This window comes from Chlorogloeopsis fritschii PCC 6912, from assembly GCF_000317285.1.
GTDB classification, from domain to species: domain Bacteria; phylum Cyanobacteriota; class Cyanobacteriia; order Cyanobacteriales; family Nostocaceae; genus Chlorogloeopsis; species Chlorogloeopsis fritschii.
Map to the genome: position 1 here is coordinate 1 of NZ_AJLN01000047.1, position 57,671 is coordinate 57,671.

Genomic DNA, 57,671 nt, shown 5'->3' on the forward strand with positions numbered 1-57,671 from the left:
AGGAATTGCGGCAGAGGTGAAGTGTTTCTTGAATTTGTTACTTGCGGCGAAAAAGCCGTTAGTTAGAGGCTGATAACTTGCACTATTTTCAATAAGAGCCAGAGGCTCTTGTTACTAGGTTAAACCTGGTAACAAGGATTTGTGAAGGAATGAAAACTATTTTTCCTTCTGCCTTTTTGCAGTCGCTACAAGGCTCTTAACCCGCAAGGGCGCTCTGCTCTCTGCCTCCTGCTATCTGCCTTTCAAGAGAGATATGAATGAAAGCTACTTATGTATCGCTCTAGATAAAAGAATTCTAATTTTAGAGATTCAAAATTTCATTTTTTCACAACTTAATTAAATGTGGCTACCAATGAAAAAATATTTCTAAAGACTGGTGACTAATAATATTATTTGATTACTTATTTAATGGGCTGAAAGATTATTTTCTAAACCAAAACATCAATCAAAAATTAAGTAGTCGTGCAAAATAAATTATCTAGTTAGGCAAGGGAACAGGAAGCCGTTAACAGGTATTCTCCGCGTCCCTATCCCCTATCCCCTGTTCCCTATCTCCTCACTAACAGTTATCTTGATAATTGTGAAGTAATTTTGCTGTTTTGGTTGAGAGCGGCTATGGAAACTAGCGATGTGTCACCCAATTCTGAATCAAACCAGTCTGTAACTGACTTATCTATTCCCAAGGTTAAGCTGCCCGTGATGTTTCGTCTGGGCTTATTTCAAATGGCATTAGGCATAATGTCAATTCTGACTTTGGGAGTGCTGAATCGAGTCATGATTGAAGAATTGCAAGTACCAGCTCTGATTGCTGCTGGAACGATCGCAATGTATCAATTTGTGGCTCCGGTAAGAGTCTGGTTTGGGCAAATGTCAGACTCTAAAACTTTGTTAGGTTATCACCGTACTGGTTATGTTTGGGTGGGTGCGGCTTTATTTGCGATCGTGTCTTTCTTTGCCGTTCAAGTAGTTTGGCAACTTGGTTTTAGCTTACGCTCAGGAAGTTGGACAACTCAAACTTCAGGGTGGGTGGCGCTTTTAGCTTTGATGTTTGCCCTTTACGGCATTGCTATTAGTGCCAGTTCTACACCATTTGCGGCATTGCTTGTCGATGTTTCCGATGAAGATAACCGCTCAAAATTGGTGGGAATTGTTTGGTCGATGCTGATGGTAGGGATTATCATCGGAGCGATAATGAGCAGTGGCTTACTCAAACAAATTGCCTTGGATGCTCCCTTAGAACAAGTGCAAGCCCAAATCAACCGCTTGTTTTTGATTGTTCCAGCCATTGCCTTTGGGCTGTGCTTGCTATCAACAGTCGGTGTGGAAAAGAAATATTCCCGCTATGGCACACGTTCCACAGTAGTTGATCGAGAAGATAAGATTACTTTGGGTATGGCAATGCGGGTATTAACTGCTAGCCGCCAGACAGGGATATTTTTCACATTTCTGCTGATTATGAGTATCAGCTTGTTTATGCAAGATGCAGTTTTGGAACCCTATGGCGGCGAAGTTTTCCGAATGACGATCGCTCAAACTACAACCCTTAATGCTTTTTTTGGTACAGGAACGCTGCTTGGCTTGAGTGTGACAGGTTTTTTAATCGCCCCACGTTTGGGAAAGAAAAATACAACCAAGCTGGGATGCATTGCTGTGGCAGTTTGTCTAGTCATAATTATTTTGGCTGGGATAACCGCTAATCCCAAATTCTTGCAATGGAGCTTAATCTTGTTTGGTTTTGCTTCTGGTGTTACCACAACCGGAGCGTTAAGTTTGATGCTGGATCTGACGGCTGCGGAAACAGCCGGGACATTTATTGGTGCTTGGGGATTGGCGCAGGCGCTAGCACGAGCGCTGGCAACGGTATCTGGTGGTGCAGTCTTGAGCGTAGGCAAAACCATACTAGAAACACCAATATTAGCCTATGGGTTAGTGTTTGCAACACAAGCTGTGGGTATGGTGATAGCGTTAGGGTTATTAGCACGCGTCAACATCACAGAATTTCAGCAGAATGCCAAAGCTGCGATCGCGTCTATTTTGGAAAGTGAATTAGATTGATATGATTTAAGGGGCTAGAGGTGCTTAGGCTAGGGGCTAGAAATATTGGATATGAAATAAATCTAAAATTCCTCTAATGCCTAATCCCTAGTCCCTAGTCCCCAGTCCCTAGTCCCTAGCCCCTACTCCTTACATGACAGATTTTTGGACTACAATTTTGGAATTTGCCCAATCCACTACCGCTAGAGTGGGTAAGCAGTTAATGCAAGATTTTGGGCAAGTGCAGGCTTTACAGAAAGCTGATGGTACTTTGGTAACACGTGCCGATCAATGGGCGGATCAAGAATTGCGGGATGCGATCGCTTCTACTTTTCCCGGTTACGGTATTTTGACTGAAGAGGGTGACAAGGTTTTTCCTGGTACAGAATGGTGCTGGGTAATCGATCCTTTGGATGGCACTACCAACTTCACACGCGGCATTCCCATTTGGGCAATTTCTTTGGGATTGCTGTATCAAGGAGTACCAGTTTTTGGTTATGTTTATTTGCCGCCAACGGACGAAGCTTTTTATGGCTTCTGGGAAGGTTCATCGGGTTTAGCAGTACCCACAGGTGCTTTTCGTAATCATCATCCCATCCACACTAGTAGTGATGCTCCCAGCAATAACCACTTTTTCAATCTCTGTTCTCGCAGCCTCTCAGTAATCCAAAAAGGCTTTCCTTGCAAAATTAGAATGTTGGGTGTTGCTAGCTATAACTTTCTGACAGTGGGTACGGGGGCAGTATTGGGTAGTGTAGAAGCTACACCAAAAGTTTGGGATATGGCGGGTGCTTGGGCAATAGTTCAGGCTGCTGGCGGAACCTGGGTATCGCTTAAGTCAGAACCGTTCCCATTGTCAACAGGAGTTGATTATAGCGATCGCTCTTTTCCTACTTTAGTTGTCAGTCGTCCAGATTTGGTGTCTGTGTTTATGCCGTTTTTGGATGAATTGAAAGGTTAATTGTTAATGGTTAATAGCTAATGGCTAATAGATTTTAGTGGGTTTTAATCCCTAGTAGAGAGTAACTATAATTTCAACTGCATGGCAGTGTGTACGGTGCGGAATGGGTTGTTGACGGGTTTCAATCCCTAACAGCTATTAATGGCGTTGACAATCAAGAATATAAATTTGTCTCACGCAGAGTCGCAAAGGCGCAGAGAGTAAAAGTTGAGAGTACTTGATTTTTGCATTTCATAATTCAAATTCAGCAACGCCGGGATTAATTAAAATTTATACCTTAGGGATATTTTTAGATTTTAAATTATCAATTTGTCTTTCAATCCCTAATAGGGATTAATTAGAATTTCAACGTGCTTGAATTGTCATAATGGAAGAAACCTTTTTATTGTTTCAATCCCTAATAGGGATTAATTAGAATTTCAACTGCGGCAGCCCCAAAGCCAGTCAATATTAAGTTTTCAAGGTTCGTTTGCGCGGATGGGGCAATCATAGCATGAAAAATTTGGATTGAGTAGGGTATAAATCGCTCAAATCCACTCTGGGCAAGGAGCGCGGATGGTTGAGGTAGTGCGATCGCCCAACTGCCTGATCGCAAAAGCAATCCAGCGATTTTTTCTGAAGCAGATTTTCTAACACCTACCCATCCGCGCATTGAGTCAAGAAAATAGTGCGATCGCCTTTCAGATAGAAGAGTAAAAAATAATTTTTATTACTACTGAAAGCAGTAATGTAATATTTATTATAAACTTTTTTTAAGTATCTCGTTTTATGTTCGTGCGAGGGGATTAATAGGTACGAGGTTATTTCAGCCTGTTTCATTTGTACCTAGTTAGTACGGTGTGAGATGAGATACAAAAATCACATGAACTTGCTTATTTTCAGTAAAGTCATTTCTATTGCTAGTTGTGTGGCTGTTGTTTCGCCAATGGCTTCAGCTTTAGCGGCGTCAACGCTTCCTAACGCTATTGAAGCAAAAGCGACTAATCCTACAGAGCAACTTTTAGCCGATCGCTCTGTTAGCGACTACGCAGGAAACAACGCGCCAGAAATTGTCAAAACAGCTGTTCTACAAGATATTGCCCAGCGCACAAACTTAGGAATTTCCACTTTACGGATTGTAAAGGCAGAAAAGATAACTTGGCCTGATGGTTGTTTGGGTTTAAAAGGAAATGGGATTTGTTCTAAGCCTTTAGTTCCTGGTTGGCAAGTTGTCGTGGCTGGCAACAGGCAGATGTGGGTGTATCGCACAGACGAGGCTGGAACGTTAGCCATACTAGATGAAGAGTCATCGCAAGTAGCTAGCGCCATGATGGCAAGAGTACAATCTTTAACTCAGCAAAGCAGCAGTCGTACCACCATGCAGCGTCGAACTGTAACCTTACAACAACGTAGTACTCAGACAAGTGCTATGAGTGTTGCAAGCAGACAAAGCGTTGCAGTTAAGAGTAAAAAACCTGGATTCACTCTCGCGATTTTACAACCATCTGGTAACTTCTCGGAAGTGATTAGCCGTATTTCTGTGAAGACTAAACGTGGTAAAGGCTATGCCAAAGAGAGGTTTTTGGGTGACTACAAATACAAGATGAAGCACAAAGCGAAATTTGTGAAGGGGTTAAAAGCAGGCGATCGCGTTGTTGTGCGCTTGTACGATTTGCAAAATCGCTTTCTTGGTTACAGTGAATTTGAATGCTTGTCGGCAAACACAATGGTTAACCTAATTTTGTCGGCGAACCCCACAGGATATAAAGTCATCCGTACAGTTTATGGTCTTGATACTGACTTTGATGGCAGAATTGATGCAGGTGCCACTACCTACGACTACTTTACCCAAGTCAGCGGTCAACGTGTTAGCTTCCTTAGTAGTTCTAGAGAAGTTCAAGTTAGCCAGTTCCAAGTTCAAGGTTTGTCAGCAGTAGCCGCAAGTAGTGTTTATCCTACCTCCTTTACTCAAAGTGAGTTTGCCTTAGTTCGTCAGTCTATGAGCGTTACAAATTCCAATCTTGCAGAGGCTTTGCAAGCTACTCCTGGCAGTTTGGTACAAGTAACTGAAGTGAATGATGACGGTAGTTCTACTTACGATATCAGTCAGTTAATGATGGATTATCGAGAGGTAGGTGTAGCCCGTAATCTCAAGGTGAAGTTTTCTGATGTTTATTCAGATCACTGGGCGAAAGATTTTATTGCTGAATTGGCGGCTTTAGAAATTATCGAAGGTTTTCCCGATGGAAGTTTTCGCCCTGATGAGCAACTAACTCGCGCTCAATTTGCAGCAATGATTAGTCAAGCTTTTGACAGGGTAAAAGTTCGTGGCGCAATGTCATTCAAGGATGTTTCCACAGCGTTTTGGGCTTATAATGCGATCCGCGAAGCTTATCAAATGGGCTTTTTAAGGACTTATGGCAGCCAGTTTAATCCTGATCAAGCCCTGTCTCGGTTAGAAGTTTTGCTAGGCTTTGCTCAAGGACTAAATTACAGTGTTACTGGTTCTACAGAGACAATTTTAGCCGCTTACAGTGATGCTGCCATGATTCGCACCGATGTCCGCAGTGCGATCGCTGCACTTACAGAAAGGGGCATTGTTGTCAATTATCCTCATGTTCAGACTCTCAATGCTGAGAAAGTCGCAACCAGAGCGGAAGTTTGTGCATTGTTATATAAAGCATTAGTCAGCACTGGCGAAGTTACGGATATATCCTCTCGGTATACAGTGGAAGGCAAAGACGCCGAATATAAGAAGATTGATGACGACGATGACGATGATGATGATGATACCAAAATAAGGAGACGTAATTGTAACCAAGGAATTGGTAACGGCGCTGAAGGGTGCGATCCTGGTAAATCTCGTCCGCATGGTGGTAGTAATGATGAAGGTGGACGTACACCAGGACGTAGGTAGATAAATGCAAGTTATGATGGGTAACGCTTGCGCTCTACCCATCCTACAAAAATTGTTTCGACTATAAAAATTTCAGCCCACGGAGGTGGGCTTTGTTCGTATAGCCTCAGGCTTCCAGCCTGCGGGCGTTTTGTTAATCCTGATTGATAACTTTATTTCCATTATTTTGAACATAAACATCTCTAATCGGAAAAGGAATTTCGATTCTTTCTTGCTGATAGCGTTTATGTAATTTCTTAACTAATAGATGCTTGGCAAGGCGCTGTTCAAAGAATTCATTAACACGCATATAAAGAGTATAATTTATGCTAAAGTCACCAAAAGTGTGAAATCTCATATAAGGTTCATTTTTCATTAAACCTGGTGCAATTTCTTGCATTACCTCCCTTGCTACTTCTAAAGTAACTCTTTCAACTTTATCCAAATCACTATCATAACTAACACCAACATTTAGAGTTAAGGTAATTTCTTTGACTGGCAGATGATAGTTAGTAAAAATAGAAGTTCCCAGCTTAGAATTAGGTACAATAATTACGTTATTTGAAAGCTCTTTTATAGTTGTATTTCGCCAGGTTATATCTGTAATATAACCTTCGTAACCACCATCTAATTTAACGTAATCTCCGGTTTTTACCTGCTTAGAAATAATTAAATATACACCAGAAAATAAATTAGCTAATGTATCTTGAAGTGCCAAACCAACTGCAAGACCACCAATACCTAAAGTAGTAATTAAAGGGGTAATTTGAATTCCTACTGTTTGTAATATAACTAGAATTCCAAAAATTAAAACTGCTATTTTAGTGATATTAGAAAATAATGATGCTGAAACTCCTTCTGTTCTTTGCAAAAATAAATTAACAAAACCAGCAGTTAGTTTTGCGAATACTAAAACGACCGAATAGAGAAAAACTATAGTAAGAACTTTTTTAATTACTTCTGAAATATTGGCATTTAAAGGATAACTCAGGGTTGCTCCAAAACAGCCAGCCAGTGTTAACCAAAGAAATGTCATTCGATACAGAGAGCTAAAGATGATTTCACTTCCTGGAATCTTTCTCCTGCTCACAAATCTTCTCAGCTTACTGAAAATTATTTTTTCACCAATAATTCCAGCAATTACACCAGCCATGATAAACACAACTGGCAAAATCAATTCCATCATATTCATTAGTGATGTGGGATTGTTAATCAAAGACTTTAGTTGATATTACATCTTTAGATTCACTTTTTAGTAATTTTTGTAGGGTGGGCACTGCCAACTTTCCTCAAACCCTTATTTTTAAGTTGTGAACAGTGCCCACCTTACGCTTCTAAAATCTCTTTGTGTCAACCGAAACGACAAATCCTAATTTTTGTAGGGTGGGCACTGCCAACTTTCCTCAAACCCTTATTTTTAAGTTGTGAACAGTGCTCCGAAGTTCTGAGCCTCGCTCCGCGAGGAGCTTGCGCTAACGGAGGAAACCTCCGCACCCTTACGGGAAGCCGCCTCCGGCGTCTTGTGACTTCTCTCCACCTTACGCTTCTAAAATCTCTTTGTGTCAACCGAAACGATAAACCTTGAAGCGGAAATGACGGATGGAGGAAAGCGATCGCTTGAGGATGGAAAATACGGGAATTTACCCTTGTTGCGATGAGATAAATGCTTGCATGACAGAGTTATGCACCTCACTTGAGCATATATGAAAACCATTTTTATATTCCTGATTTTGGTTTTTGTCGCTTTAGCAGTCATATTTTATTGGAACCAATTACGAGGGAAAAGTCTCTCATACCTGAGCGATCCTAAAAATAGGCAATTGCAAAAAGAACTACTCACGCTCCTCCGTGGCGATACCGCAGCTGCCAAACGCCTACTCAAGCAGCAACGGCAGTTACATCCTGGTAAATCCGATAACTGGTACTTAGAAAAAGTCATCTATGATTTGAAGCGCGATCGCAGATCGTAAAAAACTGCTTAAAATACCGAATGGGTTAAGAAATACGCTAATAGCCGACAAATGCACTTACCGCTGGTTTATCATCCAGATTATATTGCCCCTTTGCCAGAGGGACATCGTTTTCCCATGCCCAAGTTCCGGCAACTCTACCAACTGCTGTTAGCTGATGGGGTGGCATCTCCTCACCAATTTCGCATTCCCCTACGCCCAGAACAAGAATTGATAGAGTTAATTCACACGCCAGAGTATGTTCGAGCTTACTGTGAGGGAACTTTAGATCCAAAAGCACAACGGCGGATTGGTTTACCTTGGAGTCCGCTGTTGGTAAATCGTACCTGTGTAGCAGTAGGTGGTACAATCCTTACTGCCCAACTGGCACTTAGTTATGGTTTAGCTTGTAATACTGCTGGTGGTACGCACCATGCTTTCCCCAGTTATGGCTCTGGTTTTTGTATTTTCAACGATTTAGCTATTGCCTCCCGTGTCTTGCAAAAATTTGGGTTAGTCCAAAAAATTCTCATCGTAGACTTGGATGTTCATCAAGGGGATGGTACCGCTTTTATTTTCCAAGATGACGATAGCGTTTTCACGTTTTCGATGCACTGTGAAGTCAACTTTCCCGGTACTAAACAAAAAAGTGATTTGGATGTTCCTCTGCCAATCGGCATGGAAGATGATGCCTATTTACAAACTTTGGCAGATTACTTACCAGATTTGTTATCGGATGTCCAACCAGATTTGATACTCTACGATGCGGGTGTCGATCCCCACATTGGCGATCGCCTTGGCAAATTAGCCCTTACAGATACTGGCATTTATCGTCGGGAAATGCAGGTTTTGAGTACCTGTATTGCTGCTGGCATTCCGGTTGCCTGTGTGATTGGTGGTGGTTATGCTGAGGATCTCAATACACTAGTCTACCGTCACTCCCTCCTACACCGAGCCGCGAGTGAAGTTTATCAACAATTTAGATTGTGAAGCACAAAGTCGTCTCCTTCGATACAATTTATAAATAAGGAGAGCCGAGGAGAAAGAATAAGGTGCTATTGAAAGGCTTTGAGATCGAGATGTATACTGGCACGCCTAATGGTGATATAGTCGGTCTCTCCGACAAGATTACCGCCTCTTTAGATGGGTATGTGCGAGAACCAGATAGCCGAAATGTAGAATACACCACCGCACCAATTAGCAATTACGAACAGTTATTGTGCGCCTTACTGCGTCCTCGCCTCAAATTGCGAGAATATCTAAAACATTTAGGTAATTATACTTTAATTCCAGGTAGTACTTTATCTTTAGGTGGTAGCGATCGCTTTTTTCGCTCCGATCCCACCAATCCCTATCACGATTATATAGAAAATACCTACGGCACTAAAGTAGTTACTGCCAGCGTTCACATCAATATTGGTATCAGCGATCCTGAATTATTAATGCGGGCTTGTCGGCTAATTCGGGTGGAAGCAGCTTTATTTCTTGCCCTTAGTGCCTCTTCTCCTTTCTTAGATAGCAAAGCCACTGGTTACCATTCCACCCGTTGGCGCGTTTTTCCCCATACCCCTACTTATGTTCCGTTATTTGAAAGCCATGCCCATCATATTGAATGGGTAGAACAGCAACTAGTAGCAGGAACAATGCAAAATGTTCGCCATTTATGGACATCGGTACGACCAAATGGCGATCGCCGCCCCTATGATTTAAATCGTCTGGAATTGCGAATTTGCGATCTAGTTACAGATCCAATTGCATTGTTAGCAATTACCGCCTTGCTAGAAGCGCGTCTGTTACAGCTATTAGAAAATCCTCAACTCGATCCGTTAACCCAAAGCAGTTTCTCTCATAAAGAACTTATTGCTCTTACCACTGCCAATGAAATTGCAGCAGCTACTTCTAGCCTTGATGCCCAACTAGTACATTGGCAAGACGGAAGAAGCATCCTTGCCAGAGATTGGATTGACGAGCTTTATCAACAAGTGTGGACAATAGCCAAGCAACAAGGCTTTAGTTGTTTTCTGTCGCCTTTGCAAAAAATTCTCCGCGAAGGTAATGAAGCCCAGCAGTGGCTGCAACTACACAAAGTTGGCTTTAGTGTTCGTAACACGATTATCCAGGCTATCAGTGCTACTCAAGAGCGCGAAATGGAGCTAGAAGACAAATTGTGTTCTAGTTTAGTGGCATAACACCGTATCTTTATTTCTCCAGAAAAGTGGTAGATTTTTCTGGAGATAATTTCATCTGCTTTGAGAGATAAATTAATTTTTTGGAGAGAACTTCATCATTACTCTCAAAATAATCCTTAAGAGGGACTATTGGTTGATTTTGATTTTCTAATCAATTGTAGTAATTTGATAAATATTAAAAAATTCTATAACAGATACTTCCTCACTTAAGGTTAGTAGTAATATTTTATACTTCAATTCTAAAGATTTGATAAAGCTGCTCAAAAATGCCTCAGGTAGTTCTAGTTCATCCACAAATCCCTCCAAATACAGGTAATATTGCTCGTACTTGTGCTGCAACTGGCACAGATCTACATTTAGTTGGCCCTTTAGGATTTGAAATTAGCGATCGCTATCTCAAAAGAGCTGGCTTAGATTACTGGCCTTATGTCAAACTGCATTATCACGAGTCTGTTGAAGCATTTAAAGCCGTACACCAACAGCTAGGGGGAAGGTGGCTAGGATTCACTGTTAGAGGTAGCTTTGACTATAGCAGTTTTGAATTTAAAGAAAACGACTGGTTGCTATTTGGTAGTGAAACAACCGGTTTGCCGCCAAGCGTTCTTTCTGCTTGTGACGCTACTCTCTACATTCCGATGAGCCAACCCAAGGTACGCAGCTTAAATCTTTCAGTTAGCGTCGCAGTGGGCTTGTTTGAAGCACACCGCCAGTTAGGCAATTTCCAAAAAGTCCAATAAGTGCTTACAAAGAAAGGGCACGCCAAATTATACTTTGGGTACGATTACCTAAAAAGGCGGAGGATATTCACTTTCTGAGTTTTTTGTGCCAGTAAAATTCCGTTGTAGATCCTGTCGTAAACATAATTAAATTCCTACACCTGATTTTTAAATTTTTGGCAAATTGTAGTCAAAAATACTTAGATTGTGGGTAGGATAATATAAGAAATTTGTATATAAAAAACTAGGTCAAGGTCATATCCAACGATAGATTTTCGTGAATTTAATTTTTTCCTGGAGGGAACAAAAAACTTGAAAGTCTGTCATATCAACCATTTGAATGCATTTGTCTGCCGTTGACTTTTTTAGTAGTGGAAAGTGGCTGGAAGTTATTACGGTTGTTTTTTAGGGAATAATCAACTTAAAGTCTCGTGTTGGGAAGCGGATTGAGTGAAAAAACCTTGAAAATGTCTACAACAAGGAATAAAGCTGATCCAGAAGCCATGACAAGAGAAATACTTGCAGATTACGAAGGCTTGGTTAAATATATATGTTTATCAGCCTTAGTTTTTGAAGCAAGATTTCAGTGAAAAAATCACGGTAACGACTGTTAAGGATTATGAGTGGCATAGACAAGTACACGGCAAAATTTCATTTTTACCAAATTTAAAAGATGTAAACTTGTCTAAATCACAGAAGCAAGTTAATCTTGCCTAAGTATCTCTGGAGAGTGTGATCTTGAACTACAGTTCGATGTGATCTAAATCATTGACTAGTATCCGACCCAAACATTGAGGTCAGTTAAGCGCTAGTGATCATAGGAGGTCGTCTTTGAAACGAGCATTAAAGAAAAAAGAGAAGGCTGTGCTAGAAAACGCCCAAAGCGAGGATGTACCGGTGGAACACCAGAACGCAGTTCATCCGCGCATTCACCACCGTGTACCGACAAAAGCCGCCATGATTGGTTTGGCAATCTCAATGGGAGCAACCAGCCTTTTGGTGACTCGACAAAGCGATCGAGCCCTTGCAGCAGAACCTGTAGGCAATCAAAATACAGCCTCAACAATTCCTGCTGTTTCTGAGGCAGAGGTAAAACTTGCCTCCGCAAATCGTTGGGAGTCTAAGGCTGTTTCGCTGATAGGCAAACCTGAAAATCCTGTCTTCGTTGAGCCAACAGCAGCTTCACAGGTACCTGGATTTGGAGCACAATGGCAACCTGTACAAGTTACTGTGCCAAATGCAAAAACAGTCAAAAAGCAACTTCAAACAGTAGAAAAACTCTCCAGGGCTTACGGTGTTGGTAGCAGTCAAACTAACTTTGCTGCCACTCAACCACAAATCTCCACTACAACAGACGCGGCAAGCAGTGAAGTCAAAGCTCAACTCAAAGCACAGCAAGAGTTTGCACTCTACCGCTTACAAGAAAAATCCCATCGCTTAAGAGCAAGTCTGACACAACTGCGCTCTAGGGAAACTCAAGGAGCATCACAGATTGCTGCAAACACACTGCCATCAGCGAGTGTACAAGAGAATGCCTCACAAGCAACGACAAGCAGCACTTTGTCACCGCAGTTAGAAACCGTTACAGATACTAAAAAAGCCAATCTTATCTCTAGATTAAAGCAGGCAACTGCAACAAATGTGCCGACTTTAGCAACAGAGCCAACAGCAGTTGTACCCACACCTGCAACACCAGTTTTAGAGCCAACAGCAGCTTCACCAACACTTGTGGCGCTATCCACCACTGTCAGATATCAGGTAAAACGTGGGGATACATTAGCAGCGATCGCTAGAGCATACGGCACATCAATCTCAGAATTAGTCAAAGCCAATAATCTTACAGATCCCAACCAGCTGCAAGTGGATCAAAAGCTGATTGTTCCTAAAGCTCAAGCAAAAAATCCTTCTACTCCAGCAGCAGCCACAGCTTATTCGCAAACTTTTAATTGGAATAGCACTTCCAAAGTTGTCAATACAAATACAAATTCAGTTATTGCTAACAACAATGTTCCTATGATTGGAGTTTGGCAACAAACAAGTAGCCAAATGCCAGTTCAAACTCCAGTTACAACAAATTATACTCCCACAAATATTGCAGTTCCAATTGCTATCCAAACTAGCAATATTCGTGGTATTGGTGGTGATACTCCTCTACCAAAAGCTACGAACGACACACGATTAGCTAGACAAGAGGATGACACAAACACAAGCACTAAAAGTAATCAAGGTTTGCGCAGTTTACAGGCAGAAATAGAAAAATTGCGAGCAAAATACCGCTCTCAACAGCCTGGCAATTCCGCAGTTACTGAAAAGACTACTGACACTGCTGCATTGCAAAGCTCTCAACCCAATCCGAATGAGAATGTAACACTACCAATTCCAGTTGCCAAGCCAAATAATACGCCTGCTCCTTTGATTCAAAGGTCAGTATCAATTCCCGTTCCTCAGGCAAGGGTATTGAATAATTCTCAGCCGTTTAAGCCTTCTTTTGCTACTCAAACAACGAACGAACCAATCAATCCTGAGTTCCAGTCTAACCGAGGTACTAAGGTGTCAACACCCTCTATGGATGTAGATGCCTCTCGCTCTCTTGGTGTAAGACGAGGAACCAAAGTTTCTCCAGCATTACCACCTTTAGCGTCAGTTGACATATATTTGCCTAAACCGATTGAGGAAATTACACCGACATCCACAGGCTATATTTGGCCAGCCAAAGGTGTTCTCACCTCCGGTTATGGTTGGCGTTGGGGACGGATGCACAAAGGAATTGACATTGCTAATGGAACTGGTACACAAATTGTCGCAGCAGCGGCTGGGGTTGTGGAAAAAGCAGGATGGAATAAAGGTGGTTACGGCAAACTTGTAGACATTCGTCATAGCGATGGAACCCTAACACGCTATGCTCACAATAGCAAGATTTTAGTCAGGGCTGGTCAACAAGTGCAGCAAGGTCAACCCATTTCCTTAATGGGTAGTACAGGCTTTAGTACAGGGCCTCATTTGCATTTTGAAATTCATTCATCAGGCAAAGGAGCAGTGAATCCCATTGCTTTCTTACCACAAGAACGCCTCTAGTTCTTGGTGATTTGTCACTAAATTAGTTTCTTGTGTTAGAGGGAGACAAAGCTCCCTCTTTTGCTTTTTTCGTTAGTAGCCATGAAAAAGGTTTCTTGCCCTACATAACCCTAGTCGCTCCTTGTGGGAAACCGTTGGCTTCGTTCCCTGTCCCCTATTGTTCACAACCAATAATAAATTTATCTATGGGGCTAGTCATGACTAAGCTTGTATGCTATATTTAGAAATCGGTGAGAAAAGTTTGGCTCAGTAGCTCAGTAGGTTAGAGCGGGGGACTCATAAGCCCTAGGTCGTGTGTTCGAATCACACCTGAGCCATTTAAAGTAAAAGTTTTATGTCGCACTAGCAGGAACATTAGCTTTAAAACCTTGTCAATCTGATAGGCGATCGCGCTTTTGTTAGAAATCAAAGCGTATCTTGCAAAAACTCTCGCTGAAGAGGCTTAAATGCATGGCAGTTCAAAATGGTTCAGCAGAATCATCATCAATTTCTGCATCCCACCTAGCTGAAAGAACCTGCTCCATCATCGCTTCTATGGCGCTGACATTCAAAGAACGCTCCTGTCGTTCTTGCATGGGAGTAGAAAGAGGAATCAATCGCAGACAGTTTCCTTCTTGTACTAGATCGAAGTAAGTTTCTTGCTGTGGTGACTGCTTCAATTCTAGGTAATCAAAACTATAAAGATTGAGATATAAAGTATGGTTAGCCACTAAGGTAGAACGTCGTGGATTGGCAAAGACTTCCATCACATCTCCTTCACCCTCGCTCCGCAATTCACCATCTTGGGTGTAGATATAACGGACACGACCTAAATCGGCTAGCAGTCGCCGCATATCCAACTTATTTACAACTACACCTGTGTTGATGATGCATGGAGCTGGTATCTTACTTTCGGGTAGATGATGACTCATAATCAAGTTGCTTTACGAGCGCAGATGGAACAAGACTAAACAGTCGATTTTGCCGCTTTCTCGTCCCCTCCATTTATTATCAACTTTGTAGGGCGATCGCCTCATCAACTGCAATAAATTATTAAATTATTTCTTTGAAAAAACACTATGAAAGTGCCACTAATGAAATTGTACTTACGTAACTTTATTTAAGTACTCATTTATACTTTATTTTGATTGTGATTGAATTAAGCATAGCAAAATTTTATGGTGAAGTTTGTACTCTAATTAAATCTTATTTAAATTTTTTAGTAGTAACGTAAATATCTGTAACGAAATTCTCAGTATGATTTTTTAATTCAGGTTGACAAACTCAGGACTTCAAAGTACATATTTTCACTCTCGAATTCTAGACTATTGTGCAGGTGCAATTCATCGCATCTGTACTCTGCATTAGCGTAACTAATATGACCAACAAATGTCAGTGGTGGAAACAACTAGTGTTAGATTTAGGAGCATCTATTACCTTTTATACAATTATTCCACTGCCATATGTAGATGCTTTTGACTTCCAAGGGGTAGCACGGCTCGCACCAGTTGTAGGGGTGATAGTTGGAGTAATTTTAGGGTTATTTGATGCTCTGATGGATTATTTAGGCATGGCAATGCTGACTCGCAGTGCTTTAGTCGTTTGTGTTTGGATTGCAATAACAGGAGGATTGCACTTAGACGGGGCAATGGATACTGCTGATGGATTAGCTGTGGGAGATCCGAAGCGAAGATTGGAGGTAATGGTAGATAGTGCTACAGGTGCTTTTGGGGCAATGGCAGCGATCGCTTTAGTGCTACTCAAAACAGTGGCATTAACGGATTTGCAAGAAAGCCGTTGGTTGGCTTTGAGCGCGGCAATGGGTTGGGGGCGTTGGGGGCAAGTGCTGGCAATTGTCCGCTACCCTTACTTAAAACCGACTGGCAAGGGGGCATTTCACAAACAAGCGATTCGTTCTTATCGAGATTGGTTACCAACACTATTATTGTTGGTGGGTTTGAGTAGTTTGCCAATTGTGCTAGACCGAAATAAATTGCTTGAAAGCGCGATCATAGTAATTGCAGGGAGTGCGATCGCCCTTAACGTTGGTGCTTGGTTCAATCATAAATTAGGGGGGCATACAGGAGATACATACGGTGCAGTTGTAGAGTGGAGTGAAGCTTTATTCTTGTGCGTATTGACAATGATTTTTTAATTTTTTATTTGATTGGCTGCAATCGCGTTACCTTGAGCTTAAAAGCCCCTACTCCTGTTTCGCCAAAAGAGCGGACGCGGACAATATACATCCCTGCCTGAGTAATACGGGTAAATAATAAAGAATTGCTACTGCCATCAGGGCCATCATCGTTTTCTGCTACTGTTGTACCATCTGGGCCTAGCAGTGTGACAATGCTATCAAAGTTGTCAGAACTGAGATCGATGGCTAAATTATCACCCTTATTTAACTTCACCATATAATCACGGGCAAATCCACCCTGACCTGTGGGAATGTCTTTATCTGATAGCGTATCGGCAACTTCATAAGTGCTGGGTAGAGGAATTGGATTGTAGAGCTTATTAAGTTGAGCAAAAACTGCTGTTGAACTCATGCCAATTACCAGCAAAGAGATAGGAATGAAAATAGTTTGTTTCAAACCCATCGCAAAAGCTTTACTTAACATCCCAAAGAGTGTTTCCACAAAAATAGCGTAATTGGTCAATTATAGTTTTGTTTAGCAGGGATTGCTATTTATTCGCCTTATTAGCTACCTTTGACAGCAGCGGCAACTGCTGCTAAACCAGAAACTGCTATTCCACTTTGGCGAAGTGTTTGTACAGCAGATTTGGCAGTTGCACCTGTAGTGTAAATATCATCTACTAATAGAACCGGAGCATCTGGACGACGATGAAAGTCTTGCCCTAATTCAAAGGCTGCAACTAAATTTCTTTCTCGCTCAGATGCAGATAAGCCAAACTGTGCCTCGGTTGCTTTAACCCTTGCTAATCCATTCTGTTTCAATTTTAATCCAGTTATTTCGCAGAAGCTTTGGGCTATAAGTGCAGCTTGGTTATAGCCACGCTGCTTTAGCTTATTGGGATGGAGTGGAATTGGTACTACTGTTAGTTTGCGATCGCATTCGTATTGTAATAACCATGCTTCTCCTAACCATCTACCCAGAGGACGAGCAATTTGGGGCTGGTTTTCGTATTTCATGATAGCGATTGCTCGCTTGAGCACACCACCATACGCTCCCCAAGCAAATATAGGCACAGAGTCTTGTTTCAAATTCCGAGTTTCAGGAAAATGAAATTTTTGTAACTTTTGAGCGCAGTTTTGACAAAATTCGTCTGGAGTGGAACGTTGACATAAGGGGCAATCAGATTGGAGAAATAACTTTAAAAAAGATGCGATTGTTCTATTCCAGACTTGCATAATTACTTCAAGGGCTAATAGCTAATGGCTAATAGAAATTAGTCATTAAGGATTTGACGTAGACGCGATCGCACCGAGTTGTTTCTACACCTGTTGCTGGCATATATCCGTTGCTTTCGTATAACTTGACTGCTTCAGCTAAAACGCTGGCAGTTTCGATCCAGATTGAAAGAAAACCACGGGAGGCGATCGCTGCTTCTAGCTGTTGTAACAAATACTTCCCTAACCCGAAACCTCTAACACTGGACAAAAGATACATTTTGCGGATTTCGACGGCTTTTTCGCTACGTTTGATGGGGTAGTAAGCGCCCGTACCAACAAGTTGATTTTGGTATTCAATTACCCAAAACTCTCCCCCTGTAGCTAAGTAATATTCTTCTACTTGCAGTACATCTTTATCTGCACCGTTTGGCTCCCAACCCAAACCATATTCTGATAGTACTGAGCGAATTACTTCCGCAGCAGGAATGCGATCGCGCTCTTGCCAGTTACGAATTAAAAAATCTCGGTAATAGTGATTAGTCATTAGTCATTAGTCATTGGTTAGTAGGGGAGGCAGCGCGTTGCGGAGCCAGTGCGCCCTTGCGCTCTGCCGACTTGTAGCACCTAGCGTCGGGTTAAGCGCGTCGAGTGCGACTGCCGTGCGGGTTTTGTTGATAATCTTGCCATTCAAACTGAAAATTCATCTTCTAAACCCGCCCGTACAGTGGTTAGTAGGTTGCTTATCTATTCTTGTCTCCCTGTCTCCTTGTCCCCGTATCCCCGCGTCTCCTTTTCCCCTAACTATGAATTCTCGGTTCAGGATGCAAGTTTGCCAGTAACTCACTTTCAATTACCGCTAGTTCATCTAAACGGTGCTTGACAATTTCACGGTCAAAATAAGTATCAGCTAGTACCCAATATGTACCAAAGTGTCTGGCTTCAGAAGCCATTAAACCTGCATAAAATCTAGCCAATTCTGGTTCGGGGCAATGAGTAGCTAATAATCCCAAGCGTTCGTGACTGCGAGCTTCAATTAAACCACTGACGAGCAAGGAATCCAAAAAGCGATCGCTTTCTTGAGGGCGAATTTGGGCTTTTAAACCCGCACCATAAGGAGGTGGTGTTAAAGGGCGCATAGGTATATTCCGGCGTTCCAGCCATTGATTCACTTGCTCAAAGTGCTCTAGTTCTTCGCGAGCAATTTTAGTTAATTCCCGCACCATCCGCGCGTTAGAAGGGTAGCGAAATATCAAGTTTAAGGCGACACCAGCTGCTTTACGTTCGCATTGAGCATGATCGAGGAGAATGGTGTCTAGATTTGATATAGCTTGCTCCACCCAATTGGCACTAGTGGGTTGTTTCAAAATGTTGATAGTTGGCAACTGAGAAGACAGCACGGCAAAATGTTAGAAAACTCCAGATATATCGTATCTTGTACTAAGTAGAAAGCAGAAGACGGGGAGCGGCGTATCCGTTAGTAGGGAAGATTTGGATAAGGAGAAGGCGAGACGAAGTCAAATTTGTGTATAAATTTGCATTTATATTTGTGTTCAAATTCAAAATAATACAAAAAATTTATTTGGTTGTTATAGAACTTACGCAAAATCTCTCTAAAATCCTCTTGACTCCGTGTTCTCCGTGTCGCGCCAGTTGCTACAAGTCTCTTAACCCGCAAGGGCGCACTGGCTTCTGTGCGGTTTATTATTCCATAACTCGTGCGTAAGTCCTGTGTTAATGTAATCATGATTTTGCAACCCCCAGATATTTCCGGGGGCAAGAAATTTCCCCAATTTCATTTGACAAGTTTTTGCTAGTTTCATTTATTTCTCATTAGGATTTTTTTGCAGATGAATTAACGTATTATAAATTTGACGTTTTAAGTCTTCATTATTTTGTAGCTCAACAGTAATTTTGTTGAATTGTTCAGGTGTAAGACCATTTTCCTTCACTATTTCTTGGGAGCGATTGCAGTAATTGACTGCGATATCTCTAGCTTCACTAGGAATGCTATTTAAGCTATTTGGATCGTTACAAGCCATTTTGGGAACTTCTCTGTTCCCAATTATTTTCTTGATGTTTTCAAAAGCTTGTTGACGTGCTGACTCGATTTTGATGAGAGCTCTAGAGTAGCCGATGATTTCAGGATTTTTATCTGATGGGATAGTTTGTGATGGGGTTTGAGCATTCACTTTTGTACTCAAAACAAACATAGTAGACACCAAACTAGCAATACCAAGATAACTAACAAGTAAGGATTGAAAAATTATCTTAGCTAGGCTCAATTTACGAAAAGAATAGTAAGATCTGTTCATTATGCTATTTACAAAACAACTACAGTGAGACGTCTGTTAACCACAATGAATTATTTTATATGGGAGAAGTTCCAGGAAAATACTGAATTTATTCCGTGAATGCTAAATTTATCTAACATCTGTCTTTTTTGTTATTTTCCTTGACATACTTGACAAAGTTCAATCACTTTCGTTTGCAGGGTTAATATCTCTGTTGCTCCTTGCTTTAAACTAACTTCTAACTCTAGTAGTAAAGGTAAACAGGCAATTAATTGCTCTACCGAAAGGTACTTTACTTCTTGTTGTAAAAAGTAGATGCGCTTGGGATTGCTGACTTCAGCAGCTTGGGCGATCGCTTGTGGATTTTTTTCACCACTTTCCATCATAATTTTTACCCATAACCAGGTGCGAAATTGACCAATCAGTGTGGCAACTATGCGCAAAGATGGCTCACAAGCATTGATGAGATCCGCCAATATTGCTAAAGCTTTGGCTGTATCCCCCGTCTTGATAGCAGCTGCTAATTGCAGGCTATTTTGACTGGTATTTCTGACTAACTGGGCAACGGTATCTGTATCTTGTGGCTTGTTGTTGCCGTCAGCATACAGCAGTATTTTTTCTAACTCATTGTACAGTAATCGCGTATCATTGCCTACAGCTTCTGCCAACATTTGTGCAGCTCCAGGAGTTAGTTTAACGCCCACAAACTGAGCAGCTTGTTGAACTGATTGCAGCAGTAGTTCTGTTTTCCAAGGTGGGATTAAAGGGAATTCACGAAATTCAACAGCAAATTTTTTTAAAAGCTTGGTGGATTTGAGCCTTTCGTCGGGTTTGGTGCGGCTGGTAAGTAACAAAAACGATTCTTCGGGAATAATTGGTAAAGTTCGCGTCAATTCCGATAATACATTTTCTGGGCAATGCTGGCAGAGTGTAGAATTTACAAGCCACACCAAGCGCCCTCCAGCACCAAAAGGTGGTGTCATAGCTTGATTTAAACCAGCAATTGTGGCATCAGATTGCTCTGGGGGAAAAGCGGTATAGTTGAAAGTTGTCCACGAAGGATCGAGGATGCGATCGCGCAAAGCAGTAACCGCTTTTTCAATCGCAAAATCATCCTCACCCCAGTAAATGTAGATTGGCATAGAGAACCTCTAAAGAATTAAGAATTAAAAATTAAAAATTAAAAATTAAATTTTTAATTCATGTTCTCCTACACACCAAAAAGCTAAATACTTTTTAAGTCACTCAATCAATGCGGGTAAGTTTGCCTAAAATCAATAAGCGTAAGAACATGAGGATATGAAGATTGGACGACAACTATCAAACATACTTAAACCGGGTAGCACGGATGACGCTCCCAGAAGCGTACAGATCCCAAGTCCAGCATATCCAGGAATCTTCTAAATTTCAGCCTACACCAGATGGGGCAAGACAAGCCGCACCTTTTCCTGGTTATACGGTAATTACTCCGCCTTGGGAAGAAGAAACAGAAAACTCTAATTTCTATGCCAAGTTAGAAGCTTACCAACAAGAACTCTTGCAATTGCCTGTTGGTTGCGATCTGATTGTACCTGTACCACCTGCTAGCTTTCATTTAACCTTAGCAGATCTGATTTGGGACAGTGCTTTCCGAGATGCTTGTGAAAAAAATTCTGAATTTGAACAGCAGCTACGCTCTTGCTTCATCGACATTTTCCAGCAATATCAACAATCGTTGACAGGTTCATCTGTTCCCATTCGTTGGCAAACGCTGGGATTAATGATTATGCCAAGAGCTGTGGGTGTTTGTTTAGTACCTCAAGATGAAAGTTTTTACGAGCAAATTGTGAATTTACGCCGCGCTATTTATCAAAATCCTCAATTAATTGCTTTAGGTATAGAACAACAGTACCATTTCACTGCCCACATTACCTTGGGCTATTTTGGAGAGGTGCCCCCTGAACTGGATCGCGATCGCCTAGCAACAGTTTTTTCGCAATTAAATCAACAATGGTTGATGAATTCGCTAGATTTTGTAGCACACCGTGCCGAACTGCGGAAATTTGATGACATGACACGATATTATCGCGAACCAGACTGGCCAGTTTTAAATTTTAGTTAATGGTTAGTGGCTAAAAGCTAATGGCTAAAATATTAACTATTAGCTCTTAGCTCTTAGCTATTAACTATTGACCAAAATTTGAAAATTTTTGATACGTAAGATAAATAGCTTCTAAAAATACATCAGGGCTAACACCTTCTGGTGCTTTTTCTAAATTAATAATGGTTTTAACTTGCTTGGCTAATCGCAGAGCAACTGCGTCTCTGCCTTTTTGTGACATTCCTTTACGCCTGAGCAAATACTCACGAATTATGGCAAAATCATCAGGTAGCATCGCTGATATATTTGCTGTTTCTAATAATTCCTGACAAAGTAACTTTGCCTGTTCAGAAATAGTAAAAGTTGTGGCTAGTGAGGGTGGTTGAGTTTGAATCACAATTGTACCAGCTACCCAATCACCTATGCGCTTTTCACGACGACCAAAAATAATAAAAAATGCGCCCAAAAACAAAGTATCATCTATAGGTCGTAATAAGGCACGCAGTGCTGCTTGCTGCAATCCAATCGGACGTCCGTTGTCTTTCAGCACGCGAATTTTAGCAATGCGTTTGCCAGGAGTTTGCCCTTGCCATAGTGTTTCAAAGCAGACAAAATACCCCGTGTAAATAAAATAATTAACTAATAAGGCGATCGCATACAACCAAATACCAACTTTATCGCCGCCAAAAATATTGGTTAACCAATCCAATACCTGCACTGAAAGAAATAGCCATGTAATTAAAAAGGTAATTAAAATTAAAGCCAAGACGTGATAATCAATTAGTAAAGCCCAAGCACGGCTGCCTATTCCTGCTAAAACAAATTCTAATTCTACACTTTCTGGTGTTTGGTATTTAACACGATTAAAAATATGCATTGTTATCAAATTAAATAATATTTAAATTTCATGGTCGCGCAACTTTAAATCTAAACCTTCTTTACGACTTCTAATATCATAGTAAACAACAGCTTTAAGAGTTTGCCAAAATGGTAAAATAAGTGCTCCACTACCAAAACTCAAAATTATTGTTAATACGAAAAAAAGTACACCGAAAATTATAGAATTTTGTCTTAAAAGTGGTGCAAAAACTCCCTGTAAAATAAAGCTAATAATTTGCGCAAATATCTGAATAGGTATTGTAATTAAAAATCCAACTAGCGATATCAAAAGAATTCGCCATACGTAACCTTGAGTTAACTCCCAGCTTCGAGAAATTGTTGACGTGCTATTAAGATTATCTTCAATAGAAAGAGGAACTTCGACTAAATAAAACCGTGTCATTAACCATAAAATAGCTACCATCATCAAAATCATAAATACAATAGCTATCAGACCAAAAATGATATATGTAGTAGGATTTCCTTGTTGACCTATTCCACCAACTAGCAATGCTGATAAAATACTAAGAATTAAAAATAAAACTATAATACCGATACCAATTCCCATACCTAAAAGAAACATTAACAGCATCGTAATTAGATACTGCCATAACCTAGAATTAACAAAACGCTGTCCAGAGGCAATACTTTCGGGTTGATTAACCAAGTCAGCAAATGCTAAACGGGAAATTAAAGCTGTTAGGGCAAAAAACTTTGCCCAACCATAAATCGGAATAAATAGCCACATATAAGCTTTGAGAGCAAGTAAAAAATATTTCTTTAGATGAGAACGATATAGCAAAAAACCTGTACTGACGACATTACCTATACTTAATGTTTGTAAAGGGCTGTAAGAACCCTGGTTAAAAGACATAATGTCTTATGCTCCTATGATATGCAGTAGTAAACTTGAGGCTATCTTAAGTTAACTTAAACTCAGTGTTCCCAAAATTTATGAATATTCAACGTTGGATTGCACGACGAGAACCAAATTGGCAACGTCTGGAGGCACTGTTAAGACAGGTAGAAAAAAAAGGACTCAAATCTTTACAAGCAGCCCAAATTAAAGAGTTAGCAAGTTTATATCGTTCGATCTCGGCAGATTTGGCACGCGCTCGCACTCAGCAAGTCGGTAATACTTTGATACAAAATTTACAATCGTTAACTACTCGTGCTTATGCGCAAATATACCAAGGTTCGAGCCGACAAGAATGGCAGGCAGTACTGAATTTCTACCGCTGGGGATTACCAACTGTAATACAGCAAACCTTCCCATATATCGCTTTTGCAACAGCCTTGTTTCTGCTAGGGGCGCTAGTTGCTTGGTGGTATGCATGGCAAGATCCCAGTTTTATGTCGCTGATTGTGCCTGAAAGTTTAATTGTCAGGGTGCGCGATCGCGGTGAATTGTGGATGGGTTCAATTGTCGGTATTGAACCTCTAGCATCCACCAACATTATGACAAATAACCTGTCGGTGTCTTTTGGTGCGGTGGCTGGTGGGATGACGGCTGGGTTATATACAGCATTTTTAATGGTATTTAATGGCTTGATGATTGGTGCGATCGGCACTTTAGTCGGACAAAATAATCTTGCCTATCCTTTTTGGGGGTTTGTATTTCCCCACGGTTCTTTAGAATTACCTGCGATATTTTTTGCTGGTGGTGCTGGCTTTTTATTGGCAAAAGCAATTGTATTTCCTGGAAAGCATCGCCACCCTGATGCATTAAAGTTCTATGGTTCTCAAGCGGTGCAATTAGTATTTGCTATTGTGCCAATGTTGATTATTGCTGGCATAATTGAAGGATTTATATCTCCTAATCCCCTCGTACCAACACCTTTTAAATACTTGTTTGGAATGGGATTATTTGTTTTATTAGTTGCTTATTGTAGTCATAGAAAAAAAGGATAATGTTTTGAAATTTACGTTTGAAATGAATTAAAATGGTAAGCAAAAATCATATTTTAGAAGTCGACCACAGATGGACACAGATAAACACAGATAATTTATCCGTGTGCATCTGTGTTTATCTGTGTTCGTTCTCACCTAAAATTGGATTTTGCAATCAATCTATTATTTACTACGACTCAAGGTAAGTTCAACTAATGCATTATTAAATATTAACTATTAACTGCTCGCCGATCGCTACAGAACCATCGCTAATTATCTGTGCCAAAACTCCAGTCTGCGTATGATGAAAGTGTGTTTGCAGCAGAGAAAGTAGATTGATATCTCTTTCCCCTGTTTCCGGATTGACATCAATATTTAAACAGCGATTAATTCTTGCTGTAACAGCAATTCGTGCTGTACCTATTTGGATTTCTTGCCCTACCCAATCAAATTCTTGCCAAGCGGGTATACCCTCAACAATAATATTAGGACGGAACCGTAGCACATCAATTGGTTGTCCTGCTAATTCACTTAGATGGTTAATAGTTTCCCGGCTGACAAGGGAAATATGTACTACTTCTCGGTCGGGATAGCGGGTTTTGTTAAATTCTCCTACAAGTTGCAAAGGTGCGCGTTGAGGATGCCTGGCGGCTTGACTGGGGTAAATCCCTGCTAGATAGCCAGTGAAAAAGGTAGAAATTAAATCGCGCCCCTTGGTAGTGTTGGTATTAGCAACCAGTAACTCTACACCTTTACGCTTGACTGTCAAAGTACGGCTAGCCGACTCGTAGAAACAATCTAAAGCCGCCAGCCCGTGCCAGTCATTTTGCATGGCGAAGTTATGTTTCTTCATCCAAGGCACGGTTGTAGAGTCAGTATCTGTTACATCTTGCTTGTACATCAAAGCAAAAGCGCGATCGCCTGGTATGCCATGCCCTACTTGTAGGTTGACGCGATCGCATTTGTGAGCACTTAACCCTTTAAATGGATAAATAAATAATTGTTGAACGGAAATTTTGTTCATTGGAAATGGGTATGTATTGGGTGTCAGTTACCAGTTATCAGTTATCGGTTAACAGCAATACGCCTGACAACTGTAGCCTGCGGCAAGCCGCTGCGCGTCTACACTGTTAACTGTTAACTGATTAAGCCCTTAGTTTCCAGTCTTTACTGGAATATTGCCACTAGCAGCTCCTCCTGTAATACTGCGGAAATACAAACCCCCGACTGTCAACAAAAATAAGACATATCCTACAGCTTGTACGAGATAGAGATGTTGTCTATAACCAAATAAAGCTTTGAGTACAATCCCAGGAAATTTTTCATCGGGCAAAATATTGGCAGTATTCCAAACCATTGGCCCTAAAATGCAAGAGTGGATTTTGGTAAACCTCTCGTAATAAAAACAAAGGCTTGCCGAAGCACGATTACTAAGAGCAAGGTTAGCGACAGCTTCGTCAAAATTATGCAATGCCGACACCACCAATCCACCCACAATCAATACCAATAAGACACCCATCACCTGGAAAAATTGCCGGATATTGATTTTGACGCCCCATTTAAATAAAAGCACACCGATAAGGGCTGCAACGGCAATACCAGCAATAGCACCAAGGCTAGGAATTAATCCCTGTTGAAAATTGGCAGCGATAAACAGAACAGTTTCAAAGCCTTCGCGTACAACTGCAATTAAAATTAAGCTAAAAACGCCCCAACCAGCATTAGAGTTACTTTTTAAGGCATCTGTCACCGCTCCCTCAACTTGGGCTTTCATAAATCTGGCTTGTTTAGTCATCCAGATCAGCATCCAACTGAGCATGGCGATCGCCAATACACTGAAGGTAGCTTCCAGCAATGGCTCAACTACGGAGGTGTACTGAGGATTAATAGTCCCTAATACTTGAATCAAAACACTAAACAGCACACCTATGAGTGCGCTGATAACAATGCCAACACCGACACCAGCATATACCCAAGGGTTGAGTCGAGTAGCCTTTGCTTTTTTGAGCAAAGCCATAACAATACCAACAACTAAGGCAGCTTCCACTCCTTCTCGGAGCGTAATCACAAAAGTAGGTAAAGCAGTACTAAAATCCATCAGTTGTCCTTTGTCCTTTGTCCTTTGTCATTAGTCAAAAGCCATAATTAATAACTAGTACGGGCGGGTTTTGTTGATAATCTTGCCGTTCAAACTGCTAATTTATCTTCTAAACCCGCCCCTACCAATGACTAATGACTACTGACTATTAACCGAAATCGCGTAACATTTTTTTCAGTTCAAGATTATGCATCTCTTCCTGTCCAATCATAGTTCGAGCGAATTCTTCTAGATAAATGCTGGCATTAGTAACAGCATCTAGCAGTTTTTTATACAAATCTAGAGCTTTCTTTTCGTGTGCCAAACTTTCTTCCAAGATATCCTTCACAGAGTGCTTGTAAGATTCCTCCATCGGCGCAATTTTGAGGCTAGGATGCCCTTCTAAGCCTGTGAGAATTTCTCCTACCTGTTGAGCATGAAGTAAAGATTCACTTGCTTGCGCTTTGAAAAAATCCACAATGGGAATACGATAAGGCCCGTTCACCATCAAGGAATAATGCGTATAACGCACAACTCCTGCTAGTTCAAATTCCATGATGGAGTTTAGCAGGTCGATTGTCTTTTTGTGGTCAAGTTCTTGCATTAGTTGTTAATTCACGCTAAGAGCCAAAGTTATCATTAGGGAGTTATGAATGAGGTGAAGAATTATGAGTTATAAATGATACTATTAACTTCTACACAGACAGATTTAATCAAATATTGCTTTTGTTAAAAGCTCTTGACTAAATAAGTCCGCTTTCACCCATAATTCTTCACTTCTAACTAAATTTTAAACTCCTACCTTAAGATTAAAACCAAGGCGAATCTAGCTTCCGTTCATTACGACTATGATTTCTGTGCCTGGGTACCAGGAGCATTAATCACTTTTTGCGATTCCTGCCCAATGCCTTTCACCAGCTTGGTTACTTCCTCTGGTGTTTTGACTGGCTTGGCTGGGGGAATTACACTAGGCCAAACTTTCAATAGTTCAGCCATATTCGTCTCAATAGCTTTGTGGGCTGTGGGATTCTTTTTAGCTACTTGACTAGAAATGCCTTTGTACAAGTCGTTAGCATACACTACAAAGCCACGGGAATCTTGATACTCAATTGCTGCCGACACTTTGCCATCGGCAATCGCAGCACTATATTCTGAATTAGCAGCATCCAATAAGCCGTTAATCACCTGGAGAATGAATGCGGGATTGGTGCGTTCACTTTCGCTTAAAGCAGCGATCGCTCCATCCACTGATTGCATAGAAGAAGCTAAATCTGTTTTTACCTTGGCATCCTTGGGTTTAGCTTTCACCAAATCTTGCAAGCTGATCAAAGTAGTCTTGAATTCCTTAACATTGCGCTCTTTGAGTTGATCTTCTACATCAACATAAATCTCTTCTACCGGATGCCCAATATGAGGTTCTGCTTGCTTGGGCTGATTTTTATCTAACAGTTCTTGTGCCACTATCAGATGCCCTTTCATTAACCCCAGCTTGGTCATATAGTCTACATCTTTAGCTTCCCCAGTCAAAACCACTTCTTCGACTGTAACTTGGTCTTTAATTTTGTCAAACTGTTCTTGGGTAATTACCTTTTTAGTAACTAAATCCGCTGGACTACCGTAGGGGCGACTTGCCTGAATTTTATGCGATAAAGCGGGTACACCTAACTGCCCTTCAAATTTATCTAACTCAGATAAGATGGCAGTGTTGATGTTAATTTTCTTTGTGCTGCCATGCCCGCTATGACTTGCTGTCTGTGTGGTTTGTGCCGCAGAGTTAGCATTCCCAGCTGCTGGTGAATTGTCTGCGGTGGGCGTGTTGCTACCACAGGAACTCAAGGTTACGCTCGCACAAGCAGCTACAGTTAAGCAAATATAACGAAATTTTATCATCGGTGCTCCTAATAGATTTAAAAGCTAGTTATTGAAAGGCTGTGAGGTGATATCGGCAGTTAAGTTTGACAATTTGTCATAATTTTTGCTATGACAATTTTGCACGTAATGAAAGTTTTTATCAACTAGTTATTTAATTTAAGTTACTGATTTTAATAAATTCTTTGACTTTTGTAATTAGGAGCTAACGCTTGTTAAGAATATCTATCAATTAAAAGTCTAAAATGATATCAGTAAATTACTAGATTCATGCATTCCTGAAGCAGACTCTTTCACTAGTAGCCAATAGCAAACAGTAAATTACCACATTCTTCTAGAGCCTGTTTGATTAAGCAATACTAAGCATTGTGACGTTGATTGAGAGAGCCTTTGTCAGCAACTACTTCAAATTGCCCCATGCATCCATGTTCTGCGATCGCATCTTGATGGGGATGAAACATATATTTTCCTGGATAGCGAAAGGCAAACTCTAGAATGTGCCGTTCTGCTACACCCATCGTGATTACATCTGTTTTTTGGTTAGGAGTTAGAGTCATCCCTAGTGGATAAACATCAAAGAAGTTGGCATGAAGGTGAAACGTAACGGCAGGATCGAATTCAATAATGTTGAGGACATATAGGCGAATCAACTGATTTTGATAAATGCGAATCGAATGATCCATGTAGTAATCGGGTAAGCCGTTAAATGCATAGTATTCATTGTGGTTATCATCATCGACATCATACCCAGCCATCACTAGGGCAATCTCATCTGCAGGTGGACGCGGAGTGGGTGGATCGATGATAAACATTCCATACAACCCTTTAGCAATGTGTCGGGTGACAGGTTCAATGTGGCAATGATACAGGTGAACGCCAAAAGGTTCAGCATCAAATTCGTAAATCGTTGCACTACCATTACTAACTGGACGAACACCGTCCATTTCTGCAGGATGAATGCCGTGAAAGTGCAGAGAGTGAGAATGCCCCGCCTTATTGAGGAATAATATGCGCACGCGATCGCCTTGTTTTGCCCTCAGTGTCGGGCCTGGGATGCGACCATTTAAATCCCATATATTGTAAGAGACAGCGCTATTTAGTTGTATGGCTGAAGTCCCGGCAGTCAAACTAAATTCTCGAATTGTCCGCCCATTTTCTCGCTTGGGCGTCCCATAATCAAAATCTCTAATTACTTGCATGGGGTTAGCAGCACTTTTTGCGACTGCCTCCATCTCCAAGGGTGGTATTCTTACCAACTGCTTTTGAGCGCTCAACTTGTGCCAGATTGCAGCTGCCCCTCCTATCCCAGCGCCTGCTAACCCTAGTTTCAACAACTGACGGCGATTCAATAATTTTTCTTTATTCAGAGCAAAATAGTTAGGCATGGGAGATTTAAGACTCGCAATTCCAGATAAACTGCGATTTTATTGCAATTAATTCTTATTAAATAAGAATTAAGAATTAATGTCAATAATCTCTAAATGTCTTTACAAAAAGAAACTCAAACTACTCTCCTTGGTGAGCTAAGGGAATAAAAATTTAATTGTTTGTTTATATTTAGAACTCTTATTTGATTCCCTTCTTTCCCCAACCCTGTTCCCTGCCTCTACGAGTAACTTCAGTAATCAAATTGGATTGCGATCGCAATGCTTGGTTGTATTGATTACACAAAAGGTTTTATTTGTCGAGTTAAGTTGTAGCTTTTTGTAATATCTATGATGTTACTAACTAGCGGTAGATGCTCTCATTAGAAAGTATTTTTTAGTAAATATCTATACTCTACATATGTATCTATGAATACTCGTTAAATAATTTATATATTTGATTTATAGTTAGCTTAAACTAAAGTTTTTGTAAATGTTTGACACAAATTTTGTGATTAAGAAAAAGTAAATTATTATAATTTTACAATTCCATGAAATTAGTAAAGTAAATGATAGAAAAATTCTTGTCAATCATTCTGAGGGAATAGCAGCAAATCCCCCAAGAGGGCATTGTAAAAGAGGACAAAAATTTGTTTTTTATTAATTTGTGCTGTAGTTTTATTAATTACTAAACACAATGCAAATAAAAACAAAAATGGAGGCACATAGTGCATATTCCTGATGGTTTTGTTTCTGTACCGGTGGCAGCAGCAACTGGTGCATTGAGTGTGGCCGCAATGGGTATTGCCTTAGGGCGATCGCGAGATGCTTTTGGTATCCGACGCGCACCTGTACTGGGTTTAACTACCGCCTTCATTTTTGCCGCTCAAATGATTAATTTCCCTGTCGCAGGTGGCACTAGCGGCCACTTGTTGGGGGGAACTTTAGCAGCGATCGTCCTTGGTAGTCCTTGGGCAGGTACTTTGTGCATTGCTACAGTTTTAATTATTCAGGCTGTGTTGTTTGCCGATGGGGGCATTACAGCATTAGGAGCGAATATTTTTAACATGGCAGTAATTGGAGTTTGGGTAGGTTGGGGTTTAACTCAAACTTTGCAGCGCTTGTTGGGAGGATCTAGAGGACGGTTGCCCCTAGCTGCTGGTATTGCTGCTGGTGTGAGTGTGGTAGCAGCTGCTATAGTCGCTGCGATCCAGTTGGCACTTTCGGGGACTGCACCAGTTAACATAGTTTTACCAGCAATGACAGGTGTGCATATTTTGATTGGTATAGGCGAAGGTTTGATTACTGGGGGTGTGTTAGCTTACCTATCTACAGCACGACCTGACTTGTTACCAGGAACACAACAGCAGTTACAAGGGTGGTTAGTGCCAGTAGTGAGTATTCTGTTAATTGCTGGTGTACTTTCTCTAGTAGCTTCAGCATGGCCAGATGGTTTGGAGAGAGTTGCCGAAGACTTGGGCTTTATTGATTTAGCAGATCAAGTACGAGTATCAGTACCAACACCCTTCGCTGACTACGGCATAGAGGGATTAGGCCCGATTGGCACAAGTATCGCTGGAATTCTTGGATCTGGCGTTTGCTTTGCTGTTGCCTTTGGTATTGCACAAGCAGTGAAACCGAATAATGCTTAGACTGTCATTACCGTTACGTTTACATCTATCTTTAGTGATTGTAGTCGGAACAGCTTTACTAAAGTACCATGCTTGGTATTGGCTGACTGCATATGGTGCGATCGCATTTATGTGGGCTGTTCTATTACGCGTACCCATTCGCAAACTGACAGGATTATTGGGTGCAGAATTAATTTTTTTGTCTTTTTTAGCGTTACCTTTGGGATGGGAGCGAGCTAGTTTTCTGCTTGTTCGTTCTTTGATTTGCTTAATAACAATGAATAGTTTTTTGTTAACTTTGCCGCCACATAGTTTTGGCATTGCTCTCAAAAGTTTACCCGTTCCAGGTGGTTTAAAAGAAAGTTTGCTATTATCTGGACAATATATAGAAATTTTGCTGGATGAAGTAACGCGGATGCAGCGTGCAGCGCAGCTTAGAGGTATGAATGGTAATGCTGGATGGTTGCGCTACACCAGTGCTGCAATGATAGGCAGCTTGTATCTGCGAAGTTTGGAAAGGGCAGAAAGAGTTTATGCAGCAATGGTAGCTCGTGGTTATCAAGGTACACTACCAGTAGATTCCACATTAAGAGCAAAAGAGCGTTTTGTCGTGCTGGCAGCTTGCGCGATCGCTATTTGTTTGACCCTAACCTCGTATCAAATGTCCAGTTCTAATTTAATAACTCACAATTAGTCATTAGTCATTGGTCATTAGTGTTCTCTGCTAACTACTAACGACTGTATGGGCGGGTTTAGAAGATAAATTGTCGGTTTTAACTCAACGATCATCAACAAAACCCGCACGGCAGTCGCTACAACAGAGCGGAGCCGGAGAATCCGAAAGCTCCTCTTAACCTCCAAAGGCGCGCTGCCTCCCCTACTAACCACTAACTACTAACAACAAGAATGTCACAAGCCTTAGTGGTTCAAGATTTAGTTTATGCCTATTCCAACTCCAAACCCGTTTTACAAGGAATTTCTTTTACCTTAAATGCAGGCGATCGCGTAGCATTAATGGGGCCAACCGGTTCTGGAAAAAGCACCTTGCTTGAGAACATTATCGGCTTAAAACAACCCCAAAGCGGAAAGATTTGGATTAATGGCATTCCGGTAGAACCAAAAACTTTACCACAAGTACGTCGTCAAATCGGTTTTGGCTTTCAAGATGCCAATGACCAACTTTTTATGCCGACAATACTAGAAGATATTACCTTCGGGCCGCGTAACTACGGCGTATCACCAGCAATAGCAATTGACAAAGCCAGGCAGCTATTGGCTGATTTTGGTTTAGAAGCTTATGCCAACCGTTCTGCTCACGAATTGTCTGGAGGACAAAGACGCCTTGCCGCCCTGGCTGCAATTTTAGCCCTCGAACCGGAAATTTTGATTTTAGATGAACCGACAAATGGACTTGATCCAGCATGGCGTCGTCAATTTGCCCAACTGTTGTTACAGTGGCGAGGAAAAGTGATGTTAATCGCATCACACGATTTGCATTGGTTAAGTAAAGTTACTCAACGTGCTTTAGTTTTATCTGGAGGTTGTATTCACGTAGACAGTGAGATTCAGCCACTGTTACAAGAAGCAGATACTTTGGAAAAACTGGGTTTACCTGTGGATTGGTGAATTGGCTGCAGCACAGATAGCCAAGAACGCCGAATCACTGTGCCATTTCTTGACAAGTTAGACGTCCTTGGCGTTAAGTATCTGAATCAATTAAGCTGCTAAAACTAATTCTTGCCAGCTTCTAGTAGCGTGCTTTTACTTAGCTGTCTCCAATGGTTCGTTCGTGATTTGCGCATCCTCTACGAAGACACCGTCTTCACTCGCAATGATACCGCTAACTTGAGTTCCTTCTGGCGTCTGAGCCACACGACCAACACCCGATGCCATTGAGCCGCCACCTGCGGTATACAATACATTGCCACCTGCACTTAACTGCTCGGCAATATCGGCTTTGAGCGAATCGCGGACAACTCGCTCTGCTTCGTCTGCCAGTGCAGTTTCCAAAGCTTCCAACTGTGCCTCCTGGTTGTGCTCAATGGCTGCCACGATCGCTGAAGTGTTGGGGGGTAAAGCCGATCCAATTTCTTTCATTTCAGCCTTGAGCGGGGCATTCTTCAACTTGCCGATCAGTGCTCCGATCGCACCGCCACCTGCTGCCACCGCCGCAACCGAAGGTGCCGCCAGCAGTCCAACTAAGCCACCGAGTATACCACCAGTAATCAAGCCTTTGGCTGTACGATGTTTCGCGTCAGTAATCTTGACCTTCCCATTGGTATCCTTGACGACGACAGCCGCATCTTGGATGCTGATTAATCCTGCCTTCTTGCCCTGCTTGAGGTCACTCATGACTTTGCCTGCACCCTCGGGTGTATTGAACGCTGCTACAATTACTTGAACTGGATTGTCGCTCATGATTCATTTCTCCTTATTTTGCTCTTTATTGAAAGGTACGAACCGTTGAAATCCACGCTTGTCAAATACTGTGACATCAGGCTTTAAGTCACTCTTATTACGCATTGAGCGATCGCTCAACAGAATCTAGTACTCTGTCAGAGTAATTTTGGAGAGTTAAAATTCTCCGCGTCCCCGTGTCAGCCTCAACCCGTCAATTTTTGGTTGACAGACTACACTAAACCGTCAAGGCTTCCTTCGCTAAGGTAGATGCTTGTTTGAGCTTCTCTTGTCGCTGTGCCACATCAGACTGAATTTCTGCAATCTGCTTCTCTATCTGAGCTTTTCTTCTGTCATTGGCAATTTTTGCCTGCTCTTGCAGTAGATTGACTTTGTCCTGATACTGCCGATTAGTATCTTCCACCCACTTATTTGCCGCATCAATCTTGGACTGAAGTTTGCTGCGAGTGGCATCAATTTTGGCTTGGAGTTTAGCTTTTTGTTCAGCCGCAGCCGCATTGAATTCTTCCTCTAATGCTTGCAGTTCTGCTTGAGTCTCTCGGATTTCGCGATCAAGCTGATCGTCAATAACTTCAGTGCGGAGTTTGCGGAACACTGTTCCTCCCAGTGGTTCCATTGATGTGTCGAGAGGAATTGTCCAGTATTCATCAATGGATGCCACAACTGCTGCTTTTCCTGGAGTTAGCACTCTGCTCACATCATCGAGAAACTCAAGATCAATACCCATCTGTGACATATCGCTCACTGCCCCACCAAGAGAGCCGCTTGCCATTCCTACAGCCATTCCAACCGGGCCTCCTAGTATACCTACCATGCTGCCTAGAACTGCACCGAATAGCGTTCCAAGGGGGCCTCCATCGGCTTGGCGCACATCAACTTTACCATCTGCATCCTTGGCAATGACTGCGATCGCATAGATGACTAAGTCGGCTTGCTGATGCAGCTTTTTAAGTTCGTTCAAACCACTGTAAGCTTTGCTTTCGTCGTCAAAAACGACTACAACCATTTTTTCCATGTTGTTTTGCTCCTTGGTTTACTAGAGAGTAAGCAGATAATCATTGGGTTAGCTCCACATACTCGAAATCTAGGAAAGCGAACCCAAAAACAGCTGTGTCGGCATTACTGGAGGGTGGGTGACGAGGCGAAATAAACCCCCAGTGTGTCAACGTTGCCGAATTTCCTTCTTACTGAGTCCATAAGACTGGTTACCTATTCTCAAAAATTGCTTCTTTTACTTATAAATAGGGTTTTTATGCTTCTAAAAGATTAGTGGCTATCATCAAAATTCATTTCATCAAATCAATGAAAAAATCTTCCATCTATTTCACGAGCTACAAATAGCTTCCAGCAGTGTTAAATTCCTAGACAGTTAATTTTGATAGAATTTTCCTGTTAACTAGTTATTCAAATACTAGTTAATCAAGATTCATTATTTAGTTCATAAATTTGCGCCTCTATTGTGAGTGTATAAACATTAGGATGTTTAAAATATTAAATTATTTTAAAATAAAAACAATTGAAATAGTCAAGTTTCAACTGAGTACAATACAGTAAATATAGATTAGTAAACAAGCTAAAAACAGTCTGAAAATTAATTTTCTAACCTATTTTTAATCTAAATTACTGTACTGTAAGCAAATAAGAAAAATTGAAAAACTAAGCGCTAGCAAGAGTTAGAAAAATTAGACATGGCAAATCTCTTTGCTCAATCACCTTAAAAAAGACTGTAAGGTTTGTTGTACTAACCAATTAAAAATTACAAAAGAACGAAAATTGTCAACAAAGTAATTGTTCCTTCATTGAAAACAAGTCTGTCAATAAATAAATGTCTTCTTTTTTCTAAGATTTACCTATCAACGTAGACAAAAAACAAAAAACAATACCGCATCTCATCTTGGATGAAATGCACAAAAGTATTTAGCTATGTTGATTTTTATTTTGTAGCTAGATTAACATTACCGCAAAAAAATAAGAATTTGATAAGCACTAAATAAGGTTGTTTTGGAAAAAAGAAGGTGCAATTTCAACTTGTTGAAATTAGTAAAAGGGACTAGAGACTGGTGTAATGGTATTGAGGAGTCCACGTTGTAGCCGCCCAACGCAGTGGTGAGCCACCACACTGGCTCCCCAACCTACACCCAATACACCAATTTAGTCTTGACACGCCACTAAACCAATATTTGAGTATCTGAGGTAAAAGACTACATTAGTGTTTGTGCTGTAAAAACTGTAGAGGGCTAGTGAGCAGAATGGGTGCAACAGGAGAATATGCAATTCAGACGGTAATTTAATAGAAGTGTCAAATTATCGGAACACTCACCAAAACTACTGAATCATTGGTTACCATGATTTAGATTTTATTGGTAGTAAAGTATAAATGTCTGTTTGGTCTAAATATACTCTTATTGTTCCTTTTAGCATGAGCTTGTTTCTACTGCTTGCTAGTTGTGACGACAGCAAAGCTTCTCAATGTCGGCGACTCATTACAGCTGTTAATGATGGAACCTCTCTTTTAGAGACAAATAAAGGCACTCAGGTAGTCACAAGCTTGAAATTAGCTCAAGATTTGGAAGTTGTTGCTAAAAATATCGAGGAAAAAAACTTTAAAGATCCCAAACTTCAAGAATTTCAAACTCGTTTTGTAAAGGTGTTTACAACTCTTAGTAAAAATATTAACAAGGCAGGTAAAGCTCTTGGTGCCGCAAAGTTAACAGAAGCTTCCTCATCTGGTAAAGATAAACTACAAAAGACTAGAGATGAAATCGATGCTGCTTTAAAAGCAGCCACAATTGCTGCCAAGCAATCCGATGTTTTAGCAGGCGAGGTCAATAAGTATTGTAGCCAGACTGAATAGTGTTAATGCTACAAGCATCTATGATTTTAGGAAGCGATCGCACGTGCTATTATCGCAGCGAGTTCGTTATCAGCAAACGATCCGGAGGATTTTTGCTCCTACCGTGTGCTGATGGCGATCGCTCCCGGCAGTTTTTTGCTGCTACGTTAGTCAATAATTTTCGGAATATTACTTAGACAAGATGCAATTTATAAAATAGTTAAGACAATGACTATATTCTAGAATGAAAATCCCTTGGTGGGAGATTTTTATCTCATAACTGTTACAGCTATACTAGTTGGTTGACTCTAATACTTCGAGCCACCTCCTTCCCAAATATACTGTCACAGACTCAGTTTTCATGTATACACAACTATGATTTGGAGTGAAGTGAAACTGATTAACTGTTGTCAGAGAAAAACCACACTCAGCTTTTAGTTGTTTTATCTATCAACGATATAGGTTCACGCTCACAAGGAAATACTCAATCTTCACACATATCTTCAGAGGAAGCAGCAATGAAAGCGGATCTAATTGAATTGATGGACAGAATTATACAAGTCTTACAAATAAATATACGTTGGATGACTTGGAATTTGTTTCTGGCGTTTATACCTTTAGCTCTAAGTATTTGGCTATTTCGGATGAAACGCGGACGTTCTTGGGTTTGGTGGCTGGGTTTTTTGGTATTTTATGCTTTCTTACCAAATGCACCTTATTTGTTGACTGATGTAATTCATCTGATTCATGATATCCGCACAATTCAATCTGTGTGGATAATTAGCCTTGTGTTAATTCCAGTATATTTGTTAGTGATTTTAGCTGGTTTTGAAGCTTACGTCATCTCTTTAATAAATTTGGGTTACTACTTACACCGTATTGGCAAAAGTCAATGGATTGTATGGGTTGAGATAATTACCCATGCTTTATGTGCTGTTGGTATTTATTGGGGACGTTTCTTACGTTTTAATAGCTGGGATTTTGTCACTCAACCAGACGCTTTACTAACTAAAGGCATAGAAGAAATTCTTGGCAAACAACCATTGGTAATTATCGCTATAACTTTTGGCATACTTGTTGGCTTGTACTGGTTAATGAAACGAGTGACTTTAGGTTTTATCAGGCAAAGAAATAATAGTATAGATATGCCTTCTCAAGGTATCAATAGTAACAAATCATCTATGGAATAATAGGGTTTTGATTGTATAAAAAACCGTAATCTATAGAATCTTGAATAGTGATTCACATCTTCATCTGCCTTTGTCTCCATCTCAAGAGAGGTTAAAAGGCAGATGTTTTTTTATCAAAAGAAAGATGCCACAGGACAAATAAAGGATTTGAAATGAATCTAGAGATGTGCCGTTTGAAGCGTCTGTGTACATCACCAAACTTAACTGAACTGTATTGAGCTTTAACTAACGTGGATAGGAATTTAAAATATGTCGCTATTATCTATTGATGAACTAAAAACTTTAGTAGAAGAATCCCAAAGTCCTTGTGTTTCTCTGTATATGCCTACGCAAAAAGCAGGCCCCGAAACTCGACAGAACCCTATTCGCTTCAAAAATTTAATCCGTGAAGCAGAGGAACGTTTGGATGAAATGGGGATACGCCACACAGAAGCAGTTGATTTTCTCCAGCCAGCAAAGGAACTTGATACACATGAGTTTTGGCAAAATCAAGATCGAGGTTTGGCAATCTTTATCTCGCCTAATGTTTTTCGCTACTATAAGTTACCGATGGAGTTTGAAGAATTAGTAGTTGTTAACAATAAATTCCATCTCAAACCACTGTTACATCTCATTAATAACGATGGACGGTTCTTCGTACTAGCTCTTAGCCAAGATAATGTCAGGTTCTTTGAGGGAACACGCTACACGATCCGTGAGTTGGAAGTGGAAAATATGCCTAAGAGCCTGAGTGAAGCGCTTCTTTATGAGGAGACTGCCAAAACAGGTCAGTTTAGAATTGCAACATCAAAAGGGTCAACTGCCAGTCCTTTTTCGCGTTCACAACCTGGTGCATTTCACGGGCAAGGAAGCCCTGATAGAGATCAACATCAAAAAGACATCCTGCAATTCTTTTATCTTATTGATGGTGCACTGCACGAGAAACTGCGTGAAGAAAAAGTACCTTTAGTGTTGGTAGGAGTTGAGTATCTCTTCGCTATTTACCGAGAAGCCAATACTTACCAAAATCTAGTGGAGGAAGGTATTGCAGCTAATGTAGATATCGTCAAACCAGAAGAATTACACAAGCAGGCTTGGCAAATTGTGGAACCTACCTATACTCAAACACACAAAGCCATAATGGAGCTTTACCAGCAAATAGCTGGCGAAGGTACTGGTAGAGCTTCTAGCGATCTCAAAGAAATTATCTCTGCTGCTTATTTCCAAAGGGTTGATTCTTTGTTAGTGCCTGTAAATGAGCAAGTTTGGGGCAATTTTGATCCACAGACAATGGCTGTAGATTTACACTCACAACCAGAGCCAGACGATCAGGATTTGTTAGATTTTGCGGCTGTTCATACGCTTTTAAATGGTGGTGCAGTTTATACCGTTGAACAACAACAATTACCAAATGGCGCGCTAGCAGCAGCTATTTTCCGATATTGATGATTACCTAATAAAGGCAGAGGGCAGTAGACACGTAGACGCGGTAGACGCGTTCGCCGTAAGGCGTTGCGTTAGCTAGCGGTTTCCGTTCAGCGTTGGGCGTAGACGCAAAGCGGCTTCTCGCAGAGTAGCCCTTCCCGCAGTCTTTGCTGTTCCCGTTCCCCGAAAGGGGTTCCCGCAGGGTAGGGTAGGTAGTGGCGTATCCGTTGGTAGGCAGAAGGCAGAAGGCAGAAGAGAAGACAAGGGGACTACTAACTACTAACCACTAACCACTAACTATTGCATTTGTCGCCGTGCTGCTTCTAAAAGCAGGCGTTTCTCCGCACGAGCAATGGCTTGATATGTCCTCGATACTGCTTCTGGTTCTACAGAAATGGAAGTAATACCCCATTTAACCAGGTGCTCAACGATCTCTGGATACAATGCTGGAGCTTGCCCGCAAATAGAGCAAGGAATTCCGCCTTCTGTTGCCATGCGAATAAGTTGGGCTATGGCACCCATTACTGCCGGATGACGTTCATCAAATGCTTTTGCTAGCTGTCCGTGTTCTCTGTCTACTCCTAGCAGTAGTTGAGTTAAATCGTTTGTTCCAATTGATATGCCTTGTACACCAGCTTTGATATATTCTGGCAGTAAAAATAGCACACTCGGCACTTCTGCCATCATCCATAATTGAAACTGAGGCACTTGAGTTAAGTTTGCTTGTTCAACTTTTTGGCGACAAAAGCGAAATTCTTCTAGGGTACGAACAAAGGGCAAAAGTAGGTGGATGTTGGTATAGCCAGCTTTTTGTACAGTCGCCAAAGCAGTAAGTTCGATCTCAAACAGTGCAGGATTGGCTAGATAGCTGAAAGTACCCCGCTCTCCCAAGATTGATGCTGGAGAAGATTGTAAATTGTCTTTTAAAGATGGCAATTCGTGCGATCGCCAGTCCAAGGAGCGATAAAAAATTGGTCGTGGTGCAAAGGCGCGAGCAAACTGCATAATTGTTTCGCACCAACGCTCCAACAGTTGTACTTGATGCCCCTCATTCAACCAAGTATGAGGGTGCTGTCCATCTAAAATATTGAGCGACATTAGTTCAGAGCGCAATAATCCGACTCCATCCACAGGCAAAGATTGCACTTGCTCGATCAAGCTCGGTTGACTCAAGTTAACTAGCAACTGTGTAGCAGTCATGGGTTGATCGAGGTTGATGGGGTGGATAAGGTGATGAGAGGAGAGTTGTTCTAATTGTTTCCTTGTCTGGTTTTCTTGTTGTGTGTTTGCAGAGTCCTCTGCTGTGCTCATACCGAGGCGATAAACTTCTCCTTTATCACCATCTATCAGCAGTTGTTCGCCATGTTGAATCAAATTTGTGGCATTTGCCAAATTCACTATTGCTGGAATTCCCAATTCTCTTGCCAGAATTGCAGCATGGCTAGTTAATCCTCCTTGCTCAGTAATTATGCCACCTGCTTGTTGCAATATAGGTAACCAATCTGGGGTAATTACTGGTGTAACTAAAATTACTCCTTTGGGTATTTGTGCTGGTTTTTGCTGAGAATTAGCAATCACATAAGCAGTCGCTGTGACACGTCCTGCCGCTGTCCCCAATCCTTTGAGAAAATGAAAATTAGAAATACCCAATTGGGGGGTGATTACTTGTGTTAAATAAAGCGTACTAGATGGCTCTTGCTCTGGGATTGTCCACTCTAAGGTAAAGTTTTTACCGAATTCTCTGGCAATTTGCTTCGCTAATTTAATTAATTGCTGTAAGTATTCTTCTGGTAAAGCATACTGTTTTTGTTGGATTTCTTCGAGTAGGTAGGTTTGCAAACACGATCGCTCTACCGTTTCTACAGATGAGGGTACGTGTTGTAAGTCAACCCTATAATTCGTGTTCTCAATTCGATAAGCCAACATTTTGTTTCCCAGTTGCTGCTCCAATACTGCGCCAGTTTCTGGGTGAATGTAGTAGGAATCTGGTAAAACTTCGCCGTAAGTGATCGCCATTCCTAGTCCCCAGGTAGCTTGAATTTCCCATCCTGAAGAGTTAGCAACAAGCAAACCAGAGGCGATCGCATTTTGAATTGGTTGTGCCAAAATTGCAAAATTAATTTGTTGCAGATCAATTCCTGCCTGCTGCCAATATAGTAGGCTTCTAGCCCGAAATAACTGACTCCAAGTTTGCTTGAGTGCAATGGCGATCGCTTCTGGCTCACAAAAACAAACTTGTGACTCTAACAATCCTGATATACTCCCGATCGACTGTTTTGCATTTGGGAGCATCAAGCTGGGACGAAAAATTAGACATTCAGTTTCAAATTGTCTAGCAGCTTTGAGGATTGCATTCAACAATTGGGGTGGTACTGTAGCATTAATTATCTCTTGACGCAAACCACTAGCTACCTGCCGAAGCTGACGCCAATTATTCACATCCAAGTGTAAAGAAGAGTGAGGTAAGTCAGCAACTAGCGCCTCTGAACTATTGAGATTTTCTAGAAATTTTCGCAAAACTGATGCTGCAATCACAAAACCAGATAGCACCGGATAACCACGCTGCATGATTTTGCTTAAATAAAAAGCTTTATCACCAACTTCGGCGCGATCTTGCAGTTTAATTTTCTCAAGCCAGTAGAGTTTGTCCACTCAATTAGTCAGTTATCAGTTATCGGTTGTCATAAACTCTGGTTGTCACCAGAAAAATCAATTTTGATCGTGTACGCTTGATGTTGTGAGTTGTAAGTTGTTAAAAATGACTGCGGGCAAGTTTCACTACGGTATTTGTCAGCTTCAATGCCAAGATAGTTAATAAAATCTGCACCCCAAGTGATACAACAAAGGAGATCTCTCCAACATCCTACCTCCTCTACTAACTATTAATTCAACACTTGCGTGCTACTAAGTATTACCACTAAATTTTCTAGAGAGCTTCTCATCGTCCAAGCTGGCACATTCTCTAGTCTGCTTGTTCAGACTTATTCTGCTCTCTAGATTTGTGAATTAGTTATACTGAAAATACTAAAGATGATATTTAACTAAATTAGAGTTTTGATTTTTTGCCCTGGCATTTGCATGTTGCTAATTAACACATCTGGAAGCATAGCAAAGAGCCGAACTAAACTCTTGGGTCTTTCCCCAGAGCCTTGCTCTGTTACCCTGCTTGCAGGGCATCCAAGAAAAGAAAGTTTGCACTGAGATTTTTAAGATCATACCAGAATAACAGCAGGAGGGGGGAGAGTATAAAAACACAAACAAGACTACTTGAACTAAATATTCCTCCTCTTTACTGATAATGCCCCCTTATTAGTTCTCTTTGCTGGTGTTAGGTACACTTTAGTAATTGTGAAAAACTGGATAATCAGAATTTTATAATGAAGCGATCGCTTTTGAATCGCATGTTTTGGCTAAAAACATGACACACCAATCATTATTATTCATAAATACATACTACCTTTCACCTCATGATTGGTTTAACATCACTTTCAGGCTATGTCTGGCTTTGTTGTTTGGGGCAGTCATCGGCTTAGAACGGGAACTAAGGCGCAAACCTGCTGGTTTAAGAACTCATATGTTGGTTAGCCTTGGTTCGGCACTATTTGTTCTTGCACTCTTGCAAACGGCTGCCGTTTCACCGGATTACGATCCTCTCAGTCGTGTCATCCAAGGTGTTGCCGCTGGTGTCGGGTTTCTTGGTGCTGGAGAAATTTTACGTGAATCTCCTAAAGAAGAATCACAACGTACTAAAGTTCGTGGGCTTACCTCAGCAGCAGCTATCTGGATATCGGCAGCTTTGGGAATAGCGGCTGGATGTGGTTTGTGGCAATTAGGATTAATCAGTACTGTGTTGTCTTTTTTAGTTCTTAATGTCTTAAAAAGGCTTCAATAAATATAAGTCAATATATATGCTTAAGCTAATTGTATATTTTATTACAATAAAATGATATATATAGGTAATACTTTATACTTTAATCTGATTGCTGATCGCTCTAAACTAGCCGATGTAGTGCGTTAGCGAGGTAGTTTATTAAGGATGCGTAGATGAAAAAGTTAATTTCGACAATTGCTATTGCTTATTGCTCCATCTTGATTGTTAGCTGCGACAATACGCAGAATAATGCTTCTACGCAGACTCAACAGGATACCGTTACTCAGGTAAAAACAGATTCTCCCAAGAGTAATTCTGTCAAAAGAACTACTGCTGCTGACCAATCCAAAATTGACAACACTAAGCAAGCTTCATCGAGACAGCCAACAGTTGGTACCGTCAAAAGTATGCAAAATGGCGACCTTCTGTGTTACGTAATATTAGTAGACGAAAATGGAACTGAGCATAATGTTGGTGCAGATTTTGATATTTGTGCGCAAGAAAAAGCTTTTTTAAATAAGAAAGTACGCGTCTATTACGAAACAGCATCAGTGAGTGATTGTCAAAGCGCTGAACCTTGCGGTAAAACTCGCAAAGAATCCATTGTCACAAAGATGGAAATTCTAGGGAAAAAATCATAAGTTTAGTTTTTTGACAGCAAAAGCGTGACTTGCAGACAATATTACTGATATCAATAAGTAATACAAGAAATATTAAGCTTCTGGTTCGATACAAAGCGATCGCTCTCTAAATATTCTCCACCCACAGAAGATTACTTACGTAACAAGTGTTTTGAAGCGCGTTGTAAAATTTTTCGTCTGCTGTGAGCATTTGACATTTTTGTGTGACAGCAAGTGCTAAGTATAAACTGTCATACACTGCGCGATCGGTCTCAAGGGCAATATCTAAAGCAAGTGGCATCAATGGCTGAGATAAATAGATTTCCAAAGGAATTGCATTTAAATCTGCTAAAGTTTGCCTGGCATTTTTAGCAGTGTCTTCACCGCGACGCACTCGCTTCCACAAAACATTTGCCACTTCTGCAAAGAAAAAATCTGGAACTAAAAAAGTATGCTCGTTTGCTATTAAACGTCTAGCTGCTTCAGAGTATACTTCAGGCAAAAACCATTTTATTGCAATGCTAGCATCCAAAACATACCGACTCACCGTTCTCTGTCCTCGCGGATGAGTTCGGTACTGTCACTGAAAGTTTTTCCTGCATATCTTACTTGAGCGCGTGCTAGTGCTTCTCTAGCTTTTTCCATATCACCGCCAATATGGTAGTGTGTTACTTTTTCCGCAGCTTGTTGTAAGATGTGCTTCAATTCCTCTTGCAAAGACCTACCATGCTGTTTGGCAAGGTTTTCTAGCTTTTCTAAAATAACAGGATCTAAATTTTCAACTAAGATTTGAGCCATATTTCACAGTTGTTTTTCAACCATCTTTAATGTTGAGATTTTAAGCTCGTTTGGTGAAGTGGAAAATACACAAAAATATTAAACTTCTGGTGCAACACCAAGCGATCACAATTGAGCAGCCAGGCGATCGGCTCTTTGACGTTCTTGTTCGGCTCTTTCATTGCCAGTCAACAACAAATTTCCTTGCAAATCCCACCAGCGCAACCAAGGTAATTCCACATTCTGATATTGTCCTTGCCAAATGCCTAACTCAACTCCCAAAGGAGGTATGGGATAATGTCCCCGCTCATTTGCTGCTAATAGCTGATATTGTCCACCAATAAATTCATACAATTCTACACTGGCTTTCTTCGCTTCATAAATGCCATAGAATGCAGGACGAATTACCTGCTCATAAATCCAAAATTTACCTGTCCAAGGGGTTTTATCTCGTTCCTCGCTCCCATCTCCAGAGACAAATTCCAAGACAATCAATGGGGCAATGTACTCTCGCCACAACACATAAGATCTCCGTGTTTGTCCATCAAGCAAGGGTGGTACATTAGGCACATAAAACCAATCTGGTGCTTCTGCACCTTTTTCTGGGGGATCGGTCAAACGCCAGTAAATGCCCAAATCCTGGCCAATACAATATTGACCATCAGGATGTAATTGCTGGAGTACAGGTGTAATTGAGTCAGTCAGTAAGATGCTTTGTGGATGCTCTTGCCAGTTCTTCACAAAGGTGCCATTGGAATCTGGTAGTTGCGTATGATCGGGGAACGGGGTGAGTTCTTCAGTGGCTGGGTTGGTTGCAGAGGTCATAAGGCTACCTTTGCTTGGGAGTGAAGGTTGTATTTTAGTTTAACAATCTAAGCGTAGGAGGAGCGATCGCATCTTTGAGCCACAGTCAAAAAATATTAAGCTTCTGGTTCAACACCAAGCGATCGCAATTGAGCAGCCAGGCGATCGGCTCTTTGACGTTCTTGTTCGGCTCGTTCCTCACCAGTCAACAACAAATTACCTTGCGAATCCCACCAGCGCAACCAAGGTAATTCCATATTCTGATATTCTCCCTGCCATATACCTAATTCAACGCCTAAAGGATGGATGGGATAATGTCCCCGCTCGTTTGCTGGTAATGGCTGATACTGTCCCTCAATAAGGTGATAAACTTCCACACTGGCTTTATTTACTTCATAAATGCCATAAAAAGCCGAGTGAATCACTTGCTCATAAATCCAAAATTTCCCCTTCCAAGGAGTTTTATCTCTTTCCTCGCTCCCATCCCCAGAGACAAACTCCAAGACAATCAACGGTGCGATAAACTCTTGCCATAATACGTAAGATCTTCGTGTTTGCCCATTGAGCAATGGTGGTACATTCGGTACATAGAACCAGTCGGGAGCTTCTGCACCTTTCTCTGGTGGATCGGTTATGCGCCAATAGATACCACAATCTTGACCAATACAGTATTGCCCATCGGGGTGACGTTTTTGCAATATCGGTTTAATAGAGTCGGTTAGTAGAATGCTTTGCGGATGTTCCTGGAAATTTTTCACAAAAGTGCCGTCAGACTCTGGTAGTTGCGTATGATCGGGGAACGGGGTGAGTTCGGTGGCTGGATTGGTTGCAGAGGTCATAAGGCTACCTTTGCTTGGGAGTGAAGGTTGTATTTAGTGTAGCAATCTAAGAGCAGGAGGAGCGATCGCACCCCGCCATCAAAAACAAAAAAGCAGCTGGAGTGAACCAGCTGCCTAAACAACAAATTTGTTATTATCTTTACCTCAGCGCCATCTGGCTAACTGGCACAACACCAGCCATCTCCAAAATAGGCACAATCAAATCTTCGCGCTTGACTGCCATCATGTGGACACCTTGACACAATTGCCGGGCGATTTGAACTTGCTCGGCTGCAATTTTTACACCTTCTGCTAACGGATCTTTAGCTTGAGCCAATCTATCAATAATGTGCTGGGGGATATTTACACCCGGAACGCACCTATTAATAAACTGGGCATTCTTTGCCGATTTCAACAAGAAAATTCCCGCTAAAATCGGCTTATTACAGCCTGCGGCAATTTTGTCCATAAATTTTTCTAGCAGTTCAAAATCCGTAATCATTTGGCTTTGAAAAAATTGCGCTCCTGCTTCTAATTTACGTTCAAATCGTGTTTGCAAACCCGACCAGCTAGCACATTGAGGGTCAACTGCTGCACCAGGAAATAAATCCAGCGCTCCATCAGATAAGGGTTGCTCGTTGCAGTCAATACCATGATTCAGTTTCTGGATAACTTGTAGTAGGCGTACAGCCTCCAAGTCAAATACGCCTTTGCATTCCGGATGATCGCCTGCTTTGACAGGATCGCCCGTCAAAGCCAAGATATTCCGGATACCGAGAGCATGAGCGCCCATAAGATCGGCTTGCAAACCAATACGATTGCGATCGCGGCAGGCGATCTGACAAATCGGTTCGATGCCATGTTGTAGCAAAATCGCCGATGCGACTACAGAACTCATCCGTAGTACTGCTCGGCTACCATCGGTAATATTGACGGCATGCACCCTCCCCTTAAGGGTAGCCGCCATTTTTAACATATGTTCTGGATTACCGCCCTTTGGTGGAGCCACCTCGGCGGTAATCAAGAACTCACCTGCTTTCGCAGCTGCACGAAAAGAAGTTAAAGGAATTGGATTTCTCGTAGCCAGCATAACAATGAAGTTTTCTGTCATTGGGTACAGCTATAGCACATGTCACCCCATTCAGAAAAGCTCATAATGGCAGAGAGTACCCCATAGCAGTTTTTACTTTTGTAAGAGTGTGGTGAGCAATCGCCTCTGCTTTGTGCTTTCCGTGCCGTAATACCGACTCTAAATAGCTTTTGTCGTTGATTACTGCCTGATATTTATCTTGGATGGGCTTGAGAGCATTAATTGCAGTTTCTATTAATAATGGCTTAAATTGTCCCCAACCCATATCCTGACACTCAGCCGCTACTGCTTCTTTAGTCTTGCCAGAAAGTAACATATAAAGCGTTAACAAATTATTACATTCTGGTCTTTCTGGATTATCAAACTCCAAACCCCGAATCGGATCGGTTTTGCAGCGCTTAATTTTTTTGTTAATCTCATCTGGAGAATCGAGCAAATTGATCCGGCTCAACTCAGAAGGATCGGATTTAGACATTTTTTTAGTCCCATCCGTCAAACTCATGATCCTTGCCCCTTCCTTTCTAATTAAAGGCTCTGGCAACTTCAGCACTGGTTGATCTGGTTCGGCAAATTGGTGATTAAATCTGTTAACAATATCTCGTGTTAATTCTAAGTGCTGCTTTTGGTCTTCACCTACTGGAACTTTATCTGCTTCGTACAGCAAGATATCAGATGCCATCAGCACCGGGTAATCCAACAAACCTACACCAACGTTTTCACCCTGCTTAACAGCCTTTTCCTTGAACTGAATCATATCTGTTAGCCAATTCAGGGGTGTGATGCAGTTGAGCAACCAAGTCAGTTCAGCGTGGGCAGAAACGTGGGATTGCACAAAAATGGTTGAATGGGTTAAATCAAGCCCGCAGGCAAGATAAATAGCAGCTAGGGTGTAAGTATTAGCCGCCAGTATCGCTGGATCGTGAGGCATAGTAATGGCGTGCAAATCAGCGATGAAGAGAAAATTCTCGTACTGGCTCTGCCCTTCTACCCAGTTGCGAATAGCACCCAAGTAGTTGCCTAAATGTAAATTGCCAGTTGGTTGAACACCAGAAAGTACTCGTTGCCTGCCCATAAATTTTAACTTTAGTAGTCAATAGTTAATGGTTAATATTCATTGGTCAATAGTCAATACTCAAAAAGTTTTTGACTTGAGAGCGATCGCATAGATTTAGTTTACAAAACTCAACAAAAATTAAATTCTGCTCAAACAGAGTCGCATTAACCTTGGAAGTAATTAAGTATTTTCTTAGATTCCGGGGTATTTGCATGAAAGCTCTACTACTCTGGCCTATAATGCCCAATTCCTTCTGGTCTTACCAAGAAACGCTCGATTTAGCTGGCTTGCGTGCGACCAATCCACCATTGGGTTTAATCACAATTGCGGCAATGTTACCTAATGACTGGGAAATTCGCCTAGTAGATCGTAATGTCCGCCTAGAAACAGATGACGAATGGGCATGGTGTGACATTGTTATCATCTCTGCAATGATTATCCAGAAAAAAGATTTCTGGGAGTTAATTCAAAAAGGAGTAGCTCTAGGTAAGAAAGTGGCGGTGGGTGGCCCTTTTCCGACTTCAGTACCAGAGTTTGCCTTAGAAGCAGGAGCGCATTACCTTATTTTAGATGAGGGAGAATGCACAATTCCCATATTTTTAGCAGCCCTGGCAAAAGGAGAAGAACGAGGCATTTTCCGGGCTACAGAAAAACCCGATGTCACTCACACACCAATACCGCGCTTTGACTTGCTGGATTTAGATGCTTATCTGGCAATTACGGTGCAATTTTCACGGGGATGTCCGTTCCAGTGCGAGTTTTGCGATATTATCAATCTATTTGGTCGTAAGCCGCGCACAAAAACGCCAGAGCAGATGCTGGCTGAGTTAGAAGTCTTGTATCAGATGGGTTGGCGGCGATTAATATTTATCGTGGATGACAACTTTATTGGCAATAAACGCAACGCCAAAGTCTTTCTCCGAGCATTGATTCCTTGGATGCAAGAACGCAACTATCCGTTTATTTTGCTCACTGAAGCATCCCTGAATTTAGCAGAAGATGATGAGTTAATCGAACTGATGGTGCAGGCTGGATTCACAATGGTATTTATGGGCATTGAAACGCCAGATGTAGAAAGTTTGGTAGGAATTCATAAAGAACAGAATACTCGTCAGTCATTGATGGACTCTTGCCATAAAATTACAAGAGCCGGATTGCAAATCATGTCCGGCTTTATCATTGGCTTTGATGGTGAAAAGCCAGGAGCTGGACGGCGTATTCAACAGTTTATTGAAGATACTGGCATTCCTCAAGCTCATCTCAGTTTACTGCAAGCTTTGCACAATACAGCAATGTGGTCGCGCCTCAAACAAGAAGGGCGATTATTAGAAGATTTAGGAAATTACTTTACTTTCCAAAAATCCCTGATCAACTTCATTCCTACTCGTCCAATCGAAGAAATTGTCAGAGAGTATATTGATGCTTTCTGGAATTTGTATGAGCCGATGCCCTATCTCAAACGCACTTTTCGTCACTTTAAGATGATGGAGGGTAAGCGCCCACAGAGCAAACGCCACCTTGGTTGGCATGAGCTACGTTTGTTCCCAATAATTTGTTGGCGACAGGGTATCCTCCGTTCAACTCGTTTCCGTTTCTGGTGGCAGTTGCTTGCGATCGCACTTCAAAAGCCAAATTTACTTTATGACTATTTTGTTGCTTTAAGTGTTGGTGAACATTTCTTCACCTTCCGTCATGAAGTGAAAGCACAATTAGAAGCACAACTGGAAGCTTTACAACAACAACAAGTAAAACAAAAAAAAGAAGAAATCGGTTACCAACTACAATCCGTTAGTTAATTAATTGATAGTAAATTAAAACAGAAACTTTTGAAATTAAATGGCTTATTTAGGTGCGTTATACTAGGTAACGCACCTTTTTTAATTCATTTGTCATATTCTGTCCGCATTCTGTTCAACTTGTAAGAAAACAATTGATACCATTTCACGTTCATACGATACACATGAATTTTGCCCAGACGCGATCTGCATTTGTATCAGATTTTTAATGAAATAGTATGAGTGTACAATTAGTTACTAGACAAAAGCTTTATTCCCCACGTCATACAAGCTAGAAAATTTCCTGTACTGATAACTTGCACCACTCTCAATAACAGTAAGGTAGAGAGAAGTCACAAGACGTGGTAGACGCGGAGCGGATAGAAGTAGGTACGGCTTCCCGTAGGATAGCGACTGGCGTCACCTAGCGTGCGACTGCGTTCGCCGGAGGCGTTCCCGTAAGATACCCGGAGGGAGGTTTCCTCTGAAAGCGTTGCTCCTCCACAAGGAGGCTCAGAACTTCGGAGCACTGTCCACAACGTAAAAATAAGCGTTTGAGGAAAGTTAGGGAGTGCCCACCCTACAAAAATAGCAATCAAGTAACTGAATTTTTCTCAGTAATATTACTGTTTTATCAGTATAATAAAATGCTATATATTACAAATTGTCTAAGTGTCTATTAGATTTTTGATAGTTTATGCACCTGGTTTGACTCGTTCTTAATTAATAAACACACAATCAAGAGCATCTATAAGATTGCTCAATAAATAATATTTGCAATTTTGCAATCAGCAAAAATTTTTATGGCAGCTAAATAGCTAGTCTATCTTGTTAAGACTATGAGTTTATACAGCAGAATACCCTGCAGGAAGCCGTACCTACGGTAGGCGCAACAGCGACTTCTGCTAGTAGCCGCTGTTACGTCTACAGAAGCCAGAAGTAAGGAGCCAGAAGTCACAAGTGAAATAGGTTATGACTTTGAGACTAAAGTTTTGTACCTCACGCTCCTTTAAATTCGCTGTAAGTAGCTACCTTCTACTTAATAAAACTAACAATGATGAAGAAAGATGGAAAAAATAGTAGCCACTGGTTTAATAAGTGAATTTCAAAATTGTACACAAATACAGTATAGCGGTCAATTACATATACAAAGTGCTAAGGGAAGTAAATGGACTTTTTATTATCGTTTAGGGCGAATAGTGTGGGCAACAGGGGGAACTCATCCCTTTCGACGTTGGCGCAGATTTATAGCTCAATACTGTTCCAATCTTGATATTGAAAAAATGCAATTATCTTCTCAAGATATATCAATAGATTACTGGGATTATCGCTTACTTGAAAATTTATATGAAAAACAGCAAATTAAGCGAGAACAAGTTAATTTAATTGTAGAAAACACTCTTGCAGAATTATTATTTGATTTAGCTCAACAAGCAAATTTTTCTTCAATCAGTTGTGAGCGCAGCCAAAAAGTGATTTTAGATATGCCAATGAGTTTCACTAGTGCAGATACATCTCTTAAGCAAATGCAAGACTCTTGGAAAAATTGGTCAGAAGCTGGTTTAGCCAATTTTTCTCCTAATTTAGCACCAATATTACTGAGACCGGAACTACTTCAAACACAGGTTAGTTCTGGCGTGTATAAAAATCTTGTAACTTTAATCAATGGCAAGCAGACTCTACGAGAATTAGCTCTTAAAATGAAGCAGAATGTCTTGCCTGTGACTCGTTCCTTACTCCCCTATATTCTTAAAGGAACCATTGAATTAGTTGAAATTCCAGATTTACCTTTGCCAATTATTGCAATTAAAAACAAATCTGTAAATAGTAAAGCAAAAACATCAAGTATGCCACTGGTTGCGTGCATAGATGATAGTCCCCAAGTCTGTCAAATACTGGAACAAATGCTTGTTTCGCAAGGGTTTAGATTTGTTCAGATTCAAGATGCTTTACAAGCTTTACCAACTTTAATTGAGCATAAACCAGACATAATTTTTTTAGATTTGATTATGCCAGTCATTAATGGTTATGAAATTTGTGCTCAACTGCGACGTATTTCTCTATTTGCCAACACACCTATAATTATTTTAACTGGTAATGATGGTCTTTTAGATAGAGTGCGAGCTAAAGTTGTTGGTTCAACTGGTTTTATGACCAAACCAATATCAACCGATAAAGTTATGGATGTAATTAAAAAATACATTCCAGTTCCAGCAAAAGTATAATTCAGCAGTAATTTTACTGAAGCATCCGCTACTTTAATAACACAAAATTAAAATAGAAGAATCAGTTTCAATTTTCAATTTCATAAAAATTCAGAAAACTGAATTTTATAGTTTTACCGTTGCTCAGTGATATTTACAGGTCAAAAATATGAATACAGCTTTAGTTGTTGAGGATGGCTTGACTGATATGGAAATTATTAGCAAGTGTTTGCAAGATGAAGGCTATTACGTAATTAAAGCTAAAAGTAGTGAAGAAGCTCAAATAATTATCAATCAGAATCAACCGAATGTGATATTTTTAGATGTTATTTTACCTGGCAAAAGTGGTTATGAAATTTGTCGGGAGCTAAAAAGCGATCCCAAAACTACCAATATCCCAGTTGTTATATGTTCAACAAAAAATAGTGATGTCGATAAAATGTGGGGTACTATGCTTGGTGCTGATGCTTATATATCTAAACCAATTGATCGGCAAGAATTGGCTACAACTTTGAGCCAGTTAATCAAATAAATAGATTGTCAAAACTTCTTTTATATCTAGGCTGCTAAATCTAGATAGAGATTCTAATTAACAAGTTAGTAGATTGATAAAAGGGAGAAAATTCTTTGTATTCGGAACAAAAGTTTTTAAGCTTTCATTTAGGTACAAAAGGTATAGCTGTAATTTCATTACAATACATTACAGAAATATTGCAAGTATCATTAACTGAAATATGTTGTATTCCTCAAATGCATAGTTCTGTTTTTGGTATTTACAATTGGCGTGGAAATATGCTTTGGTTAGTGAATTTAGAAGAAATGTTAGGTTATGTATCTCTCCAAAAGGAGGTGAATTTACTCTCCAAGATGATGGCTGTCGTAGTACATAATGAAGATAAATACTTAGGATTGCTAGTGCGTCAAATCATGGATATTGAATACCTAGATTTCAATAATATAAAACCAACTAATTCTGAATTATTTCCACCAGAACTTTCACATTTACTACATGGTTACTTTATTAATGATAGAGAGGAAATGATTGTTAATTTGAATGCTAATGCAATTATCCAATCACCTATCTGGGCGGCTCATAATTAATGAGATGCTCGATATTTAAAATTGACAGTATTATTTTTTGATTTAGGTGTAGAGGTATTAAAAATGACAAGTGTATATCAAGAAAGTAAAGAGAATTTTCATCATAATGTCAGTGGTGAAAATTGGATAAATAATAATGATACTATAGATGGTATTGAACAGCAGTTAAAAAATTGGCGGCAGCAATTACAAGACATTATTCAAGAAATGCGACAAGCCCCGGATCTTGATACATTGCTTAAATGTGTTGCTAGAGATATTAGAGAAAAGTTAGCTTGCGATCGCATTTTAATTTATCGCTTTACCTCAGTTGAAAATGGTATTGTTTTAGCAGAATCAAAAACCACAGGTTTGACTCCTGCAATTGGTGAAAATATTCCAGTTATTGCCTTTGGTTTAGCTAATAATAAAGTTGATTTAGACACTGTTGTTATTAACAATACAACTGAGGCAGATATTGCACCCTATCAATTACAACTGCTTGAGAAATTTCAAGTCAAAACTAGTTTGAGTCAACCGATTTTTGTTGAAGATCAGGTATGGGGCTTGCTAGTAGCTCATAATTGTTTGTCACAAAGACAATGGCTAGAGGGAGAAATTACCTTACTATCTCAAATTGCCACAGAGTTGACTTACAGATTGCAGAATTTTGAATTTCAAAGCAAATTACAACAGCAACAACAGCAGCAGAAATCATTAATTAAAGTTATTGACAAAATTCGACAAGCATCAGATGTCGATACTATTTTCAAAACTACTACCCAAGAAGTACGCCAATTACTACAATGCGATCGCGTTGCAGTCTACCGTTTCAATCCTGACTGGAGTGGTGCATTTATCGCTGAGTCTGTTGCGAGTGGTTGGATGCCACTGGTAGGCCCCAATATTAAAACTGTCTGGGAAGACACTCACTTGCAAGAAACCCAAGGAGGGCGTTATCGCTATCATGAAAGTTTTGTTGTTAACGACATTTATCAGATCGGACATACCTCCTGTCATCTTGAAGTTTTAGAACAATTTCAAGTCAAAGCCTACGTAATTGTTCCTGTATTTTCTGGTTCAAAATTATGGGGATTGTTGGCAGCTTATCAAAATTCCAGCCCTCGTAATTGGCAAAATTGGGAAGTCAGCTTACTGACTCAGATTGGTTTGCAATTTGGTATTGCATTATCTCAAGCAGAATATCTAGAACAAGTGCGATGGAAATCTGAGCAACTAACTCAGATAGCTGAACAAGAAAAAGCTTTAAGCAAGGTAGTTAATCGCATTCGCCAATCTCTAGATTTGGATCACATCTTCAGAACTACTACTCAAGAAGTACGCCAATTACTGCAATGTGATCGCGTTGCAATTTATCGCTTCAATTCTGATTGGAGCGGCACATTTATTGCTGAGTCTGTTACCAGTGGTTGGGTGCAACTGGTAGGCCCCGATATTAAAACTATCTGGGAAGATACTCACTTGCAAGAAACCCAAGGAGGACGTTATGCCAAAGGTGAAACTTTTGTTGTTAGTGACATTTATCAGGTAGGGCACGCTTCTTGTCATATTGAAGTTTTGGAGCAATTTCAAGTTAAAGCCTATGCGATCGTTCCTGTATTTTCTGGCTCAAAATTATGGGGATTGCTAGCGGCTTATCAAAACTCCAGCCCTCGTGATTGGCAAACCTGGGAAGTCAATTTATTGACTCAAATTGGCGTACAATTTGGTTTAGCTATATCCCATGTAGAATCTTTCCAAAATACCCAACAGCAATCTCAAAAATTAGCTGCGATCGCAGAACGCCAACAAAATCTAATTTTTCTCACTCGCAAAATCGGAGAAGCACTGGCAGTCAAAAATGAATCTTCAGAAACTTTGAACATTCTCCAGACAGTAGCTTCAGAAGTCAGGCGATTATTGAAAGTGGATCGGGTGATTGTCTATCGCTTTAATCCTGATTGGAGTGGTGAATTTGTTGCTGAATCTGTTGATAAAAATTGGGTTCCTTTGAAAGAAAAACAGATAGATATGGGTTTGCTACAAGAGAATGGACATTGCAACGCCCTCCGCAATCTTTCACAAAATACCAAAGCAGGCTATTCACGGCAGAAAACAACTTTTGTTGTAGATGATATCTACAAAACAAACTTCCCTCCCTGCTACATGGAGCTTTTAGAGCAATTTGAAGTAAAAGCTTATCTGACGGAACCTATTTTTAAAGATCGTCAATTGTGGGGATTGCTGGCAGCATATCAAAACTCTGAACCACGCCACTGGGACGAGTTTGAAGTGAATGTCATGACTCAGATTGGTGTGCTGTTGGAAGTTGCCATACAACAAGCAGACACTTTAGCGCAATTGCAGGTACAGTCGCAAGAACAACAACTGTCGATCGAACGGGTGCAACTCATGTCCAAAATCTTCGAGCGCATCCGGGAATCTTCAGACTTGGATACAATTTTTCGCTCAACGGTAAGAGAAGTCCGCAGTTTGATTAATGCTGAACGAGTAGCAGTATTTCGTTTTCTTCCCGAATCTGGCTACAACGATGGGGTATTTGTTGCTGAAGATACGCTACCGGGACATTCCTCTGTTCTGAAAGCACAGATACATGATCACTGTTTTGGTGAACAGTATGCTGCTGGTTATCGCGAAGGACGAATTCAAGCTGTTGCTGACATCTACAATGCCAATTTTACTCAATGCCACATTGATATTCTTTCCCAATTTCATATCAGGGCTAATTTAATTGTGCCGTTGATTAAAGGGGATGAATTATGGGGTTTATTGTGCATCCATCACTGTAGCGCCCCACGACAATGGCAGGATGATGAAATTACTTTGATTAGACAAATTGCCGAGCAGTTTAGCATCGCCTTACAAAAAGGGGAATACCTGCAACAACTGCAAACACAGTCAGCACAACTTGCAGAAGCAGCAACTAGGGAAAAGGGAGCTAAAGAATCACTGCAAAAAGGAGCAGTGCAGCTATTAGCAGCAGTTAGACCGGCTCTAAACGGCGATTTAACAGTACGTGCGCCGCTCACCGAAGATGAACTAGGCACGATCGCTGACGCTTACAATAATACTCTCCAGGCTTTGCGCCAAATTGTTATTCAAGTACAAGCCGCTGCCCAACAAGTAGCAAGCACTTCTCGCCGCAGCGATTCTTCTTTGGGAGAATTGACAACCTTAGCACAGTTACAGTCTAGGGAAATCACTGAGGCACTAGGAGAGATTCAACAAATGCTAGACTCTAGTAAAGCTGTGGCATCTAGCGCTGAATTGGTACAAATAGCTGTGCAACAAGCTAACCAAACAGTAGTTTCTGGTGATACAGCGATGAACTCGACTGTAGAAGCAATTCAAGCAATTCGCGAAACGGTTGCCCAAACCAGCAAGAAAATTAAACGTCTTAGCGAATCATCGCAAAAAATCTCGAAAGTGGTGAGTTTGATTAGTAACTTTGCCACGCAGACAAACGTATTGGCGTTGAACGCAGCTATTGAAGCCACCCGTGCTGGCGAGTATGGAAAAGGCTTTGCAGTCGTAGCTGATGAGGTTCGTTCTTTATCTCGCCAATCTGCTGCTGCGACGATTGAAATTGAAAAATTAGTTCAGGAAATTCAAGCAGAAACTGGTGAAGTGGCAATGGCAATGGAAACAGGCATCAAGCAAGTTGTTGAAGGTACAAATCTTGTCAATGAAACACGTCAAAATCTAAATGCTATAGTTGCCGCAACTGCTGAGATTACTAAATTACTACAACAGATTACTAAAGCAACTCAAACACAAACACTGCAATCTACATCAGTGACAACATCAATGAAAGATGTAGCAGAAATTGCAAATAAAACTACTACTGAAGTAAATGAAATAGCTGCTATTTTCCAGCATTTATCAAACATGGCACAAGATTTATTGGCAAATGCCAGCAAGTTTAAAGTCGAATAAATCAGGGACTAGGAACTGGGGATTAGGGACGCTTGAAGAGGACAAGGAGCACCTGGTGCAAGGGGACAAGGGGAGGAATAGACAAGCAACCTATTAACTACTAACCACTAACCAATCCCCAATCCCCGTTCCCTCTTAACATCCAAAATTCAAAATTTAACAATCAATATATGATTACTGATTCTTATATTCGCGAACAAGGCTATATTTACTTCCTAACTGAAGCTCCAGAATTACTACAAATTATTGAACAAGAGCTTTTTAGTTTGGAGGCACATAATATTACAAAAGTGCATAATTTAATGCGAGCCACTCATACTTTAAAAGGAGGTGCTGCTAACGTCGGGCTAGAATTGATTAACAAGATTTCCCATTCCTTAGAAGATGTATTTAAGTCTCTTTATAATCCTGATATAGAGATTGATAATGAATTGCGATCGCTGCTATTTCAAGCTTACGAGTGTCTCCAAATCGCATTAGTGTCAGAACAGAATCAAAGTAATGTTAATAATGATGAGATTTTACAACGAGCAACTAGTGTATTTGTCCAGTTGCAAGAAAA

53 protein-coding genes and 1 tRNA gene (1 of these 54 running past the window's edge) are annotated in these 57,671 nt (G+C 40.8%); 28 read left to right on the top strand and 26 right to left on the bottom strand.

Features of this window, described 5'->3' with window-relative positions; all coding sequences use genetic code 11:
• Positions 1-615: 615 nt before the first annotated feature.
• Together UYC_RS0105200 and UYC_RS0105205 are read left to right on the top strand one after the other, a co-directional pair.
• Positions 616-2,055 carry a BCD family MFS transporter gene (locus UYC_RS0105200; RefSeq protein WP_016873590.1) on the top strand — a complete coding sequence of 480 codons (1,440 nt, stop codon included), beginning with the start codon at positions 616-618 and terminating at the stop codon, positions 2,053-2,055.
• A 133-nt stretch (positions 2,056-2,188) separates the two neighbouring features.
• The gene (locus UYC_RS0105205; protein WP_016873591.1) at positions 2,189-2,995 is read left to right on the top strand and encodes an inositol monophosphatase family protein; all 807 of its coding nucleotides are present in this window, start codon (positions 2,189-2,191) and stop codon (positions 2,993-2,995) included.
• 397 nt (positions 2,996-3,392) lie between these two features.
• On the opposite strand, the gene UYC_RS0105210 is transcribed toward UYC_RS0105205, so the two are convergent.
• Positions 3,393-3,647 carry a hypothetical protein gene (locus tag UYC_RS0105210; protein ID WP_016873592.1) on the bottom strand — a complete coding sequence of 85 codons (255 nt, stop codon included), beginning with the start codon at positions 3,645-3,647 and terminating at the stop codon, positions 3,393-3,395.
• A gap of 210 nt (positions 3,648-3,857) precedes the next feature.
• On the opposite strand from UYC_RS0105210, the gene UYC_RS0105215 reads away from it, so the two are divergent.
• The gene (locus UYC_RS0105215) at positions 3,858-5,891 is read left to right on the top strand and encodes an S-layer homology domain-containing protein (protein ID WP_235082885.1); all 2,034 of its coding nucleotides are present in this window, start codon (positions 3,858-3,860) and stop codon (positions 5,889-5,891) included.
• Positions 5,892-6,024: 133 nt separating this feature from the next.
• On the opposite strand, the gene UYC_RS0105220 is transcribed toward UYC_RS0105215, so the two are convergent.
• Complete coding sequence (locus tag UYC_RS0105220) at positions 6,025-7,056, bottom strand: mechanosensitive ion channel family protein (RefSeq protein WP_039750985.1); 1,032 nt, start codon at positions 7,054-7,056, stop codon at positions 6,025-6,027.
• Between the two features lie 517 nt (positions 7,057-7,573).
• On the opposite strand from UYC_RS0105220, the gene UYC_RS0105225 reads away from it, so the two are divergent.
• The 7 genes from UYC_RS0105225 (at position 7,574) to UYC_RS0105250 (ending at position 14,116) form a co-directional block, all read left to right on the top strand.
• Complete coding sequence (locus UYC_RS0105225) at positions 7,574-7,840, top strand: hypothetical protein (RefSeq protein ID WP_016873594.1); 267 nt, start codon at positions 7,574-7,576, stop codon at positions 7,838-7,840.
• A gap of 51 nt (positions 7,841-7,891) precedes the next feature.
• Positions 7,892-8,809 (top strand): histone deacetylase family protein, encoded by a 918-nt coding sequence (locus tag UYC_RS0105230; protein WP_016873595.1) that lies wholly within the window; start codon positions 7,892-7,894, stop codon positions 8,807-8,809.
• Positions 8,810-8,871: 62 nt separating this feature from the next.
• A complete protein-coding gene (gene gshA, locus UYC_RS0105235) occupies positions 8,872-10,008 on the top strand; it encodes a glutamate--cysteine ligase (RefSeq protein WP_016879281.1) in 1,137 nt (378 codons plus the stop codon).
• A 266-nt stretch (positions 10,009-10,274) separates the two neighbouring features.
• The gene (locus tag UYC_RS0105240; protein ID WP_016873597.1) at positions 10,275-10,745 is read left to right on the top strand and encodes a tRNA (cytidine(34)-2'-O)-methyltransferase; all 471 of its coding nucleotides are present in this window, start codon (positions 10,275-10,277) and stop codon (positions 10,743-10,745) included.
• Positions 10,746-11,191: 446 nt separating this feature from the next.
• Positions 11,192-11,314: a hypothetical protein gene (locus tag UYC_RS39835; protein WP_268743983.1), complete on the top strand. Its 123-nt coding sequence runs from the start codon at positions 11,192-11,194 to the stop codon at positions 11,312-11,314.
• 241 nt (positions 11,315-11,555) lie between these two features.
• A complete protein-coding gene (locus UYC_RS0105245; protein ID WP_016873598.1) occupies positions 11,556-13,799 on the top strand; it encodes a peptidoglycan DD-metalloendopeptidase family protein in 2,244 nt (747 codons plus the stop codon).
• 243 nt (positions 13,800-14,042) lie between these two features.
• A tRNA-Met gene (locus UYC_RS0105250) sits at positions 14,043-14,116 on the top strand.
• 141 nt (positions 14,117-14,257) lie between these two features.
• Here UYC_RS0105250 and UYC_RS0105255 read toward each other — a convergent pair.
• Positions 14,258-14,710 (bottom strand): hypothetical protein, encoded by a 453-nt coding sequence (locus UYC_RS0105255; RefSeq protein WP_016873599.1) that lies wholly within the window; start codon positions 14,708-14,710, stop codon positions 14,258-14,260.
• 446 nt (positions 14,711-15,156) lie between these two features.
• Here UYC_RS0105255 and cobS point away from each other — a divergent pair, with 446 nt between their 5' ends.
• Positions 15,157-15,933, top strand: a complete 777-nt coding sequence (cobS, locus tag UYC_RS0105260) for an adenosylcobinamide-GDP ribazoletransferase (protein ID WP_016873600.1) — start codon at positions 15,157-15,159, stop codon at positions 15,931-15,933.
• 4 nt (positions 15,934-15,937) lie between these two features.
• On the opposite strand, the gene UYC_RS0105265 is transcribed toward cobS, so the two are convergent.
• The 6 genes from UYC_RS0105265 to holA all read right to left on the bottom strand — a co-directional run bounded on the left by UYC_RS0105265 (position 15,938) and on the right by holA (position 20,566).
• Complete coding sequence (locus UYC_RS0105265) at positions 15,938-16,399, bottom strand: PPC domain-containing protein (protein ID WP_016873601.1); 462 nt, start codon at positions 16,397-16,399, stop codon at positions 15,938-15,940.
• An 80-nt stretch (positions 16,400-16,479) separates the two neighbouring features.
• The gene (locus tag UYC_RS0105270) at positions 16,480-17,151 is read right to left on the bottom strand and encodes a ComF family protein (RefSeq protein ID WP_016873602.1); all 672 of its coding nucleotides are present in this window, start codon (positions 17,149-17,151) and stop codon (positions 16,480-16,482) included.
• A gap of 28 nt (positions 17,152-17,179) precedes the next feature.
• Positions 17,180-17,677 (bottom strand): GNAT family N-acetyltransferase, encoded by a 498-nt coding sequence (locus tag UYC_RS0105275; RefSeq protein ID WP_016873603.1) that lies wholly within the window; start codon positions 17,675-17,677, stop codon positions 17,180-17,182.
• A 253-nt stretch (positions 17,678-17,930) separates the two neighbouring features.
• Positions 17,931-18,530, bottom strand: coding sequence for a MiaE family protein (locus UYC_RS0105280; RefSeq protein WP_016873604.1), 600 nt, complete (start codon positions 18,528-18,530; stop codon positions 17,931-17,933).
• A 423-nt stretch (positions 18,531-18,953) separates the two neighbouring features.
• Positions 18,954-19,445, bottom strand: coding sequence for a DUF4168 domain-containing protein (locus tag UYC_RS0105290; protein ID WP_016873606.1), 492 nt, complete (start codon positions 19,443-19,445; stop codon positions 18,954-18,956).
• 131 nt (positions 19,446-19,576) lie between these two features.
• Positions 19,577-20,566 carry a DNA polymerase III subunit delta gene (holA, locus tag UYC_RS0105295; protein WP_016873607.1) on the bottom strand — a complete coding sequence of 330 codons (990 nt, stop codon included), beginning with the start codon at positions 20,564-20,566 and terminating at the stop codon, positions 19,577-19,579.
• Between the two features lie 164 nt (positions 20,567-20,730).
• Between holA and UYC_RS0105300 the strand changes: the two genes are divergently transcribed.
• Entirely contained in the window at positions 20,731-21,525 is a 795-nt protein-coding gene (locus UYC_RS0105300) for a DUF1868 domain-containing protein (RefSeq protein WP_200862354.1), read from the top strand.
• Positions 21,526-21,589: 64 nt separating this feature from the next.
• Here UYC_RS0105300 and UYC_RS0105305 read toward each other — a convergent pair whose 3' ends face one another.
• Positions 21,590-22,381, bottom strand: coding sequence for an RDD family protein (locus UYC_RS0105305; protein WP_016873609.1), 792 nt, complete (start codon positions 22,379-22,381; stop codon positions 21,590-21,592).
• Between the two features lie 21 nt (positions 22,382-22,402).
• Complete coding sequence (locus tag UYC_RS0105310) at positions 22,403-23,257, bottom strand: DUF7847 domain-containing protein (protein WP_016873610.1); 855 nt, start codon at positions 23,255-23,257, stop codon at positions 22,403-22,405.
• Between the two features lie 80 nt (positions 23,258-23,337).
• Here UYC_RS0105310 and UYC_RS0105315 point away from each other — a divergent pair, with 80 nt between their 5' ends.
• Positions 23,338-24,294 carry a stage II sporulation protein M gene (locus UYC_RS0105315; protein ID WP_016873611.1) on the top strand — a complete coding sequence of 319 codons (957 nt, stop codon included), beginning with the start codon at positions 23,338-23,340 and terminating at the stop codon, positions 24,292-24,294.
• 202 nt (positions 24,295-24,496) lie between these two features.
• Here the strand turns inward: UYC_RS0105315 and UYC_RS0105320 are convergent, their stop codons facing one another.
• From UYC_RS0105320 to UYC_RS0105340, 5 genes are all read right to left on the bottom strand, one after another.
• Positions 24,497-25,297, bottom strand: a complete 801-nt coding sequence (locus UYC_RS0105320; protein WP_016873612.1) for an MOSC domain-containing protein — start codon at positions 25,295-25,297, stop codon at positions 24,497-24,499.
• Between the two features lie 129 nt (positions 25,298-25,426).
• Positions 25,427-26,371 (bottom strand): FTR1 family iron permease, encoded by a 945-nt coding sequence (locus UYC_RS0105325; RefSeq protein ID WP_016873613.1) that lies wholly within the window; start codon positions 26,369-26,371, stop codon positions 25,427-25,429.
• 148 nt (positions 26,372-26,519) lie between these two features.
• Positions 26,520-26,954, bottom strand: a complete 435-nt coding sequence (locus UYC_RS0105330; protein WP_026087374.1) for a ferritin-like domain-containing protein — start codon at positions 26,952-26,954, stop codon at positions 26,520-26,522.
• 242 nt (positions 26,955-27,196) lie between these two features.
• Positions 27,197-28,240, bottom strand: coding sequence for a ComEA family DNA-binding protein (locus UYC_RS0105335; protein WP_016873615.1), 1,044 nt, complete (start codon positions 28,238-28,240; stop codon positions 27,197-27,199).
• Positions 28,241-28,578: 338 nt separating this feature from the next.
• Positions 28,579-29,604, bottom strand: coding sequence for a multicopper oxidase domain-containing protein (locus UYC_RS0105340; protein ID WP_016873616.1), 1,026 nt, complete (start codon positions 29,602-29,604; stop codon positions 28,579-28,581).
• A 707-nt stretch (positions 29,605-30,311) separates the two neighbouring features.
• On the opposite strand from UYC_RS0105340, the gene UYC_RS0105350 reads away from it, so the two are divergent.
• The 3 genes from UYC_RS0105350 (at position 30,312) to UYC_RS0105360 (ending at position 32,840) form a co-directional block, all read left to right on the top strand.
• Positions 30,312-31,235: an energy-coupling factor ABC transporter permease gene (locus tag UYC_RS0105350; RefSeq protein WP_016873618.1), complete on the top strand. Its 924-nt coding sequence runs from the start codon at positions 30,312-30,314 to the stop codon at positions 31,233-31,235.
• Positions 31,228-31,908 carry an energy-coupling factor transporter transmembrane component T family protein gene (locus UYC_RS0105355; RefSeq protein ID WP_016873619.1) on the top strand — a complete coding sequence of 227 codons (681 nt, stop codon included), beginning with the start codon at positions 31,228-31,230 and terminating at the stop codon, positions 31,906-31,908. The genes UYC_RS0105350 and UYC_RS0105355 overlap by 8 nt, the downstream gene beginning before the upstream one ends.
• 212 nt (positions 31,909-32,120) lie before the next feature.
• Positions 32,121-32,840, top strand: coding sequence for an energy-coupling factor ABC transporter ATP-binding protein (locus UYC_RS0105360; RefSeq protein ID WP_016873620.1), 720 nt, complete (start codon positions 32,121-32,123; stop codon positions 32,838-32,840).
• Positions 32,841-32,975: 135 nt separating this feature from the next.
• Here the strand turns inward: UYC_RS0105360 and UYC_RS0105365 are convergent, their stop codons facing one another.
• Together UYC_RS0105365 and UYC_RS0105370 are read right to left on the bottom strand one after the other, a co-directional pair.
• Complete coding sequence (locus UYC_RS0105365) at positions 32,976-33,566, bottom strand: DUF1269 domain-containing protein (protein ID WP_235082886.1); 591 nt, start codon at positions 33,564-33,566, stop codon at positions 32,976-32,978.
• A 283-nt stretch (positions 33,567-33,849) separates the two neighbouring features.
• Positions 33,850-34,647, bottom strand: coding sequence for a DUF1269 domain-containing protein (locus tag UYC_RS0105370; protein ID WP_016873622.1), 798 nt, complete (start codon positions 34,645-34,647; stop codon positions 33,850-33,852).
• 1,362 nt (positions 34,648-36,009) lie between these two features.
• On the opposite strand from UYC_RS0105370, the gene UYC_RS0105375 reads away from it, so the two are divergent.
• The 4 genes from UYC_RS0105375 (at position 36,010) to UYC_RS0105390 (ending at position 39,080) form a co-directional block, all read left to right on the top strand.
• Complete coding sequence (locus UYC_RS0105375; RefSeq protein ID WP_016873623.1) at positions 36,010-36,486, top strand: hypothetical protein; 477 nt, start codon at positions 36,010-36,012, stop codon at positions 36,484-36,486.
• Positions 36,487-36,491: 5 nt separating this feature from the next.
• On the top strand, positions 36,492-36,662 hold the full coding sequence (locus UYC_RS38520) for a hypothetical protein (RefSeq protein ID WP_162138994.1): 171 nt from the start codon (positions 36,492-36,494) through the stop codon (positions 36,660-36,662).
• 321 nt (positions 36,663-36,983) lie between these two features.
• The gene (locus UYC_RS0105385; RefSeq protein WP_016873625.1) at positions 36,984-37,655 is read left to right on the top strand and encodes a DUF1361 domain-containing protein; all 672 of its coding nucleotides are present in this window, start codon (positions 36,984-36,986) and stop codon (positions 37,653-37,655) included.
• A 249-nt stretch (positions 37,656-37,904) separates the two neighbouring features.
• Positions 37,905-39,080, top strand: coding sequence for a baeRF7 domain-containing protein (locus UYC_RS0105390; RefSeq protein WP_016873626.1), 1,176 nt, complete (start codon positions 37,905-37,907; stop codon positions 39,078-39,080).
• A gap of 276 nt (positions 39,081-39,356) precedes the next feature.
• Here UYC_RS0105390 and UYC_RS0105395 read toward each other — a convergent pair whose 3' ends face one another.
• Positions 39,357-41,711, bottom strand: coding sequence for a putative PEP-binding protein (locus tag UYC_RS0105395; RefSeq protein WP_016873627.1), 2,355 nt, complete (start codon positions 41,709-41,711; stop codon positions 39,357-39,359).
• A 766-nt stretch (positions 41,712-42,477) separates the two neighbouring features.
• On the opposite strand from UYC_RS0105395, the gene UYC_RS0105400 reads away from it, so the two are divergent.
• Both UYC_RS0105400 and UYC_RS0105405 read left to right on the top strand, forming a co-directional pair.
• Positions 42,478-42,951: an MgtC/SapB family protein gene (locus UYC_RS0105400; protein WP_026087375.1), complete on the top strand. Its 474-nt coding sequence runs from the start codon at positions 42,478-42,480 to the stop codon at positions 42,949-42,951.
• A 152-nt stretch (positions 42,952-43,103) separates the two neighbouring features.
• Positions 43,104-43,571, top strand: coding sequence for a hypothetical protein (locus tag UYC_RS0105405; RefSeq protein WP_016873629.1), 468 nt, complete (start codon positions 43,104-43,106; stop codon positions 43,569-43,571).
• A gap of 106 nt (positions 43,572-43,677) precedes the next feature.
• Here UYC_RS0105405 and UYC_RS0105410 read toward each other — a convergent pair whose 3' ends face one another.
• From UYC_RS0105410 to trpS, 6 genes are all read right to left on the bottom strand, one after another.
• Positions 43,678-44,097, bottom strand: a complete 420-nt coding sequence (locus UYC_RS0105410; protein ID WP_016873630.1) for a type II toxin-antitoxin system VapC family toxin — start codon at positions 44,095-44,097, stop codon at positions 43,678-43,680.
• Complete coding sequence (locus tag UYC_RS0105415) at positions 44,094-44,348, bottom strand: FitA-like ribbon-helix-helix domain-containing protein (RefSeq protein ID WP_016873631.1); 255 nt, start codon at positions 44,346-44,348, stop codon at positions 44,094-44,096. Before UYC_RS0105415 ends, UYC_RS0105410 begins: the two co-directional genes overlap by 4 nt.
• A gap of 105 nt (positions 44,349-44,453) precedes the next feature.
• Positions 44,454-45,152 carry a Uma2 family endonuclease gene (locus UYC_RS0105420; RefSeq protein ID WP_016873632.1) on the bottom strand — a complete coding sequence of 233 codons (699 nt, stop codon included), beginning with the start codon at positions 45,150-45,152 and terminating at the stop codon, positions 44,454-44,456.
• A gap of 95 nt (positions 45,153-45,247) precedes the next feature.
• Complete coding sequence (locus UYC_RS0105425) at positions 45,248-45,970, bottom strand: Uma2 family endonuclease (RefSeq protein ID WP_016873633.1); 723 nt, start codon at positions 45,968-45,970, stop codon at positions 45,248-45,250.
• Between the two features lie 139 nt (positions 45,971-46,109).
• Positions 46,110-47,060: a methylenetetrahydrofolate reductase gene (locus UYC_RS0105430; protein ID WP_016873634.1), complete on the bottom strand. Its 951-nt coding sequence runs from the start codon at positions 47,058-47,060 to the stop codon at positions 46,110-46,112.
• Between the two features lie 40 nt (positions 47,061-47,100).
• Complete coding sequence (gene trpS / locus UYC_RS0105435; protein ID WP_016873635.1) at positions 47,101-48,111, bottom strand: tryptophan--tRNA ligase; 1,011 nt, start codon at positions 48,109-48,111, stop codon at positions 47,101-47,103.
• 194 nt (positions 48,112-48,305) lie between these two features.
• Here trpS and UYC_RS0105440 point away from each other — a divergent pair, with 194 nt between their 5' ends.
• The gene (locus UYC_RS0105440; protein ID WP_016873636.1) at positions 48,306-49,889 is read left to right on the top strand and encodes a B12-binding domain-containing radical SAM protein; all 1,584 of its coding nucleotides are present in this window, start codon (positions 48,306-48,308) and stop codon (positions 49,887-49,889) included.
• Between the two features lie 332 nt (positions 49,890-50,221).
• Here UYC_RS0105440 and UYC_RS36325 read toward each other — a convergent pair whose 3' ends face one another.
• The gene (locus tag UYC_RS36325) at positions 50,222-50,398 is read right to left on the bottom strand and encodes a hypothetical protein (RefSeq protein ID WP_162138995.1); all 177 of its coding nucleotides are present in this window, start codon (positions 50,396-50,398) and stop codon (positions 50,222-50,224) included.
• Positions 50,399-50,935: 537 nt separating this feature from the next.
• On the opposite strand from UYC_RS36325, the gene UYC_RS0105445 reads away from it, so the two are divergent.
• The 5 genes from UYC_RS0105445 to UYC_RS0105465 all read left to right on the top strand — a co-directional run.
• A complete protein-coding gene (locus UYC_RS0105445) occupies positions 50,936-52,093 on the top strand; it encodes a response regulator (RefSeq protein ID WP_016873637.1) in 1,158 nt (385 codons plus the stop codon).
• 148 nt (positions 52,094-52,241) lie between these two features.
• Positions 52,242-52,604 (top strand): response regulator transcription factor, encoded by a 363-nt coding sequence (locus tag UYC_RS0105450; protein ID WP_016873638.1) that lies wholly within the window; start codon positions 52,242-52,244, stop codon positions 52,602-52,604.
• Between the two features lie 95 nt (positions 52,605-52,699).
• A complete protein-coding gene (locus tag UYC_RS0105455; protein ID WP_016873639.1) occupies positions 52,700-53,173 on the top strand; it encodes a chemotaxis protein CheW in 474 nt (157 codons plus the stop codon).
• A 63-nt stretch (positions 53,174-53,236) separates the two neighbouring features.
• A complete protein-coding gene (locus UYC_RS0105460; protein ID WP_016879283.1) occupies positions 53,237-57,109 on the top strand; it encodes a GAF domain-containing protein in 3,873 nt (1,290 codons plus the stop codon).
• A 170-nt stretch (positions 57,110-57,279) separates the two neighbouring features.
• Positions 57,280-57,671 carry the 5' end (the start) of a hybrid sensor histidine kinase/response regulator gene (locus UYC_RS0105465; RefSeq protein WP_016873641.1) on the top strand. The gene runs 3,250 nt beyond the window's last position, so the window shows 392 of its 3,642 coding nt (coding positions 1-392); the start codon lies at positions 57,280-57,282; its stop codon lies beyond the right edge, outside the window.

Bases quoted from the DNA above. Each gene is read 5' to 3' on its own strand.
- UYC_RS0105405 (WP_016873629.1), top strand. From the start codon at position 43,104: ATGAAAAAGTTAATTTCGACAATTGCTATTGCTTATTGCTCCATCTTG.
- UYC_RS0105220 (WP_039750985.1), bottom strand. From the start codon at position 7,056: ATGATGGAATTGATTTTGCCAGTTGTGTTTATCATGGCTGGTGTAATT.
- UYC_RS0105400 (WP_026087375.1), top strand. From the start codon at position 42,478: ATGACACACCAATCATTATTATTCATAAATACATACTACCTTTCACCT.
- UYC_RS0105445 (WP_016873637.1), top strand. From the start codon at position 50,936: ATGGAAAAAATAGTAGCCACTGGTTTAATAAGTGAATTTCAAAATTGT.
- UYC_RS0105360 (WP_016873620.1), top strand. From the start codon at position 32,121: ATGTCACAAGCCTTAGTGGTTCAAGATTTAGTTTATGCCTATTCCAAC.
- UYC_RS0105370 (WP_016873622.1), bottom strand. From the start codon at position 34,647: ATGGAAAAAATGGTTGTAGTCGTTTTTGACGACGAAAGCAAAGCTTAC.
- UYC_RS0105200 (WP_016873590.1), top strand. From the start codon at position 616: ATGGAAACTAGCGATGTGTCACCCAATTCTGAATCAAACCAGTCTGTA.
- UYC_RS0105340 (WP_016873616.1), bottom strand. From the start codon at position 29,604: ATGCCTAACTATTTTGCTCTGAATAAAGAAAAATTATTGAATCGCCGT.
- UYC_RS0105275 (WP_016873603.1), bottom strand. From the start codon at position 17,677: ATGACTAATCACTATTACCGAGATTTTTTAATTCGTAACTGGCAAGAG.
- UYC_RS0105265 (WP_016873601.1), bottom strand. From the start codon at position 16,399: ATGTTAAGTAAAGCTTTTGCGATGGGTTTGAAACAAACTATTTTCATT.
- UYC_RS0105425 (WP_016873633.1), bottom strand. From the start codon at position 45,970: ATGACCTCTGCAACCAATCCAGCCACCGAACTCACCCCGTTCCCCGAT.
- UYC_RS0105325 (WP_016873613.1), bottom strand. From the start codon at position 26,371: ATGGATTTTAGTACTGCTTTACCTACTTTTGTGATTACGCTCCGAGAA.
- UYC_RS0105230 (WP_016873595.1), top strand. From the start codon at position 7,892: ATGCACTTACCGCTGGTTTATCATCCAGATTATATTGCCCCTTTGCCA.
- UYC_RS38520 (WP_162138994.1), top strand. From the start codon at position 36,492: ATGCTACAAGCATCTATGATTTTAGGAAGCGATCGCACGTGCTATTAT.
- UYC_RS39835 (WP_268743983.1), top strand. From the start codon at position 11,192: ATGTCTACAACAAGGAATAAAGCTGATCCAGAAGCCATGACAAGAGAA.
- UYC_RS0105225 (WP_016873594.1), top strand. From the start codon at position 7,574: ATGAAAACCATTTTTATATTCCTGATTTTGGTTTTTGTCGCTTTAGCA.
- UYC_RS0105365 (WP_235082886.1), bottom strand. From the start codon at position 33,566: ATGAGTGACCTCAAGCAGGGCAAGAAGGCAGGATTAATCAGCATCCAA.
- UYC_RS0105385 (WP_016873625.1), top strand. From the start codon at position 36,984: ATGAAAGCGGATCTAATTGAATTGATGGACAGAATTATACAAGTCTTA.
- UYC_RS0105450 (WP_016873638.1), top strand. From the start codon at position 52,242: ATGAATACAGCTTTAGTTGTTGAGGATGGCTTGACTGATATGGAAATT.
- UYC_RS0105330 (WP_026087374.1), bottom strand. From the start codon at position 26,954: ATGCAAGAACTTGACCACAAAAAGACAATCGACCTGCTAAACTCCATC.
- UYC_RS0105335 (WP_016873615.1), bottom strand. From the start codon at position 28,240: ATGATAAAATTTCGTTATATTTGCTTAACTGTAGCTGCTTGTGCGAGC.
- UYC_RS0105420 (WP_016873632.1), bottom strand. From the start codon at position 45,152: ATGACCTCTGCAACCAACCCAGCCACTGAAGAACTCACCCCGTTCCCC.
- UYC_RS0105215 (WP_235082885.1), top strand. From the start codon at position 3,858: ATGAACTTGCTTATTTTCAGTAAAGTCATTTCTATTGCTAGTTGTGTG.
- trpS (WP_016873635.1), bottom strand. From the start codon at position 48,111: ATGGGCAGGCAACGAGTACTTTCTGGTGTTCAACCAACTGGCAATTTA.
- UYC_RS0105210 (WP_016873592.1), bottom strand. From the start codon at position 3,647: ATGCGCGGATGGGTAGGTGTTAGAAAATCTGCTTCAGAAAAAATCGCT.
- UYC_RS0105355 (WP_016873619.1), top strand. From the start codon at position 31,228: ATGCTTAGACTGTCATTACCGTTACGTTTACATCTATCTTTAGTGATT.
- UYC_RS0105310 (WP_016873610.1), bottom strand. From the start codon at position 23,257: ATGTCTTTTAACCAGGGTTCTTACAGCCCTTTACAAACATTAAGTATA.
- UYC_RS0105415 (WP_016873631.1), bottom strand. From the start codon at position 44,348: ATGGCTCAAATCTTAGTTGAAAATTTAGATCCTGTTATTTTAGAAAAG.
- UYC_RS0105390 (WP_016873626.1), top strand. From the start codon at position 37,905: ATGTCGCTATTATCTATTGATGAACTAAAAACTTTAGTAGAAGAATCC.
- UYC_RS0105255 (WP_016873599.1), bottom strand. From the start codon at position 14,710: ATGAGTCATCATCTACCCGAAAGTAAGATACCAGCTCCATGCATCATC.
- UYC_RS0105375 (WP_016873623.1), top strand. From the start codon at position 36,010: ATGTCTGTTTGGTCTAAATATACTCTTATTGTTCCTTTTAGCATGAGC.
- UYC_RS0105320 (WP_016873612.1), bottom strand. From the start codon at position 25,297: ATGAACAAAATTTCCGTTCAACAATTATTTATTTATCCATTTAAAGGG.
- holA (WP_016873607.1), bottom strand. From the start codon at position 20,566: ATGCCAATCTACATTTACTGGGGTGAGGATGATTTTGCGATTGAAAAA.
- UYC_RS0105305 (WP_016873609.1), bottom strand. From the start codon at position 22,381: ATGCATATTTTTAATCGTGTTAAATACCAAACACCAGAAAGTGTAGAA.
- UYC_RS0105240 (WP_016873597.1), top strand. From the start codon at position 10,275: ATGCCTCAGGTAGTTCTAGTTCATCCACAAATCCCTCCAAATACAGGT.
- UYC_RS0105270 (WP_016873602.1), bottom strand. From the start codon at position 17,151: ATGCAAGTCTGGAATAGAACAATCGCATCTTTTTTAAAGTTATTTCTC.
- UYC_RS0105440 (WP_016873636.1), top strand. From the start codon at position 48,306: ATGAAAGCTCTACTACTCTGGCCTATAATGCCCAATTCCTTCTGGTCT.
- UYC_RS0105205 (WP_016873591.1), top strand. From the start codon at position 2,189: ATGACAGATTTTTGGACTACAATTTTGGAATTTGCCCAATCCACTACC.
- UYC_RS0105290 (WP_016873606.1), bottom strand. From the start codon at position 19,445: ATGAACAGATCTTACTATTCTTTTCGTAAATTGAGCCTAGCTAAGATA.
- UYC_RS0105460 (WP_016879283.1), top strand. From the start codon at position 53,237: ATGACAAGTGTATATCAAGAAAGTAAAGAGAATTTTCATCATAATGTC.
- UYC_RS0105430 (WP_016873634.1), bottom strand. From the start codon at position 47,060: ATGACAGAAAACTTCATTGTTATGCTGGCTACGAGAAATCCAATTCCT.
- UYC_RS0105315 (WP_016873611.1), top strand. From the start codon at position 23,338: ATGAATATTCAACGTTGGATTGCACGACGAGAACCAAATTGGCAACGT.
- cobS (WP_016873600.1), top strand. From the start codon at position 15,157: ATGACCAACAAATGTCAGTGGTGGAAACAACTAGTGTTAGATTTAGGA.